Here is a 57,064-nt window from a genome sequence, read left to right as displayed (position 1 = left end):
CCAACGGCTACCCGGGAGATATGCGAACCTTCCCCCGCGATCAGGCCGAAACCATATACCGCCGCCTCTACTGGACCCGTCCCGCCTTCGACCAGATCGCCGCACGCGCGCCAAAAATCGCCGAAGAACTCTTCGACACCGGCGTCAACATGGGCCCCGCGGTCGCCGCCACCTTCCTCCAGCGCGCGCTCAACGCGCTCAACCGCGGCGCCACCGACTACCCCGACATGACCCTCGATGGCCGTATCGGCCCAGCGACGCTCACCGCCCTCGACGCCTTCCTATCCCGCCGCAAACCCGGCGGCGAAACCGTGCTCCTGAAAGCGATCGAGGCGCTCCAGGGCGAACGCTACGTCGCGCTCGCCGAGACCCGTCCTGCCAACGAAGCCTTCCTCTACGGCTGGCTCGCCAACCGCACATGACGCTCGCGACGAAACGCTCCCAGCGTCTGCACTTCCTATACTTCACTTTTGCCGGAGGCAGCCGATGACCCCGCAACCCCTTGATCCCGCACCAGATCCCTGGATCACCCGCGCTCGCCCGACGTTCCTCTACGTGATGTACACATTGCTGCTCGGCGCGATCCCCGCAGGCCTGATCGCCGCCGTCCGCCCGCAAACGGCGCAGGCAATCGCGGCAGGGATGGCAGCGTATTTGAACGCAATCCCCGAACCCCTCTACGCGCTCTTCGGCACGGGCTATCTCGGCTACACGGTGGCCCGGGAATGGGGGAAGGGGCGCTAACCTCCTTCTCCCGTCATCCTGACGAAAGTCAGGATCCAGAGCCAAGAGCGTAGGTGCCCGTTACCCTGGATCCTGACTTTCGTCAGGATGACGGCAGTAGGGGAAACGCGGACCAACCGTAGACGTGTCCGTAAGCAGCGGCGCCAACGCCCGACCGTTGCACCCCCGAAACCGCACCCTACATCGCGCTTATGAGCAACGACCCCCACGCCATGCCGACCTGGCACGGCACCACGATCCTCTCGGTCCGCCGCGGCGGCAAGGTCGTCGTCATCGGCGACGGCCAGGTCTCGATGGGCCAGACCGTCATGAAACCCAACGCGCGCAAGGTCCGCCGCCTAGGTGACGGCAGCGTCATCGGCGGATTCGCCGGCGCCACCGCTGACGCCTTCACGCTGTTCGAACGCCTCGAACGCAAACTCGAAGCCCACCAGGGCCAGCTCCTCCGCGCCGCGGTCGAGCTCGCCAAGGACTGGCGCACCGACAAGTTCCTCCGCAACCTCGAAGCGATGATGATCGTCGCCGACAAGGACGTGACGCTGATCCTCACCGGCAACGGCGACGTGCTCGAACCCGAGAACGGCGTCGCCGCGATCGGCTCCGGCGGCAACTACGCCTTGGCCGCTGCCCGAGCGCTGGTCGAATACGAGACCGACGCCGAAGTCCTCTGCCGCAAGGCAATGGGCATAGCGTCCGAGCTCTGCGTCTACACCAACGACCGCCTCACGGTCGAAACGATGGATTCGACCACGTAATCCCCCTCCCGCTTGCGGGAGGCATTAGGGGAGGGGCTGAAATACACCCCACCCACGCCTTCCGCTGCGGCCACGCCCTCCCCCGACCCCTCCCGAGCGGGAGGGGAGAAGGTAACAAAATGAACGACCAGCTCACCCCCAAGGCAATCGTCGCCGCGCTCGACGCCCACATCATCGGCCAGGCCGCCGCGAAACGCGCGGTCGCCGTCGCGATGCGCAACCGCTGGCGCCGCCAGCAGCTCAGCGAAGACCTCCGCGACGAGGTCACGCCCAAGAACATCCTGATGATCGGGCCGACCGGCTGCGGCAAGACCGAGATCAGCCGCCGCCTCGCCAAGCTTGCCGACGCGCCGTTCGTGAAGGTCGAGGCGACCAAGTTCACCGAGGTCGGCTATGTCGGCCGCGACGTCGAACAGATCGCCCGCGACCTCGTCGAGGAAGCCATCCGCCTCGAAAAGGAACGCCGCCGCGTCGCCGTCAAGGACAAGGCGGAAGAGGCAGCGATGTCACGCCTGCTTGACGCGCTCACCGGCAAGAACGCGAGTGAAGCGACGCGCGAGAGCTTCAAGCAGCGCTTCCTCGACGGCCATCTCAACAACGCCGAAGTCGAGATCGAGATCGAGCAGGCCCCTGCCATGCCGTTCGACATCCCCGGCGGCGCGCCGCAGATGATCAATCTCGGCGAGATGATGAAGTCGTTCGGCGGAGGCCAGCAGCTCAAGCGCCGCAAGCTGACGGTCCACGCGGCGTGGGACAAGCTCGTCGAGGAAGAGGCCGACAAGCGCCTCGACCAGGACGAGGTCAGCCGCGCGGCCCTCGCCGACGCGGAGGCCAACGGCATCGTCTTCCTCGACGAGATCGACAAGATCGCGGTCTCCGACGGCCGCGGCGGTTCGATCAGCCGCGAAGGCGTGCAGCGCGACCTGTTGCCCTTGATCGAAGGCACGACCGTCGCGACGAAATACGGCCCGATGAAGACCGACCACATCCTCTTCATCGCCAGCGGCGCGTTCCACGTCGCCAAGCCGAGCGACCTGCTCCCCGAACTCCAGGGCCGCCTGCCGATCCGCGTCGAGTTGAAGGGCCTCACCGAAGCCGATTTCGTCGCGATCCTCTCGGACACCAAGGCGTCGCTGCCGCTGCAATACAAGGCGCTGATCGCCACCGAAGGCGTCGGCATCGAGTTCACCGAAGACGGCATCGCGGCCATCGCGCGCATCGCCGCGGAGGTGAACTCGGAGATCGAGAACATCGGCGCGCGGCGTTTGCAGACGGTGATGGAGAAGCTGCTGGAGGAGGTGAGCTACAACGCGGAGGACCGCGGTGGCTCGAACCTCGTCATCGACGGCGCGTACGTCGACAGCCAGCTGAAGGAAATCGCCCGCAACACCGACCTCAGCCGCTTCGTGCTGTAAGTGTTTTCCTGCGAACGCAGGAATCCAGGGTAACATGGCAAAACGCTCGTAACCCTGGACTCCTGCGTGCGCAGGAGAACAGAATTGAAGAAGGGCAAACCATGGACGTGACCGAAGCCATAGCCGCTCGCCGCTCCGTCCGAGGCTTCCTAGGCACCCCGGTCGATTCCGCACTCCTCCGCGACCTCGCGATAAAGGCGTCCCGAGCAGCAACCGGCGGCAACCTCCAACCCTGGCACATCGCCATCGTCCAAGGCGAACCCCTCGCCCGCCTCAAGGCGACGATGGCCGAAAAGATCGCTGCCGGCGCCACCGAAACCCCAGCCTACGACATCTACCCAAAAGACCTGACCGCCCCCTACCGAGACCGCCGCTACGCCGTCGGCGAAGCGATGTACGCCCACCTCGCCATCCCCCGCGACGACAAGACCGCCCGCCGGGACTGGTTCGCCCGCAATTTCGAATTCTTCGGCGCCCCCGCCGCCTATTTCTGCACAGTCGACAAGCGCATGGGCCCGCCGCAATGGTCGGACCTCGGCATGTATCTGCAAAACCTGATGCTGCTCGCGGTAGACGCCGGCCTCGCCACCTGCCCGCAGGAATGCTGGGCGATGTATCCGGCAACGATCGGGACGTTTCTCGGGATACCCGAAGACCGCATGCTCTTCTGCGGCATGGCGATCGGCTACGAGGACAAGGCCGCCCCGGCCAACGCGCTGCGCACGGAGCGCGCGGACGAAGCGGAATGGCTGACAACGATCCGCTGATTCAAGCCCTCACCACAAACCCAAAACACCACCCCGGCGAAGGCCGGGGCCCAATTGGGAAACGCTGCTGATGAACTCACGCCCGATTACGCCGGCCTCACCAATTGGGCCCCGGCCTTCGCCGGGGTGGTAGGGAGCGGAGGGCGCTAAGTGTGCGTACGCCAAGCGTGTTCACCCGCGAAGGCGGGTGCCCAGACTGGGTCCCCGCCTTCGCGGGGAAACAAACGTTTAGAGGACTACCGTCTGGGGCTTGGCGCCCTTGATCCCCGCAAGGATCATCGCTTCCCAAACTGCCGGATCACCCGCCGCGGCCATCGCCTTGTCAGGCTCGCGCAGCGTCTTGAGCACCGCCAGCGCATCGGGCAGATAGTCCGCCCACGCATCGTCGATCAGCCGCGACGCCGACTCGGCATCGCCGCCGGCGTTCGCGCTGATCCGCTGTCCCGCCAGCACGCGTGCGACGCGTTCGGCGACAGGTGTAGTGGAAACGTCCATGAGCATTCTCCTCGCGGGACCGGTCTACACCAAACCCGCGAGGCGAACGAATGCTCCTTAGCGTGCCGGGCCTGAACCCGCGCCACGGCTCGGACCACGGCCACCGCCGCCGGCTGGACGACCGCCGCCCTGACCGCCGGGACGACCACCGCCCTGGGGACGACCGCCGCCGCCTTGGCCGCCACCGCCACCCTGGCCACCACGACTCGCACCCGCATAGTTACGACCAGTGGTTCCCGTCGCCCTCGGCGAATGCGTCGCGCGCGGCCGTGCCGGATCGCGCGGACGGTCGATCCGGACCTCGGGATCGGCACCCATCGTCTTGACGCGCGTCTGCTTGATCTGGTTCGACAGGTTGACGAAATCGTCCGGCAGCGACCGGACCTGGACCTTCTGGCGGGTGATCCGCTCGATATCGCGCAGGTACGCCTTCTCGTCATCCGCGCAGAACGCGACGGCGATGCCGCTGGCGCCCGCACGCGCGGTACGGCCGATGCGGTGGACATACTGCTCGGCGACGTTCGGCAGCTCGAAGTTGATGACGTGCGAAACGCCCGAGACGTCGATGCCGCGTGCGGCGATGTCGGTCGCGATCAGGACCTTGACCTTGCCCTGCTTGAACTCGCCGAGTGCGCGCTCGCGCTGGCCCTGGCTCTTGTTGCCGTGGATCGCATTCGACGCGATGCCGTTACCCGCGAGCAGCTTCACGACGCGGTCGGCGCCATGCTTGGTGCGCGTGAACACGAGCGCGCGGTCGATCGCCGGATCGGCCAGCGTGATCGTCAGTAGCGCCTGCTTCTCCGACTGGTTGCAGAAGGTGACATACTGGTCGACGCGCTCGGCGGTCGTCGCGGCTGGCTTCACCGACACCGTCTTCGGGTCGAGCAGGAACTGCGAGGCGAGCTCACGGATCGCGACCGGCATCGTCGCCGAGAAGAACAGCGTCTGGCGCTTCTTCGGCAGCATGCGGACGATCTTCTTTAGCGCGTGGATGAAGCCGAGGTCCATCATCTGGTCGGCCTCATCGAGCACGAGGATCTCGATCATCGACAGGTTGACGAAGCCCTGCTCGATCAGGTCGATCAGGCGGCCCGGCGTGGCGACGAGGATGTCGACGCCGCGGCTCATGTCCTGGCGGTTCTTGTTGATGCTGGTGCCGCCGAACACGGTGGTCACCGACATCTTGCTGAACTGGCCGTACGCGCGGGCGCTGTCGGCGATCTGGCTGGCCAGTTCGCGCGTCGGCGCGAGCACCAGCATGCGGCAATGCGTCGGCAGGACGCGCTTCTGGTTTTCGGTCAGGCGCTGGATCGACGGCAGCACGAACGCCGCGGTCTTGCCGGTGCCGGTCTGCGCGATGCCGAGCAGATCGCCGCCCTCGAGCAGGATCGGGATAGACTGTGCCTGGATCGGCGTCGGCTCGGTATAGCCCTTGGCTTCGAGCGCACGGACGAGCGGCTCGGCAAGGCCGAGGTTTGCAAATGACATGTAGAGTCTCTCAATAGATGCCGGGCTCGCAAATCCACACAAGGACGCGCGAGGGGCGGTGGTGTTTTGACACCCCGCGTGAAAAGGGAAGCCCGTTGGAAACGACCGAGGCGGAGCTAAGACCCTAGGGTCCAATCACGCTGCATTACGCCTCGATGGCCGCCATTTGGCGAACCACAGTCGAAAAGTCAACCTTCGGCCCCTTTTCGCACCCCTGGCGACGTCAGGTCCGGATCTGGCCCAGATGCAGATAGCGCTCGTTGAACTCCGCGGCGTCGCGCAGGCGGGGCCAGTCGGTCACGCTTACCTGCCGCTTCTTGCGCGCGATCAGCCCGTCGTTCTCGAGCGATTTCAGGACACGGTTCACGTGCACGGGGGTCAGCCCAAGCGCGTCGCCAAGCTGTTCCTGAGTCATCGGCAACTCGTAGGCCATGGCATCCCCGAGCGTCGACTTCTTGAACCGCACGGAAAATTCACAGAGCAGATGCGCCAACCGGCTGCGCGCGTTGCGCCGACCGACGTTGAGCAGCCACTCGCGGTGGATCGATGCCTCGACCAGCGCATCGATCCACAAGGCCTGACCCGCGGTCGGGCACGCCTCGATAAATTGACGCAGCGCCACGATCGGCACTTCGGCCAACGTCAGCCGGGTCAGCGCCTGGATGTCGTGATCGGATTCATCGAGGAACAGGTTCTGCAGGTCGACGAACTCGCCGGGCATCAGGATCGACACGATCTCGCGCTCGCCATTGGGCGTCAGCTTTTGACGATAAGCGAGACCAGCAAGGATGAAGGCGCACCGGGTCGGACGTTGGCCTTCGCGCAGCATGTAGGTCGACGCATCGATCGTCCGCACCTTGAACGGCAGCGCAGCGATCTGAGCACGGTCATCCGCACGCAGCGCCATCCGCGACTCGAACTTCCGTGTAACCTGGTCAGTCACGGTGGACATATCCACGTGCACTCTCCGCATCAGGGCAGGAGCACTCGTTTCTCGCTGTCACCCTCACTGGGATAGCGCGTTGGCGGATGTCGCACCTTATCCCAGGATTGAGCGGACTGACAAAACCCATGTTATATTATTGCGGGGCGTTCCGATGTCCTTAGGGCACGGCGCCCGGTCGACTCCCGCGTCAGGCATGTAATGAACCGGAGGCGCCCGCATGAGGGCTTCCCGGTTCGTCTATCGTGACCGCGACGGCGAGCAGCACATGCCCCTGGTCGTTGCGGACCGCGACACGAAAATGTGCGCCGTGGCGCGCGATCGCGGGATGATCGCTAAGATAATCGCCCGCGAAAATGACCGCCTGGACACGCGCTACCTCGTCGTCGGCCAAATCGGTGCCGTCGTCGTCATTGACGTGTTTATGGTTGTCGATGTCGAAGAAGTATCTGGGCATGCTCGACTTCCTCAACCGTTACGCAAGCCCAATTCCTAGCAGGCCGGCGCTCCCTGCGCTCTTACCAAAATCAGTTTCGGTGCGCGCAGCAAGCTCGACTTGACCAGCGTCGCGGGCGTAGGATGCGTGCAAACAATAGAGGATCCGCTGCATGAAACTGGCCAGCCTGAAGCATCCCGACGCCACCCGCGGGCGAGACGGCAAGCTTGTCGTCGTCTCCAACGACCTCGCCTGGTACGCCGATGCCAGCCACATCGCGCCGACGCTGCAGGCCGCGCTCGATGACTGGGATCGGCTTTCTATCGACCTCAAGAACCTGTCGACCGATCTCGAGCACGAGATGATCCCAATGCGGCGCTTTCACGAGCATGACGCCGAGTCGCCGTTGCCGCGCGCGTATCAATGGGCGGACGGATCGGCCTACGTGAATCATGTTGCGCTCGTGCGACAGGCGCGTGCGGCGGAAATGCCCGACAGCTTCTGGCACGATCCGTTGATGTACCAAGGTGGCTCGGACGGGTTCCTCGGGCCCCGCGATCCGATCCCGCTCGCCGACGAGTCCTGGGGTTGCGACATGGAGGCCGAGGTCGTCGTCGTCACCGGCGACGTGCCGCTTGGCGCGAGTCGCGACGAGGCGCTGGCGGCGATCCTGCTGGTCGGGCTGACCAACGACGTGAGCTTGCGCAACCTGATCCCCGGCGAGCTCGGCAAGGGCTTCGGCTTCTTCCAGTCGAAGCCGGCCAGCGCGTTCTCGCCCGTCTTCGTCACCCCCGACTCGCTCGGCGACTGGTGGAAGGACGGCAAGTTGCACCGCAAGCTGATGGTCGACCTTAACGGCCAGCCGCTCGGCCGCGCCGAGGCCGGCGAGGACATGACGTTCGATTTCGGTACGCTGGTCGCGCACGCCGCCAAGACCCGCAAGCTCGGCGCGGGGACGATCGTCGGCTCGGGCACCGTCTCGAACCGCGGCCCCGATGGTGGCCCCGGCAAATCGGTTGCCGAGGGCGGCGTCGGCTATTCCTGTCTCGCCGAAGTGCGGACGATCGAGACGATCCAGGGCGGCAAGCCCGTCACGCCGTTCCTCAAGCAGGGCGATGTCGTGCGGATCTGGGCGGAAGACGACAAGCGCCATCCGATCTTCGGCGTGATCGAGCAGACCGTCGGCGGCTGAATTCTGCAAAGGGGGAGAAAAAATCCGCGCGGCACATCGTGAATGCGCAACTCCCCCTCGCAATCTACGTTGAAATTTAATAACAAGCCTCGGTAAGAGTGTTCCGCGGTCACAGCGGCCTCATGGAGATGGAATGACGATGGCAAGCGAGCATCCGCGCGCCAATTTGCAGCCACTTACGCTGCATATCCCCGAGCCGAAGTTCCGCCCCGGCGACGCGGTGGACTTCGCCGAAGTCGACGTGCCGCCCGCCGGCGAGGCGCGCCGTCCCGACACCGCGGACAAGGCGTCCGACTTCATCGATCTCGCCTACACATTGGTCCGCGTGCTCGACGACGACGGCAACGCGGTCGGCCCCTGGGACCCCAAGCTTTCGCCCGACGTGATGCGCCGCATGTTGCGCAGCATGGCTTTGCTCCGCGCGTTCGACGAGCGCATGTTCCGTGCGCAGCGTCAGGGCAAGACCAGCTTCTACATGAAGGCGCTTGGCGAGGAGGCGGTCGCGGTCGCGGCAGCCTACGCGCTCGATTACGAGGACATGTGCTTCCCCTCGTACCGTCAACAAGGCCTGTTGATCGCGCGGGGCTGGAGCCTCGTCGACATGATGAACCAGATTTATTCGAACACGGCGGACCGGCTCGGCGGCAAGCAGCTGCCGATCATGTATTCGGTCAAGGAAGCCGGCTTCTTCTCGATCTCGGGCAACCTCACGACGCAGTATCCGCAGGCTGTCGGCTGGGCGATGGCGTCCGCCGCCAAGGGCGACACGCGGATCGCCGCCACCTGGTGCGGCGAAGGCTCGACCGCGGAGGGCGACTTCCACTCGGCCTGCACGTTCGCCGCGGTCTACCGCGCACCGGTGATCTTCAACGTCGTCAACAACCAGTGGGCGATCTCCAGCTTCTCCGGGTTCGCCGGTGCCGAGGCGACGACGTTCGCGGCGCGCGCGGTCGGCTATGGGATTGCCGGACTCCGCGTCGACGGCAACGACGCGCTCGCGGTCTACGCAGCGACCGAATGGGCCGCCGAGCGCGCGCGCACCAACCAGGGCCCGACGCTGATCGAGCACTTCACCTATCGCGCAGAAGGCCATTCGACCTCCGACGACCCCGGCCAGTATCGCAGCGAAGGCGAACCCAATGCCTGGCCGCTCGGCGACCCGATCAAGCGCCTCAAGGATCACCTGATCGCGATCGGCGAATGGGACGAGGAGCGCCACGCGGCACAGGACAAGGAACTCGCCGAGCAGGTCAAGGCCGCGCAGAAGGAAGCCGAGAAGAACGGCATCCTCGGCCACGGCCTCCACCAGCCGCTCGAGTCGCTGTTCGACGGCGTGTTCGAGGAGATGCCGTGGCATCTGAAGGAGCAGCGCCAGCAAATGCTCGACGAGGAATCCGCGAGCGGCCGCCCTTGGGATATCAAGGCATGAGCGCCCAGCCCAACCAGGCCCCACCAAACTCCGTCATCCCAGCGAAAGCTGGGATATCCCGGTTATCGAGCGTGCCCTCGCGGCATGAGACCCCAGCTTTCGCTGGGGTGACGAAGGTGTTTGTATGAGCGACGTGACTGAAGCACGTGGGTCGGGCGCAACCGAAGCAGCGGAAGCGGCTGCGGCCTCGTCGAGCCACGCAGGTACCGAACCCACCGCACGCATGAACATGATCCAGGCGATCAACTCCGCCATGGACATCATGATGGAGCGCGACCCGGACGTGATCGTCATGGGCGAGGACGTCGGTTATTTCGGCGGCGTGTTCCGCGCGACCGCCGGCCTTCAGGCCAAGCACGGCAAGACCCGCGTGTTCGACACGCCGATCACCGAATGCGGCATCATCGGCGTCGCAGTCGGCATGGGCGCGTACGGCCTGCGCCCCGTCCCCGAAATCCAGTTCGCCGACTATATCTACCCCGCGCTCGACCAGCTCGTCTCCGAAGCCGCACGTCTGCGCTACCGTTCCGCCGGCGAGTTCACCTCGCCGATCACGGTGCGCTCGCCGTTCGGCGGCGGCATCTTCGGCGGCCAGACGCACAGCCAGTCGCCGGAGGGGCTTTTCACCCACATGTCGGGCATCAAGACGGTGATCCCGTCGACGCCCTATGATGCCAAGGGCCTGCTGATCGCCGCGATCGAGGACAATGATCCGACGCTCTTCTTCGAGCCCAAGCGCATCTACAACGGCCCGTTCGACGGATACTGGGATCGCCCGTCGCAGAACTGGTCGAAGCATCCGGCCGGCGAAGTCCCGACCGGCTATTACAAGATCGAGCTCGGCAAGGCGAAGATCGTCCGCGCGGGCGAGGCGCTCACCATCCTCGCCTACGGCACGATGGTCCATGTCTGCGCGGCCGTCGTCGCCGAAGCCGGGATCGACGCGGAGATCGTCGACCTACGCACGCTCGTCCCGCTCGACATCGAGACGATCGAGGCCTCGGTGAAGAAGACCGGCCGCTGCATGATCGTCCACGAGGCGACTCGTACCAGCGGGTTCGGCGCGGAGCTGTCGGCGATCGTCCAGGAACGCTGTTTCTACCATCTCGAGGCGCCGATCGAGCGCGTGACCGGGTTCGACACGCCGTACCCGCACAGCCTCGAATGGGCGTATTTCCCAGGGCCCGTCCGCATCGGCGAAGCCCTCAAGAAGATCATGAAGGACGCATAATGGCCCGCTTCACCTTCAAGCTGCCGGACATCGGCGAAGGCATCTCCGAGGCCGAGATCGTCGCATGGCACGTCGCCATCGGCGACCGCGTCGAAGAGGATTCGCCGATCGCCGACATGATGACCGACAAGGCCACCGTCGAGATGGAGTCGCCGGTGACCGGCGTGGTCGTCGAACTCGCGGGCGAGGTCGGCGACCAGGTGTCGATCGGCGCTGCGCTGGTGGTGATCGAGACGGACGCGGTCGACGCCGCGGACGAAGTCGTCGCCGCGCCGCTGACCTCCGCCCAGGCCGAGACCGCCGAACAATACGAAGCCGAGAACCCGGGCGTCGAAGAGGTGGTAGAGGCAACTCCCTCTCCCCTCCGGGGAGAGGGTCGGGGTGAGGGGCAGCCCCAAGCGGAAACGCCAGCAACTGCCCCAACCCCTCACCCCAGCCCTCTCCCCAACGGGGAGAGGGAGCAGCAAGCACGTGCTCTCTCCGCAGGGGAGAGGGAGCAGAAGGCGCGAGCCGTTCCTGCGGCTGACGCGGAGCAGAAGACCCACGCGCTCGCATCCCCCGCAGTCCGCGCACGCGCCCGCGACCTCGGCATCGACCTCGCCTCGGTAAAGACCGACTCCGACCGCGTCCGCCACGCCGACCTCGACGCCTACCTCCGCTACGGCTCGGGCGAAGGCTACCACCCCCCGCATGCGTCGCGCGCCCGCGAGGACCAGCCCATCAAGGTCATCGGCATGCGTCGCCGCATCGCCGAGAACATGGCCGCCTCGAAGCGCGCGATCCCGCACTTCACCTATGTCGACGAGATCGACGTCACCGCCTTGGAAGCGATGCGCGCCGACCTCAACGCCAACCGCGGCGGCCGCCCGAAGCTCACCATGCTGCCGCTGATGATCGTCGCGATCTGCAAGACGATCCCCGACTTCCCGATGCTCAACGCGCGCTACGACGACGAGGCTGGCGTGGTCACGCGGCACGGCGCCATCCATCTCGGCATGGCCGCGCAGACCGACGCGGGGCTCACCGTCCCCGTGATCCGCGACGCACAGGACCGCAACGTCTGGCAGCTCGCCACCGAGATCACGCGCCTCGCCGAAGCCGCACGCGCCGGAAAACTCGCACCCAACGAAATGGGCGGCGGCACGATCACCGTGACGTCGCTCGGCCCGCTCGGCGGCATCGCGACCACCCCGGTCATCAACCGCCCAGAAGTCGCGATCATCGGCCCCAACAAGATCGTCGAACGCCCGGTCTTCCGGTCTGATGGAAGAGGGGGCGACGAAGTCGTCCGTGCGAAACTGATGAACCTGTCGATCAGCTGCGACCACCGCGTCGTCGACGGCTGGGACGCGGCAAGCTTCGTCCAGGGCCTCAAGAAATACCTCGAAACCCCCGTCCTCCTCTTCGCCGACTGAGGCCGGCAACTGTTCGCTTCCTTCCCCCCCTCCCTGAAAGGGGGGGGCGGCGTGGGTCGGCCGGCTTGAGCAGCGCAATAATTTCACGGCGCAACAACCGTCACCCCAGCGAAAGCTGGGGTATCCCGATTGGCGGGTGCCGCGGCTCTCACGGGGAGATCCCAGCTTTCGCTGGGAGGACGGTGATCGGCCTCACTATTCTGAACCCCACGGCAGCCAACCCACCCCCAACTCCTCCTTCATTGAGAGGCGAGGAAGATCACACGATTTCGAACAACCCCGCGGCGCCCATGCCGCCTGCGGTGCACATCGACACCACGACATAGCGTACCCCCCGCTTGCGCCCCTCGATCAGCGCATGGCCGACCAGTCGTGAGCCGGTCATCCCGAACGGATGCCCGACCGCGATCGCGCCGCCATTGACGTTGTACTTCTCCGGATCGATCCCAAGGAAATCCCGGCAATACAGGCATTGCGACGCGAACGCTTCGTTCAGCTCCCAGAGCCCGATGTCGCCGACCGACAACCCCGCACGCTCGAGCAGTTTCGGGATCGCGAAGATCGGCCCGATCCCCATTTCCGCCGGGCTGCACCCCGCCGCCTGGAACCCGCGATAGATGCCGAGGATGTCCTTGCCCTCAGCCTCAGCAGTCCTGCGATCCATCAGCAGCTGCGCCGACGCGCCGTCGGACAGCTGGCTCGCATTGCCCGCGGTGACACTCGACCCCGGCCCGGAAAACTCGCCGCCCGGCCACACCGTCTTCAGCCCGCGTAGCCCTTCCAGCGTCGTGCCGGCGCGGATGCCCTCGTCCTGCGACAGCGTGACGCTCTCGATCCCGGCATGCGCGCCCTGTTTGTCGTACAGCGCTTTCTCGACGGTGATCGGCACGATCTCCTGGGCAAACGCCCCGTTCGCCAGCCCGGCGGCGGCACGCTGCTGGCTCATCGCCGCATAGGCGTCCTGCGCCTCGCGGCTGATGCCGTATTTCTCCGCAACGATCTCAGCGGTCTCGATCATCGGGATATACGCCGCCGGCTCCTTCGCGATCACGCTGGCGTTGACGAACCGCGGCGCGTCCTTGGTGACGGTATAGCTGATCGACTCCATCCCGCCGGCCAGCGCGACGTCGGCCTCGTCGCAGATGATCGTCCGCGCCGCGAGCGCCACCGCGGTCAAGCCCGACCCGCATTTCCGGTCGAGCGTGAAGGCGGGGATCGACTCCGGCAGTCCGCCGGCGAAGATCGCCATCCGGCCGGCATTCCCCCCTTGCGTGCCCCATTGGTTGCCGACGCCCCAGAACACCTCGTCGATCCGCGCCGGATCGATCCCCGCGCGCTCGACCACCGCGTTCATCACATGCCCCGCCAGCACCGGCGCCTCGGTCGCATTGAACGCGCCGCGATACGCCTTGCCGATAGCGGTACGGGCGGTCGAGACGATGGCGGCTTCACGCATGCTGGAACCTTTCGAGGATCGGGTATGCGCCCGATCTACCGTGTCGTTCCCGCAACGCAAAGCCCGAAGGTCTCACTTCATCAAGACAAGCTCTTCCGCCATCGTCGGATGCAGCGCGACGGTCGCGTCGAAATCGGCCTTGGTCAGCCCCGCCTTCACCGCGACCGCGGCGGACTGAAGGATCTCCGGGCAGTCCGGACCGATCATGTGGATGCCGACCACCTGGTCGGTCTCGCCGTCGCAGATCATCTTGTACAGCGAGCGCTCCTTGCGGCCCGCCAGCACGTTCTTCATCGGCCGGAAGTCGGACGTGTAGACCTTCACCGAACCGAGCGCCTCCTTCGCCTGCGACTCGGTCATGCCGACGCCGGCCATCGGCGGGTGGCTGAATACCGCGGCTGGGACGTTGGCATAATCGACCCGCGTCGGCTTGTTGCCGAAGAAGGTGTCCGCGAACGCCTGCCCCTCGCGGATCGCGACCGGGGTCAGCTGGATCCGGTTGGTGACGTCGCCGACCCCGAAGATCGAGTCGCAGCTCGACCGGTTGTCCTCGTCGACGATCACCGCGCCCGCCGCGTCCATCTCGACGCCCGCGCTTTCGAGCCCGAGGCCCTTGGTGTTAGGCAGGCGGCCAGTCGCGAACATCACGAGGTCGACGGTGATCGGCTCGTGTCCGCTCATCCTGACCGTGAGACACCCGTTCTCGTCCTTCTCGATGCTCTCGAACGCGGCGTTGAAGCGGAAATCGATGCCCTTGCTCATCGAGATCTGGAGCAGGCGGTCGCGGATCGACTCGTCATAGCCGCGCAGGATCACGTCGGTGCGGTTGACCAGCGTGACGTGCGATCCGAACTGGTGGAAGATCCCGGCGAATTCGTTGGCAATATAGCCTGCGCCGGCGATCAGCACGCGCTTCGGTACGTCGTCGAGATGGAACACTTCGTTCGAGGTGATGCCGTGCTCGGAACCGGGAAACTCAGGCACCAAGGGATGCGCGCCGACCGCGATCAGGATCTTGGCTGCCGTTTTTACGGTGCCGTCGGCGAGCGTGACTTCGTTGGGGCCGGAGACGACCGCGCGTTGGTGGATGATGTCGACGTGATTGTTCTGGAGCGTGGTCGTGTAGGCGCCGTTAATCCGGTCGACCTCCTCCATCACGTTGTCACGCAATGTCGGCCAGCTGAACGCACAGTCGTCGGGTACCTGCCAGCCGAACCGCTTGGCGTCCTTCAGATCCTCGGCGAAATGCGCGCCGTAGATCAGCAGTTTCTTCGGCACGCAGCCCCGAATGACGCAGGTGCCGCCGACCCGATATTCCTCGGCAACCGCGACGCGTGCCCCGTGGGCGGCGGCAACGCGCGAGGCTCGTGTACCGCCCGAGCCTGCGCCGATGACGAAGAGGTCGTAGTCGAATTGGGTATCGGTCGCGGATTCGGTGTCGGTCACGGGCAGTCCTTGTACGTCGCGTGCCGCTTGGGAGCGGCTTTGCATGCCATCTGGGGCAGGGGACGCGACGCCACAACCCCGGCGCGGCGATCACGCTGATCGCCGCACTCTATCGCTGGCCGGCCTTGCGCATCGGCATCGCATCGATCGTCGCCTCCAGTGCGGCGGCAGGAAAGGGCTTCGCACTGCGGAGTTTTTCGCCGCCGTCCTTGCCGATCAGGATCGCGGTGAAGGCGGCGGGGAGGCGGTATTTGCGGCGGAGGCCGGCGGCCGTGTCGGAGGTGCCGCGGACCGTGTCGCCGACGATTTCGACGATGGTGAGGTCGCGCGCGTCGGCGTTGCTCTTCCAGTTGGCGAGGATGCGGCGCTGCTCGGCAAGTACCGTGTCTTCGGCGGAGGGCGCCGCAACGATCAACACGCGCCGCTCCCACCTCATCTGAGCGATAGTCGGGGAAGCGGCGAGCGCTACGGCGAGGATGATGGGCATGAAACGGGAACGCCCCCGCTTCACCAAAGCTCCCGTCATCCTGGGCTCGACCCAGGATCCAGAGCCGCAGACGTTGTCGCTCTTGGCTCTGGATCCTGGATCAAGTCCGGGATGACGACGGGGCTTTACCCGAACGCGCGCTTGATCAGATCGTCGGTCGAAGGATCGAACGTCTGCCCGCCCTTCTCCGCCGCCTTCGCCATTTCCTTCCCGAGTTCGACCCCGAACTGGTCGAACGAGTTGATCCCCAGCAGCACGCCGTTCACGAACACCCGGTGCTCATAAAACGCGATCAGCGCGCCGAGCGTGTGCGCGTCGAGGTCGTCGAGCAGCAACGTCGACGACGGCCGATCGCCCGAATAGCTCCGCGCCGGATCCTCGACCTGCTTGCCGGCCATCAGCGCCGCACCCTGCGCAAACGCGTTCAGCAACAGCGCGCGGTGATGCTCCTCGGGCAAGGTGTCGCCCGACTCGATCACCGCGATGAACTCAACCGGCACGAGATGCGTGCCCTGGTGGAGCAACTGGAACACCGCATGCTGCGCCTCCGTACCGACGCCACCCCAGGTGATCGCCGCCGACGGACGCCCGAGCGGCTGGCCGTCGACCGTCACGGACTTGCCGTTCGACTCCATCTCCAGCTGCTGGAGATAGCTCGGCAGCAACCGCAACCGCTCGTCATACGCGAACGGCGCGCGCGTCTCGGCATGGCGGATCTGCGTGTAATACAGGTCGGCGAACGCCGCGAGCGCCGGCGCGTTCTCGTGCAGCGCGGAGAGTCGGAAATGCCGGTCCATCTCGGCCGCACCCTCGAGCAGCTCCTCGAACTTGTCCCAGCCAAGCGCGATCGCCGCCGGGAAACCGATCGTCGACCACAGCGAATACCGCCCACCGACGCTCTCCGCGAACGGCAGGATGCGCGTTTCGTCGACACCCCATTCCATCGCCTTTTCGGGCGACGCGGTCAGCGCGATCACGCGGCCATAGGGGTCCTCGACATTATGCTCGGTCATCCACTGCAGCACGCTTTCGGCGTTCATCAGCGTCTCGGTCGTGGTGAACGTCTTCGACGCGACCACCAGCAACGTCGCCGCCGGATCGAACTTCGCGAACACGTCCTCCAGCGCGACGCCATCGACATTGGCGACGATCGCAACGTCATAACGTTTGTCGTCACGCCCCAGCGCATCGACCAGCAACTGCGGCCCCAGCGCCGACCCACCGATCCCGACATGCAGGATATGCCGCACCGGCCCGAGCGCTTCCGCCTCGATCGCATCGATCAGCGTCCGCATCCGCTGGTGGCTCGCCTGCGCGATCGCGACGCTCTCGGGCTTGCCCTCGCCGCGCTCGGCAGTGTGCTCGACCGCGCGGCCCTCGGTGACGTTGACGACCTCGCCCGAGAACAGCGCCTGGCGCTTGCCGGCGAGGTCCTGTGCCTTCGCCATCTCCTCGAACGCCGTCACCATGTCCGTCGTCAGGTGAGTCTTCGACCAGTCGAAGTGGATCCCCGCGACATCGAGGCTCAGCTTCGAGAGGCGCTCCGAGTCCGCTGCGAACAGGTCGGTCAGCTTGGTGGCGGGCAGGGCTTCGATCTTGGACCAGTCGGCGGTCATGCTGCTTCTCCGAATAGACGTGCGCGCCGGTCATGCTGCAAGCGCGAGACCGCGACAACGCTCTTTCGGTGACACGTATCCCGCACACGCTTGACGATAGGCGCGGTCTGCGCAAACCCGCGCACATGGCAAATGACGTTAAGACCAAACCCAAGCGCTCTGAGACGAGCGAAACGTTCCGCTTCCTGCTGAAACTCGCCGTGGTCGTGCTGATCCTGCGCAGCTTCATCTTCGCGCCGTTCAGCATCCCGTCCGAATCGATGCTCCCCCGGCTGCTGATCGGTGACTATCTCTTCGTCTCGAAGTGGAACTACGGCTATTCGCGCTGGTCGCTCCCCGCCGGTATCCCGCTGATCCCCGGCCGCATCTTCGGCAGCACCCCGACCCGCGGCGACGTCGTCGTCTTCCGCGCGCCCGAAGTGCTCGACCACGACGTCATCAAGCGCGTCATCGGCCTGCCCGGCGAGACCGTCCAGATGCGTCAGGGGACCGTCTACCTCAACGGCAAGGCGATCCCGAAGCTCCGCATCGCCGACTTCACGATCCCGCTGACCGAGAACTTCAACGCCGAGAAATGCGGCGCGCCGTTCGTCGACGTCGTCGCGAACGTTCAGATCTGCCGCTACCCGCGCTTCCGCGAAACGCTTCCCGGCGGCCGCAGCTACGAAGTCCTCGACCAGGCCGAACTTCCCGACCGCGACGACACCGGACACTACACGATCCCCGCCGGCCACATCTTCGTGATGGGCGACAACCGCGACGACAGCGGCGACAGCCGCTTCCCCGCGCCGCAGGGCATGGGCTACGTCCCGCTCGCCAACGTCGAGGGCAAGGCCGTCGTCAATTTCTTCTCGACCGACGGCGATGCCGAATGGCTGAAGCCCTGGACCTGGGTCAGTGCCGCGCGCTGGAGCCGTATCGGGGAAGGCTTTTGAGCGACCTCGCCGGCTGGCTGAAGACGCTCTTCGGCCGCGCACCGACCAACCTCGCCCCCTATGAGCGTGCGCTGACTCACGGCAGCCAGGCCGCGGCGAACTACGAGCGTCTCGAGTTCCTAGGCGACCGCGTGCTCGGCCTGATCATCGCCGAATGGCTGTACGAACTGTTCGCGACCGACCCCGAGGGCTCGCTGTCGAAACGCCTAAACGCACTCGTCACCGGCCCCGTCTGCGCCGACGTCGCCCGCGAACTCGGCGTCCGCGCGCACCTCAAACTCGGCAAGCAGGCGCGCGACGACGGCGCCAGCGACAGCGACAACGTGCTCGGCGACGTGATGGAGGCGCTGATCGGCGCCTGGTACCAGGAAGCCGGCCTCGACGCCGCGCGCGCCTTCGTCCGCGGCGCATGGGGCGACCGTGTCCAGGCGGGCGCAAAAGCCCCGCAACACCCCAAGTCCGCGCTCCAGGAATGGGCCGCCGCGCACAACCGCAAGCCCCCCGAATATACCATCGTCGAACGCACCGGCCCCGGCCACGCCCCCAAATTCACGATGCTGGTGTCAGTCGGCAAGCTAGCCGAAGCGACTGCGACGGGCTCCAGCAAACAGGAAGCCGAAACCGCGGCAGCCAAGGCGCTCCTGGAGAAGCTGGGCTGAGAAGGCAGTTTTGTTCGCGCAAAGGCGCGGAGGTGGTGTGGATGGGGCTCGCGCGCGCCGCAATCATGCGCCGCCGAGTATCTCGGAGCCGTTTGGGGCGATACCTGATTACCGCTCGCAACCCCTCCGCGCCTTTGCGCCTTTGCGCGAACAAAACTGCCTTCTTCGACCTTCTCGCGACGCGATGACGGACGGCCATTTTCCCTGTACAGCCGAACGCAACACCAGTTCGAAAAGAGCATATGTGACTGAAACGAATACCAAGCCCGATACCAAGCATTGCGGCCTAGTCGCCATCGTCGGCGCGCCGAACGCGGGCAAGTCGACGCTCGTCAACGCGCTCGTCGGCCAGAAGGTCGCGATCGTCAGCCCCAAGGCGCAGACGACGCGCGCGAAGCTGATGGGCGTCGCGATCGAGGGAGACACGCAGATCCTGCTCGTCGACACCCCCGGCATCTTCGAGCCCAAGCGCCGCTTCGATCGCGCGATGGTCGCCGCCGCCTGGGGCGGCGCGGAGGGCTCCGACATCATCGCACTGGTGGTCGACGCCAAGGGCGGTATCGGCGGCAAGGTCACCACGATCGTCGAATCGCTGGTCGGCCGCACCGAGCCGATCTGGCTGATCCTCAACAAGGTCGATCTCGCCGACAAGACCAAGCTGCTGATCCACGCCGAGAAACTGAACGCATTGCTCCCGTTCGCCGAGACGTTCTTCATCAGCGCCGGCACCGGCGACGGCCTCGCCCACTTCAAGACGCAGCTCGCCAAGGCGATGCCGGAAGGTCCGTGGCACTATCCCGAAGACCAGGTCTCCGACTCGTCCGAACGCGCACTGGCGTCCGAAGTCACGCGCGAGCAGCTCTATCTCCAGCTCCACGCCGAGCTGCCCTATGCGAGCACGATCGAGACCGAGCAGTATATCGAACGCCAGGACGGGTCGCTGGAGATCCACCAGCAGATCCTCGTCGAACGCCCCACCCAGCGCGCGATCGTGCTCGGCAAGGGCGGCGTCCGCATCAAGGAAATCGGCGCCCGCTCCCGCATCGAACTCGCCTCGATCACCGGCAAGCCCGTGCATCTGTACCTGCACGTAAAGGTAAAACCCGGCTGGGACGAAGACCGCGAAGTCTACCGCGACATGGGCCTCGACTGGGTCGACTGACCCTCACCCAAGAGACTGTTCCCCCGCGAAGGCGGGGGCCCAGCCTGGACTCCCGCCTTCGCGGGAGAGCAATCTTCCGTCGTTCACGAGGGGTACTGAAGCTACTAACCCACCACCACCCCGGCGAAGGCCGTGGCCCAATTGGGGGACGCCCATAACGGCGGGCAGTGCACCGTTACTGCGACCTCTCCAATTGGACCCCGGCCTTCGCCGGGGGGGAAGCGGTGTGGCGTAGCGGTTAAAAGCAGGATGGTCCCCCGTGAAGGCGGGGGACCAGTCTGGGCCCCCGCCTTCGCGGGGAAACAAGCTTAGGACAGCACCTCCTCCACCCAAGCCGGTACAAGCACGCCCGCCGCACCGATCCGCGTTTCCTCGAAAAACACGCTCCCCATCGACGGATCGAGGTTCAGCTCCAGCGTCCGCGCCCCATGATACGCCGCGGTCTGCACGAACCCCGCCGCCGGATACACCGCCCCCGAAGTCCCGATCGAAACGAACAGATCGGCCTTCGCCAACGCCGCCTCGATCCGCTCCATCTGGTACGGCATCTCCCCAAAGAACACGATGTCCGGCCGCAACGCCGCCGCCCCACACGCGCCGCACACCGACCCCTCCGGCAACGCCCCCGTCCAAGCCTCACGCGCGCCGCAAACGGCACACAAGGCCGACAACAACTCGCCATGCATATGCAGCATCCGCGTCGCCCCCGCCCGCTCGTGCAGGTCGTCGACATTCTGCGTAACGATCAGCAACTCGCCCTCCCAAGCCGCATCCAGCCGCGCCAGCGCGTGGTGTGCTGCGTTGGGCTCGACCGTCGCCAGAGCCGCACGCCGCAGATCGTAGAACCGGTGCACCAGTTCCGGATCCGCCGCGAGCGCCTCGGGCGTGCACACGTCTTCGACACGGTGCCCTTCCCACAAGCCGCCCGGCCCGCGAAACGTCGCGATCCCGCTCTCCGCCGAGATGCCCGCCCCCGTCAGGACGACGATGTTTCTGATATCCTGCATCGGCACATTCTAGGCGGGGCAGCGCCGCGCGGAAAGCCGAAGTCGCCTTGCCGCCGCGGAAATGGCCCGACATTCACTCGTCGACGCTGCCCGTAGCATGCGACCGATTGCCCCTTCCGGCGTTGACCCACATCGACCATATCATCATGGCCGTCTGCGAACCGATCGCCGGTGCCGTCTCGGCGCTACGCTTTGATATTGTGAAGGACTTACTGCGATGTTGACGAAAAAGCTGATGCTGCTGGGCGGCGTGATCGCGGTCCTCGGCGGCTGTGGTCAGACGACTTCGACGGACTCGAACACCACGACCGCGAACATCGCCATGGGCAACACCAGCGCCGCGGCGAGCGCGACCCCGGCGGTCAACCGCGTCCGCGGCGTCATCACCGCGATCGGCACCGATGCGCTGACAGTCCAGACCTATGACGGCAAGTCGGCCACCGTGCCGCTCGACGCCAACACCAAGTTCGCCTGGGTGGTGAAGTCCGACCTGTCGACGCTCAAGGACGGCGACTTCATCGGCACCGCGACGACCGGCCCCGACGACGCGTTGCGCGCGGTCGAACTGGTCATCTTCCCCGAGGCGATGCGCGGCACCGGCGAAGGCCATTATCCCTGGGACGTCCCCGGCGCGGTCGCGGCTGCGGGCGGCGGCACGAACGGGTCCAGCGCAATGACCAACGGCACAGTCGACGGGCAGAGCGCGATGACCAACGGTACGGTCGATGGCCAGAGCGCGATGACCAACGGCACGGTCGCGCAGCAGAGCGGCATGACCAACGGCACCGTCACCGGTGGCGCAGGCAAGCCCGGCGAGACCAAGCTGAGCATCTCGTACAAGGGCGGCAAGGCCCAAGTCGTCGTCCCCGTCGGCACGCCGATCGTCCGGTTCGAGCCGGCCCAGCGCACGGTCCTCGCCAAGGGCCAGAAGCTGTTCGCGATCATCTCGACCGACTCCAAGGGCGCCAGGTCGGTCGCCGTCGGCAAGGACGGCCTGACGCCACCGATGTAATCTGATTAAGCCTTTGATATAATTGATAAAGGTCGGGGTGGCGGTGAAGCCATCCCGGCCTTTTCCGTTTGGTGGCATCGGATACCCGAGGGCACGTTGGTGTGACCTTATCGTAACCTTTGGCTGTTTGCGCCCCGATTACCGCAACGGCCCCGTCTTCATAAATCGCGCGATCACCGCTAAGACGCCTGCAAACCTGTATCCGTAAAGGCGCTGCATGACCGTCATCACCGAAGCCGACCTGATCGAAAGCGTCGCCGACGCACTCCAGTTCATCAGCTACTACCACCCGATGGACTACATTCGCGCGCTGGGCGTCGCGTACGAAGCGGAGCAATCGCCCGCCGCCAAGGATGCGATCGCGCAGATCCTGACTAACAGCCGGATGTGCGCGGAGGGCCACCGCCCGATCTGCCAGGACACCGGCATCGTCACGATCTTCGTCAAATGGGGCCAGGATTGCCGCCTCGAGTCGACCCGCAGCTTGCAGGAAGTCGTCGATGAAGGCGTGCGAAAAGCCTATCTCAACCCCGAGAACAAGCTGCGCGCGTCGATCCTCGCCGACCCCGCCTTCACCCGCCGCAACACCAAGGACAACACGCCGAGCGTGATGCATGTCGAGATGGTGCCCGGCAACACCGTCTCGATCGACGTCGCGGCGAAGGGGGGCGGCAGCGAGAACAAGTCGAAGTTCAAGATGATGAACCCGTCCGACTCGATCGTCGACTGGGTGCTCGAGATGATCCCGCAGATGGGTGCCGGCTGGTGCCCGCCCGGCATGCTCGGGATCGGCATCGGTGGCACCGCCGAGAAGTCGATGATCCTCGCCAAGCAGTCGCTGATGGGCTCGATCGACATGGCGCAGCTGAAGGCGCGCGGGCCCAGGAACGACATCGAGGCGCTGCGGATCGAGATCTACGACAAGGTCAACGCGCTTGGCATCGGCGCGCAGGGGCTGGGCGGGCTTTCGACTATTCTCGACGTGAAGATCTTCGACTGGCCGACGCATGCCGCGTCGAAGCCGGTGGCCATGATCCCCAACTGTGCCGCCACGCGCCACGCGCACTTCGTGCTCGACGGCTCGGGCCCGGTGTATCTGGAGGCGCCAAAGCTGGAGGAATGGCCCGACGTCAACTGGACGCCCGACAGGGCCGCGATCCGCGTCGATCTCGACACGCTGACGCCCGAAGTCGTGCAGACGTGGAAGCACGGCGACCGCTTGCTGCTCAACGGCAAGATGCTGACCGGGCGCGATGCGGCGCACAAGCGGATCAAGGACATGCTCGATGCGGGCGAGCCGCTGCCGGTCGATTTCAAGGGTCGCGTGATCTATTACGTCGGCCCGGTCGATCCGGTCGGCGAGGAAGTCGTCGGACCTGCGGGCCCCACCACGGCGACGCGGATGGACAAGTTTACGCGGATGATGCTCGACCAGGGCCTGCTGGCGATGGTCGGTAAGGCGGAACGCGGCGGCGATGCGACCAAGGCGATCGCCGAGGCCAAGTCCGCGTATCTGATGGCGGTCGGCGGCGCGGCGTATCTGGTCGCGCGCGCGATCAAGGGATCGAAGGTCGTCGGCTTCGCGGATCTCGGCATGGAAGCGATCTACGAGTTCGAGGTCAGCGACTTCCCGGTGACCGTTGCGGTCGATTCCGCGGGCGAGAACGTCCACCAGCTCGCACCGTTGGTCTGGCGTGAGAAGATCGCGCGTGAGGGGTTGCTGACGCCGGCATGACGACGCGCGCAGGCAGAAGGGGGCGGGGGCCCGTCCGGTGGGTCGTGGCCTTCCTACTTCTGCTTGTTGTCGCGGTCGTCTACGCGCCGCAGTTGCTAGCGTTTCCGTATGAGCAGCGAATCGGCACCGTCACCGTCTATGCCGAGCGTCCGATCGATCCTCGGATCGCAGCGAACTGGCGCGCGCGGAAGGGTTGCTGCGCGCCAGTCCGATCTACACCGGCTCGCTCGATCGGTCGCTGTTCCTGACGGACGGAGGCTGGCGCTGGCGGTTTCTCGCGATCCAGTCGCCGGACGCCTTCGCGTTCCGCCGGCCCTTCAGTTCGGCGATCATCTTAACCGCAGCGATGTCGCCGCCGACCGCGTGACGAACGGTCGTGCGATGGGCGGCACTCGCACGTTGTCCGGCGTGATCGCGCACGAGACGACGCACATTATGCTCGCCAACCATCTTGGCGAAGTGCGCAGTGTTATGCTCCCGACTTGGCAGCAGGAGGGGTATGCGGATCATGTCGCGGGCGAGAGCAGCCTGACGGACGCGGAGGCCTCTCGTCTTCGCAAGACCGTCCGGGCGCGACGGCGCTGGTGTATTACGATGCCCGCCGACGGGTGGCGGCGGCGTTGAGCGCCAAGCGCGGATCCGTCGACGCGTTCTTTGCGGGCGGTTGAGCGAAGCCGAGCTCGGAACGCACCCCGGCCAGTCCTGTTGGTAACACGACCTTATCGGAGCTCCGTATCATGCCCAAGACCGCAATCGCCCTCGTCGCAGCCTTCGCCCTCGCGACGTCCGCATCTGCGCAGACCACCGCACCGGAGTCGGCGTCGACTCGAAACGGTCTTGGCGGTCTTGGTGGACTCGGCGGCCTGGATGGCTTGCTGGGTGGTGCGTTGCCGAGCGTCGGATCGATCGGTGCCGGTAACGCCGCCGGCCTGCTCGGTTATTGCCTTAAGAACAATCTGCTTGGGCAGGGTGGTGCGCTTGGCGCGCTGACCGGCGGACGGAATGCACCGCGAGCGGGCAGCACCACGAAAGCCCCGGATACTGGCGCGCAATCGATCCTCCAGCGTCTGATCGGGCGACAGGGGGTGCAGACGTCGCCGGGCTATGCCGCCGGACAAGACGGCGAAGTGCAGGCGCCGAACGGACAGGCGTTTTCGCTCGACGAGCTCGGTGGGCAGGTGAAGACGCGGATGTGCAGCATCGTGCTCAACCGGGCTAAGTCTTTCCTGTAGGGGTAGTTACGGACCAAGGGCGGGGCGCGGTAATACAGATGGTAGATCAGGTGCTTGCCCAAGCAGCCCACTCATTCCTGCGTCTTTCCCGTCATCCTGACGAAAGTCAGGATCCAGAGTAATCAAACGCAGCCCTTTGCGACCCTGGATCCTGACTTTCGTCAGGATGACGGCGGGGGCGGGGCATGCACTTGTAACGCTTCGGCTGGTGCAGCGTTGGCCTAATGCGCGCTCGGTTGCCTGGTCCTAACCGTAAAGCGGAACACAAAGGTGATGGGTGCGGAGGCGAAGCGAGGCACCGGCTCGGCCGGCACCTGTCGACATCGTCAGCTCGAAAAAACCGGGGTGACTTCGACGGACAGCGAACATAGTCCCGTTCGACGCAATCTCGTCGCAGATGGCAATTGGGTCGACCACCATCGTCAACCCACCACCCCACAAATGAAAAGAGGCTGCCGGATCGTCTCACGACGAACCGACAGCCCCCTGACATGGTCAGCGGCCGGAGAGCTCCAGCCCGGAGGACCATGCGTACCGCCTATCCTATGGACCACGTGTTGACTGGGAGAGGATACTCCCCACGCGGACCGGCGGCGTTAGCGGTGCGTCCCCCGAACGAACCGAACCGAACTCACTGCTGAACCATGAGACATCGGATCACCTCCTTTCGCTTGTTGAAACAACGCGGCCAAGCCTGACCGCAACGCCAATGTGTGCCGAGCGCGCCTGCGATACAAGCCTTGTTTTACGGAAGTTTTTGATCAATCCTGTGGGACCGCCGGTTCGTCGAAATCAGCCGCGGCAATCCTCGGTAACGCGCTCGATCTCGGCCCAGGCGGGCACGACGAGCGGCGCCAGTCCGGCCTGCTGGACGACGAACCGCCCGCGACTGAACCCCATCGCCTCCAGCAACGAATCGTTCGGCATCAGCGTAGCCGCGACATAGGGCGGCGTGCCCCCGGTCGGCTGTACGGACACGGCGCGCGTAACGCTTGATGTGCGGATCGTCAGCGGCGTCGGCGTACTGCCCGCGCGCGATAGATAGACTTGGCGCGCCGTAGTGTCGCACCGCACCGTCAGCGACGCGTCGGCATTGGCTGGCCCGAACAACGCGATCGAACCGCGCGCATCCCGGCGATACACCCACGTCCCCGGCGAATACGGCCAGTCGCGCCAGTCCGCAGCGATCGGCACCGGACGTGGCGCCGGAGCGGGGGGGGGCTCACGCGGGGGCGGCGGCGCTTCAACACGTGGCGGCGCAACGCAGCCGGCGATCGAGGCAAGAGTCGCTAGACCAGCAAGCCGTGCCAGGGCGATAGGGCTGGCAAGCGATCGCAAGCCGACGAGGGGAGGGGACGGAGTGCGCATCGCATCGCTATGCGGCACGCCCGGCGGTCGCTCAAGTACGACGAAGAGCGGCCGGCGGGAACCGCCGCACGGTGATACCGGTTCAACGACGGAAGAAATCAGGAGAACGTCCATGTCCGATACCGCCGCCCAGACGCCAACCCAGCTGCTCGTCCAGTCGAACATCTCCGGCACGATGAAGGTCGAGAGCCGCGACGGCGACAATGTCGGCTCGGTCCACGCGTTCATGGTCCACAAGGGCACCGGCCGCGTCACCCACGCCGTGCTCAGCCTCGGCGGCTTCCTCGGCATGGGCAAGAGCTTCTACCCGCTGCCGTTCGCGCTCCTCCAGTTCGACGCGGTCCGCGACCTTTACGTGGTCACGATCGACAAGCGCGTCCTCGAAGGCGGCCCGAGCTGGGCGAACAACGCACCAGTGTTCGACCAGGCATATGCCGACCGTGTAGCAAGCTATTACGGGTCGAGCAGCGAAGATCTCGTTGTCGGCTAAGCTACATTTCGACCGGTGCGGGTTAAGTTGCCTGCACCGGTGACGTCCGCGTTCACCGCGACCGCGATCCCCCCATCCGCATTTTCTGGCTCTTGCCGTAACGCGTTTTGCGCGTCCCTGGCTTGCCCTCGTTCGAACGTCCCATGACCGGCGCCTTCTGCTGGTCAACCGGGAGACCCAGTTCCTCGTTTTCCAGCTGGCGGATCTCGTCGCGCAGACGCCCGGCGGTCTCGAACTCGAGATCCGACGCGGCCTTGCGCATCTGCTTCTCGAGGTCCTCGATGTACGCGCGCAGGTTGTGGCCGACCATGTGCGGGCGGTCCTCGTCGATCGGGATCGTCACCTGATCCTGGCTCGCGACGTGCGCGATGATGTCGCCGATGTTGCGGCGGATCGTCGTCGGGGTGATGCCGTGCTCGGTGTTGTACGCGACCTGTTTCTCGCGACGGCGCGACGTCTCGTTCATCGCGCGCTCCATCGATCCGGTGACGCGGTCGGCATACAGGATCACGCGGCCGTCGACGTTGCGCGCCGCGCGACCGATCGTCTGGATCAGCGACGTTTCGGAGCGCAGGAAGCCCTCCTTGTCCGCATCGAGGATCGCGACCAGCCCGCATTCGGGGATATCGAGCCCCTCGCGCAACAGGTTGATGCCGATCAGCACGTCGTACACGCCCAGCCGGAGATCTCTGATAAGTTCGATCCGCTCCAGCGTCTCGACGTCGCTGTGCATGTAGCGGACCTTGATCCCCGCCTCGTGCATATATTCGGTCAGATCCTCCGCCATCCGCTTGGTCAGGGTGGTGACTAGGGTGCGGTAGCCGAGCGCGGTCGTTTTGCCGACTTCGACGATCAGGTCCTGGACCTGCTCCTCGACCGGCTTGATCTCGACGGGCGGATCGATCAGCCCGGTCGGGCGGATGACCTGTTCGGCGAACACGCCGCCGGTCTGCTCCATCTCCCAGCTGCCCGGGGTCGCCGAGACATAAGTCGTCGGCGGGCGCATCGCGTCCCATTCGTTGAAGCGCAGCGGACGATTGTCGATCGCGCTCGGCAGGCGGAAGCCGTATTCGGCGAGCGTCAGTTTGCGACGGTGATCGCCGCGCGACATGCCGTTGATCTGGCCGATCGTGACATGGCTCTCGTCGACGAACAGCAAAGCGTTGTCCGGGAGATATTCGAACAACGTGGGTGGCGGCTCGCCGGGCATGCGGCCGGTGAGGAAGCGCGAGTAATTCTCGATCCCCGCGCAGGATCCGGTCGCCGCGATCATCTCCAGGTCGAAGTTGGTGCGCTGTTCAAGCCGCTGCGCCTCCAACAGCTTGCCCTCCAGCACCAGCTCCTTCAGCCGCTCGGCCAGCTCGTGCTTGATCGCCTCGCCCGCCTGCTTGAGCGTCGGACCGGGCGTCACGTAATGCGAATTCGCGTACACGCGCACCGAGTTCAGCGACGCGACCTTCTTGCCGGTCAGCGGATCGAACTCGATGATCTCCTCGATATCGTCGCCGAAGAACGAGATGCGCCACGCGCTGTCCTCGTAATGTGACGGGAAGATCTCCAGCGTATCGCCCTTCACGCGGAAATTGCCGCGCTGGAACGCAGCGTCGTTGCGCTTGTACTGGAGCGCGACGAGCTTTCGCACGATCTCGCGCTGGTCGACCGTCGTACCCTTCTTGAGGTCGAAGATCATCGCGGAGTAGGTCTCGACCGAGCCGATGCCATACAGGCACGACACCGACGCGACGATGATCACGTCGTCGCGTTCGAGCAGCGCGCGGGTGGCGGAATGCCGCATCCGGTCGATCGACTCGTTGGTCGACGATTCCTTCTCGATGTACGTGTCCGAGCGCGCGACATACGCCTCGGGCTGGTAGTAATCGTAGTAGCTGACGAAATATTCGACCGCGTTGTCGGGGAAGAACGACTTCATCTCGCCGTAGAGCTGCGCGGCCAGGATCTTGTTCGGCGCAAGGATCAGCGCGGGGCGCTGGACGCGGTTTATGACGCTGGCCATCGTGAAGGTCTTGCCCGAGCCGGTGACGCCTAGCAGCACCTGATCCTTCTCGCCGTTGCCGATCGCGGAGACGAGTTCGGCGATCGCGGTGGGCTGGTCGCCCGCGGGTTCGTATTCGCTGACGAGGTTGAATCGCTTGCCGCCCTCGACCTTGTCGGGACGCGCGGTCGGGCGGTGCGGGACGAAGCTTTCGCCGGTTTCGGGCTCGGCGAGACTGGTGCGGATCTGAATGGCCATCGAGGGGGAATATGGGGAACATCGCTCGAGTCGGCAACGGCCAGTGATCACCGGGATAGCCAACTTCGTTCTCCTGCGAACGCAGGAGCCTAGGGTTACTGAGGGACGCCGTTCGTGATCCTGGGCTCCTGCGTTCGCAGGAGAACGGGGAGATGCGAGGCGGTGGTTTGGGGCAGGCCAAGTTTAGCTGTTGTTGACCCGTCTGGCTCACGCCCATAATGCGACCGTTTCGCAAGCCATCGATCCGCCAACGCCTGCGCGTAGGCCAAGGAATAGACGCATGACCGCCCCGACCGTCGAAGCAACCCGCGCGCCCGCGCTGATCCCCGAGACCCCTGCGTTCCTCAACGCCAAGGTGCTGTGGGTGCGTCACTGGAACGAACATCTGTTCAGCTTCGCGATCGAGCGGCCATCCACTTTCCGCTTCCGGTCGGGCGAGTTCGTGATGATCGGTCTTCCGCAGGAAGGCGGCAAGCCGATCATGCGCGCCTATTCGATCGCGTCGCCGCATTATTCGGAAGAGCTCGAGTTCCTGTCGATCAAGGTCGAGGACGGCCCGCTGACCTCGAAGCTCCAGCTGATCCAGCCTGGCGACGAGGTGTATCTCGGCAAGAAGCCGACGGGCACGCTGGTGCTCGACGCGCTGTTGCCGGGGAAGCGGCTATTCATGTTTTCGACCGGCACCGGCCTCGCGCCGTTCCTCAGCCTGATGCGCGATCCCGATGTGTATGCCGCGTATGAGCAGGTGATCGTCGTGCATAGCGTGCGCCGCGTGAGCGATCTTGCGTATCATGACGAGATGGTCGGGCTGCTCTCGGAGGACCCGCTGATCGCCGACGAGGCGCAGACGCAGTTCCACTACATCCCGACCGTGACGCGCGAGCCGTTCCGCACCACGCGGCGGATCGGTGCGCTGATCGAGGACGCGTCGCTGTTCGGCCACCCGGTCCGCGGCGAGCAGAAGCTCAACCCCGAGACCGACCGCGCGATGCTGTGCGGCTCGACCGAGATGATCAAGGAATTCGCGGTGATGCTCGAGGCGCAGGGTTTCGAGGAGGGGGCGAATTCGAAGCCGGGTACGTTCGTCATCGAGCGCGCTTTCGTTGGCTGATCCACGACCGCAACGCCAGCTGTTCCCCCGCGAACGCGGGGGCCCAGGGATTACATCACCGTTGAATGCCGGGAGGGTTCGGGCCTGGACCCCCGCCTTCGCGGAGGAACAGCTAGTTGCGTCCCCCGTGTAACCCTCCGATATCGCTCCTTATTCATAAGAGGAGAGACCCATGATCGGTTACGCGACGCTCGGCACCAACGACCTCGATACCGCGCTGACCTTCTACGACGCGCTGTTCGTGACGGTCGGCGGCAAGCGGCTCATGCAGATGCCCGACGAGCGGAAACTCACCTTCTACGGCGCGGGTGCGGACAAGCCGATGCTGGTGTTCGGCAGGCCCTATGACGGCGCGGCGGCGACCGCGGGCAATGGTACGATGGTCGCGCTGGCGGCGGACTCGCGCGAGCAGGTCGATCAGGTTTACGCCAAGGCGATCGAACTGGGCGGCGCGGACGAGGGTGGTCCTGGGTCTCGGGGGCCCGAGGAAATGGGTTTCTACGGCGCGTATTTTCGCGATCCGGACGGCAACAAGCTCTGCGTGTTCAAGATGGGGTGAGGGGCGGGCGCGATTGAGGAAAATACTACCCCGGCGAAGGCCGGGGCCCAATTGGAAAGGTGGCAGTAACGAAGAGCTGTCCACCGTTAGCAGCCTTCCCCAATTGGGCCCCGGCCTTCGCCGGGGTGGTAGGATGGGGGGCGGCGTCACTTTTCTCTATCGTTGTTCTCCCGCGAAGGCGGGAGCCCAGTCTGGGTCCCCGCCTTCGCGGGGAAACAGGTTTACTCGGTCGAAGGGGATAACCGCCGAACTTCTCCGAGGTGACGGAGAATTTAGCGCAAGTTCCGCACCGTCGGCGTATCAAGACACTGCAGCAAAGCCGCCCGAGCCATCGGCGTTACCGCCGCAGGCTTCACATACGCCCCAACCTCCACCGGCCGTCCAATCGCAACCGGCGCGAACCCAGTCTGCCCCGTGCACCGCATCGCTGCCGCCAGCAGTTTCGGCGGCGTATCATACCCCTCGAACGACAGCCGGAACGTCCCCCAGTGGATCGGGATCGCGTGCGCCGCGCCCAGTCGGCGATAGACCTCGACCGCGTCGACCGGCCCGATATGGCTCCCTGATTCCATCTGCCCGTCGACGAAGCGGAACGCGCCGATCGGGATCAGCGCCAGCCGGATCGGGCCGAGCGCCGCCGCTTCGACCGGCCACTTCCCGTCGCCCATCCCGGTATCGCCCGCAAAGAACACGTTCCCGCCCGGCAGCGTCACGACGAAGCTCGACCACAGCGCGCGATTGCGATCGGTGAACCAGCGGCTGCCCCAATGATGGTTGCGCGTTACGGCGACCGCGACGCCCGGCTTGATCGCCACCCGCTGTCCCCAGTCGAGCGCGGTCGCTTCCGCCCCGGTCTGGCCGATCACGCTGTCGTTGCCCAAACTCGTGACGATCCGCGGCCGGTCGCGCTGCCACAGCCGTTGCAGCGTCGCTTTGTCGAGATGATCGTAGTGATTGTGGCTGACCAGCACGACGTCGATCTTCGGCAGTGCGTCGAACGCGATCCCCGGCTCGGCGACACGACGCGGCCCGGTGCCAAGCGGTCCGGCCTTCTCCGCCCAGACCGGATCGGTGAGGATGTTGAGCCCCTGCGTCTGGATCAGCACGCTCGCATGGCCGATCCATGTCACGATCATCCGCTCGCCCTCGACGCGCGCGGGTGGTGCGATGCGGTTTACCGCGACCGTCTTCGGCCAGGCGGGACGGCCATCGCTGCCGGTGAAATAGCGCCAGAAGAAGCTCGCACGCCCTCCGCCGGCCGGTTGGATCTGCTGCGTGTCGGCGTCGTTGTCGGGGTTGGCAAAGTGTGCGCCGTCGAAATGTCCGCTTGCCGGCCCGCGGTAGTAGATGCGGTCGAGAAAGCGCGGCACGATCGTCACCGCCAGCGCGACGACCACGACCGCCAGCAGCACGATGCCCCCGACGATCTTCAACACGAGACGCACGCCATTCCCCTATCCGTTGCCGATCCGTAACGCATCGTGTCGAGCATCGTTCAGACCGCTTGGCTTGGATGCGCAACCCCGATAGCCTCGCGCCAAAGGGGATTCGCAAAATGCGTAAGTTTATCATCGGGCTATTGCTCGCAACCGCCATTCCAGCCGTCGCGAGCGCCAAGACCGTCGCGGTCGAGGAACAGTCGATCGATCAGCTCCAGGCGGCTATGACGTCCGGCAAGGCGAGCAGCGTCGACCTCGTCCGCACCTATCTCGCGCGGATCGCGGCGATGGACCGCAAGGGCCCTACTCTCCGCGCCGTTATCGCGCTCAACCCCGACGCGCTGGCGCAGGCAAAGGCGCTCGACGCAGAACGCAAGGCCGGGCGCATCCGTGGGCCGCTCCACGGCGTGCCGGTGCTGATCAAGGACAATGTCGAGACTGCCGACGCTATGCCGACGACGGCCGGCAGCCTCGCGCTGAAGGATAACATGACCCGTCGCGACGCGCCCGTGGTCGCGCAACTCCGCGCCGCGGGGGCGGTGATCCTGGGGAAGACCAACCTCAGCGAATGGGCGAACATCCGCTCGACCCGGTCGATGAGCGGCTGGAGCGCGGTCGGTGGCCTGGTCAAGAACCCCTACGCGCTCGACCGGACCGCGTGCGGATCATCGAGTGGGTCGGGCGCGGCGATCGCGGCGAGCTTCGCGGCGGCGGCGATCGGCACCGAGACCGATGGGTCGGTGGTGTGTCCGTCGTCGATCAACGGGCTGGTCGGGTTGAAGCCGACGCTCGGCCTCGTCAGTCGGACGCACGTCGTGCCGATCAGCCACAGCCAGGATACGCCCGGCCCGATGGCGCGGAGCGTGCGCGACGTGGCGACGATGTTCTCGGCGATGGTCGCGGTCGATCCTGCCGATGCCGCGACCGCGGAGGCAGGGGCGTACAAGCGCGACTATGCGGCGGGGCTGTCGACCAGCGCGCTGTCGGGTCTGCGCATCGGCGTGCTCCGGCCGGAGATGACCGCGGACCTTGCCGCGAAATACCAGGCCTCGCTTGATGTGTTGAAGGCTGCGGGGGCGGTGCTGGTCGAGGTGAAGCAGCCTAAATTGGATGGTCTTGGCGAGGCGGAACTGCTGGTGCTCCAGACCGAGCTGAAAGCCGACCTCGACACGTATCTTGCGACCACGCCGGGCGCGGTCCGCGCGCGGACGCTCGATCAGGTCATCGCGTTCAACACCGCCAACGCGGGCACGGAGATGCCGTTCTTCGCGCAGGAGACGTTCGAGGCTGCGGCGAAGACCAAGGGGTTGGGCGATCCTGCGTACAAGGCGGCGCGCGCGAAATCGCTGCGGCTGGCGGGTGCGGAGGGGATCGATGCTATGCTCAAGACGGCGGGCGCAAGCGTCCTGGTCGAGCCGACTTACGGCCCGGCATGGCTGAGCGAACCGGTGTACGGCGATCAGTACGGCGGGCCGAGTTCGAGCGGGCTGCCGGCGATCGCGGGGTACCCGAACCTGACGGTGCCGATGGGGTTGGTCCGTGGTCTGCCGGTTGGGTTGTCGTTCATCGCGACGAAGTACGGCGACGCGGCGGTGCTGGGCGCGGGCTATGCGTTTGAGCAGCGGGCCAAGGCTCGCGTGGCGCCACGGTATCTGCCGACTGCCGACGTCGGCCCCGGATTGGACGCTGCTCGCTGAACTGACGATCCTCCCCCTGGCGGGGGAGGATCGTCAGGCTAGGGCCGCCCGCTTCGCGAAATTCCACTGCCAGAGCATCAGCAACGGCACGACCACCGTCTCCATACCCAGCCCGAGCACATGTCCTTGCGACGGCACCCCTACCGCTAGCAGCGAGATCCCGCGCGATACGCCGCCGACGAAGATCAGGCCGCCGAGCAGCCGGAAGCGCGGCCCCTTGCGCTCGATATCGGGGATGCAGCTCAGAAACCCCAATCCGGTCGCGAAGAAGATCCCCGAGATATACCGGAAATGGCTGTCCAGATCGCGCGGTACCTCGGCGAGATGGCCGAACGGCGCGGGGCCGTGCAGCACGCCCTGGCCGCCGACGATCAGTGGCAACAGGCACGCGATGGCGATCACCGCCTGCAGGATGCGTTTCTCGATCACGACAGGTCCTTCAGCAGTTCGGGCCGGATCCGGAACGCGCGCAGCGAAATCCGCACCTCGACGATGAACGAGACGAGCGCGGCGATCAGCAGGATCATCGCCAGGATGAAGCACAAAGCCACCGCCGTGCCGAAATGCAGCTTGGCCAGTTCGGCGATGAACAGCAGTGCGATCAGCACGCAGGTCATGATCGCGCTCGACACCGCGAGGAACAGCGCGGCGTTGATGATCGTCATCCGGCGGTCGAGAAGGCGCAGCTCCCAGACATAGCGATGATGGTCGGGCCCGGCGATGCTGCCGTGCAGCAGTTCCAGTTTGCGCGCCCGGTCGATCACCCGCGACAGGCGTCCGGCCAGCACGTTGAGCAACTGACCGATGCCGGCGAGCATGAACACGGGGGCAAGCGAGAGCTGGATCGTCTGAGCGATCGTCGAGATGGCGGGGATCGTCGGCATGACCGTCACCATGATGGGGAATGGCCGAATGCAAAAGGGGGCGATTGCAAAAGAGCATGCAATCGTAACCTTCTGCGCGGTATCTAGCGGGCAATGTCCAAGCCGATGCTCCTGGCCGACTTCGTCCGGCTGCCGCCCAACGTCCGCGCCGATGTGGTCGAGGGGCTGGCCGCCGCGATCGACACCGTCGCGGAGCGGGGCGCGCAGAGCCACCGCTTCCTCCGCTTCGGCTGGTACGCCGCCGCGCTCGCTGCTTATGGTGGCCAAGCCAAGACCCTGGTGGTCGAGCAGGACGATGCGCCGGTGCTGACGCTGCCGTTCGTGCCGTTGGGGCCGGGCCTGCTCCGGATCGCGGCGATCCCGGGTTGCTACTGGCCGTTCCGCAGCTTCGGCCTCGCGCTCGAAGCCGGTGAACCTGCGCTAAAGGCCGCGCTGTCGACCCTGGCGCGCAACGTCAACGGCATCAGGATCGGCCCGGTCTACGACACCGACCCCGCCGCCGCCGCGTTGATCGCCACCGCTCGCGGGCAAGGCTGGACGACGGTCGATCGCGCGATCGGCGATAGCTGGTCGCTCGACCTGCCACGTGCGCGCGAAGGCGAGCCCTGGCCACGCACCTCGACGCTGCGCAAGAACCGCTTCCACGAAAAACACCTCGCCGAGCATGGCGCACCCGACTGGCGCTTCCTCTCGGGTGCGGACTGGCCCGCCGCATTCGCCGACCTCGGCGCGGTCGAACAGACGAGCTGGATCGCGCACGCTACCGATCGCACCGGCATGAAGTTCACCGCCGACGGTCATCTCGCCTTCTGGCAGGCCGCGGTCGCCGACCCGGTGCTTGCGGGCATGTTCCGCGCCGCGCTGCTGACGGTCGACGGTGCGCCTGCCGCCTTCTCGTTCGATATCGATACCGGCGAACTCCTGTACGCGATCGCCAACAGCTACGATCCGCATTTCGCGAAGCATTCGCCGGGCAAGCTGCTCTATTGGCGCAATCTGGTCGCGGCCCAGGCGCGAGGGATCCGCCGGGTCGATTGGGGCGCAGGCGATAGTGGCTACAAGCAGGTCATCGGCGCGACGGTCGACGCACCGATCCGCGACTGGCTGCTGTTCCGCCCTGGACTGCCGGCGCTGACGGGACGCCTGCTCGGCTGGTTATGGCGCAGGAGCGGCCAGAGCCGCGGGTGACGAACAGTGTCTCCGAGCCGCTCACGCCACGCTCGCCGAGAACCCGTCCGCCGCACCCCGCAGCACCCCCAGCTGATCGTCGACCTCGCCGAACGCGTGGCCGAGCTGGTCGATCTCGGAGGCCACAGCCTCGGTATCCTCGCGGATCGTGGCGATGGTGTGCGACATCGAATCCGCCGCCAGCGCGGTTTCGTCGACCGCGGCGGTGATCGCGCTGACGGTCTGCGCCTGAGACTCCATCGCGTGACGGATCCGCGCGGCGCTGCGCTGCACCTCGGCGACGGTCGACTTGATCTCGGCGTTGGTCGCGACCGTCGCCGCGGTCGCCGACTGGATCGTGGCGATCTTCGCGGCGATGTCGTCGGTCGCCCGCGCAGTCTGGTTGGCGAGCGATTTCACCTCCTGCGCGACCACCGCGAAGCCGCGCCCGGCATCGCCCGCGCGCGCCGCCTCGATCGTCGCGTTCAGCGCAAGCAAATTGGTCTGCCCGGCGATGGTGCGGATCAGCCCGAGGATCGATTCGATCGACTTGGCATGTTCGCTTAGCGCCTCCGATACGCCGACTGCCTCGCCGGTCTGGGCCGAGGCGCGGTCGGCGATCTTGCCTGCGGCCTCAACTTCACCGCGCGCATCCTCGATCGCGCGGATCAGCCCGGCGGTGGTGTGTGCCGCCTCGCGCATCGCCACCGCGGACTGTTCCGCCGCCGCCGCGACCTCGCTTGCCCGACCGAGCATGCCGCGGGTCGAGGCCGACGCGCCCGCCGCCTGCACGCGAATCCGCGCGCCCAGCGCCGCGGTATCCTCGATCGATGCGGCAATGCTGCTGCGAAAATCGGTCGCGCGCGTCTGGCGTTCGACCCGTGCCGCCTCCGCATCGCTCGCGCCGAGATGCGACGCCATGATATCCGCCTCGATCAGCGCGAGCCGCTGGACCACGTCGCTCAGCGTCCGCATCGCCGACAGGTCCCCGCCGAGCCGATCCGCGAGCAGGTTGAGCGTCACGCTGTGCGCGAATGCCAGCGATGACAGCAGCGCGGGCAGGGGGACGCCCGAGCGATGCGAATTCTCTGCATGACTGATCGCCATCGCCTTCCACGCATCGTCGTTGGGGGCACCGTATTTCAGGCCGACATATTCGGTGCTCAGGGCGATCCGCTGATCGAGCAGTTCGGGGGTGAAATGCCGCTGAAGGTGCCGTGCCGACTCGAGCGAGAGATAGTGCCGCCAGAACGTCTCGGCGATCCGGCGACGATCGGCCGGTTCTAGCAACGCGCTGAGCGTCGCGCAGGCGGGTTCGATCAGCCCGTCCCAGTCGTAATCATGCACGCGCTCGCGTAGCGGCCGTTGATCGCCGCCCCAGTTGCGCACCGGGTTCCGGGTCTTGGTCTCGCCGGCCGCAAAGGCCATCCTCTCCTGGTGTTCGATCATCGCCCCCTCCTGAGGGTCCTTTATGCAGCGACCTTCGCGACGAAATCCCCGGCGCTGTTCTTGAGATTGCCAAGCCGCGAGTCGAGCACGTCGAAGCCGCGGCCGACGCCGTCGATCTCGGTCGCGACCGTCTCGGTATCCTCGCGGATCGCGGCGATCGTGGTCGACATCGAATCCGCCGCCAGCGCGGTCTCGTCGACCGCCGCGGTGATCGCGGTCACGGTCTGCGCCTGTGCCTCCATCGCATAGCGGATCCGGTCGGCGCTCTCCTGCACCTCGGCCACGGTCGACTTGATCGAGGCGTTGGTCTCGACCGTCGAGCGCGTCGCCGACTGGATCGCGGCGATCTTTGCGGCGATGTCGTCGGTTGCGCGTGCGGTCTGATTGGCGAGGCTCTTCACTTCCTGCGCCACGACCGCGAAGCCACGCCCGGCATCGCCGGCGCGCGCCGCCTCGATCGTCGCGTTCAGTGCGAGCAGGTTGGTCTGCCCGGCGATGTCGCGGATCAGCCCGAGGATCGACTCGATCGACTTCGCATGATCGCTGAGAGTCTCGGACATGCCGACCGCCTGGCCTGCTTGCACCGAAGCCCGGTTGGCGATCTCGGCCGCAGCCTCGACCTCGGTCCGCGCATCCTCGATCGCCCGGATCAGTCCAGCGGCGGTCTGCGCGGCTTCGCGCATCGCGACCGCGGATTGCTCGGCGGCGGCGGCGACTTCGCTTGCCTTGCCCAGCACCGCGCGGGTCGACGCCGAACTGCGCATCGCCTGTTCGCGGAGCATATGCCCTTCGTCGGTCGCGGTCTCGACCATTGCCGCGATGCCGTCGCGGAACTCCGCCGCCAGCGTATCGCGTGCGTTCTGCGCGGAGTGCGTCCGGTATGCGTTATAGATCGCGACGGTGATCTCGCCTTCGAGCGCCGACAGCCGCATCAGCGTGTCGATATACACCGGCAGCTTGGCGTCCGACCGGTCGACCCGGCGCATCAAGACTTCGAGCGCGGCACGGTCGCTCGCGCTGATCATCGACAGCAGCGCCATCGGCGACACATCGGCGACATAGGCGGCGGCGACCGAGCGTTCGACCGACTCGACCCAGGCACGACCGCTCGTCTCGAGGAAGCGATTGCGCAGGAACGTGCAGCCGACCTCGATCATCCGCTCGGTTTCGTGCGCCGCCCAGATCCGCTCGTCGGAGAAACAGCGCAGCCATTGCTCCCAATACGCCTTCGAGACGTGCGTGATTTCGGGAGCGAGCGCGGCCCAGACTTCCCGACTCGCGCCAGCCAGCGATCCGTCGAAGTCGAACGCCCGCAGCCGGGCTGCCAGGTCGACGGAAGCGGCAATCGCGCCGGGTACCGGCAGGTCGGTGGTGGTCAAGATGCTGGGCTCCGGATCGGGAATACCGGTCCAGCGCTACACGGCATATCTTAAGAGCGGGTTAGGGATGGGGGCCGCGTCGACCGTGTTGCGGATTATTTCGAAACCGCAATGAAGTGGATCGGCGCTCCCATGTCGCGTGGAGGGCCAGCGGTGTCATGGGTTATCGGACCGCCCCCAATGGGTTGCATCGCAGCACGTGGTGGCTAATAGGTCGCCCGATCTATATATTGTGGACCAAGATATTTTTGGTTCGTCATCTTCTGGTTCGAGGACTCCGCCCTTGGCATCGCGCAACCCGGCACGCCCGCTTTCTCCCCATCTGCAGGTCTATAAATGGGGCCCGCACATGCTGGTCTCGATCCTGCACCGCGCGACCGGCAGCGGGATGGCGACCGTCGGCAGCCTGCTGCTCGTCTGGTGGCTCGCCGCGATCGCATCGGGCGATCAGGCCTATGCGACCTTCGTCGACGTGTTCACGACCGATACCGGCCGTCTCAACATCCTCGGCTACATCGTCGCGGTCGGGCTGACACTGTCGCTGTTCCAGCACATGATGACCGGCATCCGCCACTTCGTGCTCGACACCGGCGCGGGCTACGAACTGAAGCGGAACAAGATGGGCGCGCTCGCGACGATGGTCGCATCGGTCGCGCTGACGATCGTGTTCTGGCTCTACATGGGGATCAAGTAATGGGTTCGGGTACGGCAATCGGTCGCGTCCGCGGCCTCGGCAGCGCGAAACACGGCGCGCATCACTGGTGGCAGCAGCGCCTGACGGCGGGCGCGAACCTGTTCCTCATGCTCTGGCTGATGATCTCGGTCGCGCGGATGCCCGGCTATGACTATGCCGCGGTCCATCTGTGGCTGCAATCGGCCTGGGTCGCGGTGCCGATGGCGCTGCTGATCCTCTCGGTGTTCTATCACTTCCGTCTCGGTCTTCAGGTCGTGATCGAGGATTACATGCACGACGAAAGCCGTGTCGTGACGATGATCCTCCTCAACCTGTTCATCTTCACGCTGGGCGGTATCGCCCTGTTCGCGATCCTGAAGGTCGCCTTCTCCGGAGCCCCCGCGTAATGTCTGCAGCCTACAAGATCATCGATCATACCTATGATGCGGTCGTCGTCGGTGCCGGCGGGTCCGGACTGCGCGCGACGATGGGCATCGCCGAGAGCGGCCTGAAGACCGCGTGCATCACCAAGGTCTTCCCGACCCGTTCGCACACCGTCGCCGCACAGGGCGGCATTGCCGCCTCGCTCGGCAACAACTCGCCGGATCACTGGACCTGGCACATGTTCGACACCGTCAAGGGTTCCGACTGGCTCGGCGACCAGGACGCGATCGAGTATCTGTGCCGCGAAGCCCCGCAGGCGGTCTACGAGCTGGAACATGCCGGCATGCCGTTCAGCCGTAACGAGAACGGCACGATCTATCAGCGTCCGTTCGGCGGTCACATGCAGAACATGGGCGAGGGGCCGCCGGTCCAGCGCACCGCCGCGGCCGCCGATCGTACCGGCCACGCGATGCTCCACGCGCTGTACCAGCAGAGCCTGAAGTACAACACGGACTTCTTCGTCGAGTATTTCGCGCTCGACCTGATCATGGAGAACGGCGTCTGCCGCGGCGTCATCGCGCTGTGCATGGAAGACGGCTCGATCCACCGTTTCCGCAGCCACCAGACGGTGCTCGCGACCGGTGGCTATGGCCGCGTCTATTTCTCGGCGACCTCGGCGCACACCTGCACCGGCGACGGCAACGCGATGGTGCTCCGCGCCGGCTTGCCGCTGCAGGACATGGAGTTCGTCCAGTTCCACCCGACCGGCATCTACGGCGCGGGCGTGCTCATCACCGAGGGCGCACGCGGTGAGGGTGGTTACCTGACCAACTCCGAGGGCGAGCGCTTCATGGAGCGCTATGCCCCGTCGGCGAAGGACCTCGCCTCGCGCGACGTCGTCAGCCGCTCGATGGCGCTCGAAATGCGCGAAGGCCGCGGCGTCGGCAAGAACGGCGACCACATCTTCCTGCATCTCGATCACATCGATCCCAAGGTGCTCGCCGAGCGCCTGCCGGGCATCACCGAGACTGGAAAGGTCTTCGCCGGCGTCGATCTCACGCGTCAGCCGCTGCCCGTCACGCCGACGGTGCATTACAACATGGGCGGCATCCCGACCAACTTCCACGGCGAGGTCGTCAACCTCGTCGACGGCAACCCCGACGCGGTCGTCCCCGGTCTGTTCGCGGTCGGTGAAGCGGCGTGCGTCTCGGTCCACGGCGCCAACCGCCTCGGCTCGAACAGCCTGATCGATCTCGTGGTGTTCGGCCGCGCGACCGGCCTGCGGATCAAGGACACGCTGAAGCCCGGTACGGCACACGCGCCGCTGCCCAAGGGTTCGGAAGACCTGGCGCTGACGCGCCTCGACCATTTCCGCAACGCGAGCGGCGGGTCGCCGACCGCGCAGATCCGTCTCGACATGCAGCAGACCATGCAGAAGCATTGCGCGGTGTTCCGCGACACCGAACTGCTCAACCAGGGCGTCGAGAAGATGGCCGGGATCTACAGCCGGATGACCGACGTCGCCGTGAAGGATCGCAGCATGATCTGGAACACCGACCTGGTCGAGACGATGGAGCTCGACAATCTGATTGGCCAGGCGGTCGTGACGATGAACTCGGCGGCCAACCGCACCGAGTCGCGCGGCGCGCACATGCACGAAGATTTCCCCGAGCGCGACGATGCGAACTGGATGAAGCACACCATCACCACCTTCAACGGCTGGGGCGGCAAGGGCGGCGAGACCAAGATCGATTTCCGCCCGGTCCACGACTACACGCTCACCGACGACATCGACTACATCAAACCCAAGAAGCGGGTATACTGATGACCTGGGCCATCATCGCGATCGGGTTCCTCGTGCCCGTCGCGGTGGGGCTCCTGACGCGCTTCCAACCGATGATCGCCGGCTTCCTATGGCCGGTGGTCGTCGCGCTACTGACCACGATCTACGTCTTCGCCATCGAACCCCGCGGCGTGGGCGAAGAACCCCAGAAGATAGCGATCACCTTCTACGCGCTATTTTCGCTCGTGGGCGGAGTGCCAGGCGGTTTGGTAGGCTGGATCCTCCAGCACAAGCGCTCGGCCAAGCAGGCAAACTAAGCGTTGTTCTAAAGTCCCGTTCTCCTGCGAACGCAGGAGCTCAGGATCACAAACGCCGCGCTCCGTTACCCCGGGCTCCTGCGTTCGCAGGAGAACGGCTGTTGGGTGTAGTCCGCATCCGACCCGGCAAAACCGCACCTGTGGCGCCAAACCGCATTCCCGCGTACACCATCCGCGGAAAGACGAGGTTGGACATGGCGCACTGGACGATCCGTGCAGACTACGACCCCGAAGCCAGCGTCTGGTATTCGGTAGACGGCGACATCCCCGGTTTCGCTGCCGACGCCGCCACGCTCGAAGCACTCGTCGAAAAAGCCGCGGCGATGCTGCCCGACCTTCTCGATATCCACGCAGACGATATCGCCAATCCCACGCGCCTCGCCGGCCCGCACCGCATCCGGATCATCGCACACCACGAACGTGATTTCGAGATCGCGGCCTAACGCATCATGGTTCGAGGATACGCCGCGCAGGTTCGCGATATCCTCACGGCCAACGGATGCACCTTCGTGCGCAGCGGCAAGGGCGATCACGAAATCTGGCGCAGTCCCCATGCGCCACGCCCGGTCGTCGTCGACGGCACGATCCTGTCCCGCCACACGGCCAACGCCATCCTCAAACAGGCGGGGCTTGCCACGAAGCTCTAGGGCCTAGGGCTTTTGTCCCGTCCCTCGGAACCCACCGCCCCCGCAAAAGTTTGCCGCGGCATGACCGACACATCCACCGCCTCGAACGCCCGCAACTACCCGCTGCTGGCCGCCCCCCACATCCACCTCCACGGCCCCGTCGACGACGCGATGTACGACAATTTCAAGTCGCAACTCGTCGCCGCCCCCACGGAAGGCCCGCTGGTCGTCTCGATCACCACGCTCGGCGGCGACCCCGAAGTCGCCCGTGCGATGGGCGACAACATCCGCCTGCTACGCGAATACACCGGCCGCGAGACGCTCTTCCTCGGCAAGGTCGCAGTCTATTCCGCCGGCGCGACGTTCATGTCCGCCTTCCCGGTCGACAGTCGCTTCCTCACCCGCAACAGCCGCATCATGATCCACGAGCGCCAGATGCAGAGCACCATCGAACTCAACGGCCCGCTCAACACGCTGTCCTACACGCTGAAGGCCAAGCTTCACGAGATCGAGGACTCGATCAACATCCAGGAAGAAGGCTTCCGCGCGATCGTCGAGGGCTCGAAGGTGTCGCTCGAGGACCTCAAGAAGAAGGCCCCCTCCAACTGGTACATCGAAGCCGAGGAGGCCCGCGACCTCGGCCTCATCCTCGACATCATCTGACCCGCGACGCGCAGGTGACGCGACAGCGGGTGTGACGCATGTTGCACCCGCGAAGCTAAGGATTTGCGGGGAGGGCCCCTGTCATGTATCGGCTCTGACAACCTATAATCACACCACGGACGGACCGCTCGCAATGGCCGAATTCTCGCTCCCGAAAAACAGCGTCGTCAAGAAGGGCGTCAAGCACGCCTCGACCAGCCAGGGTTCGGGGGACAGCAAGCGGCTGAAATCGTTCAAGGTCTATCGCTACGATCCCGACAGCGGTGAGAACCCGCGTTACGACACGTTCGCGCTCGATCTCGACGATACTGGCCCGATGGTGCTCGACGCGCTGATCAAGATGAAGAGCGAGCAGGATTCCTCGCTGACCTTCCGCCGCTCGTGCCGCGAGGGGATCTGCGGCTCGTGCTCGATGAACATCAACGGCAAGAACGGCCTCGCCTGCACCACCGCGATCGAGGATTGCAAGGGCGAGGTCCAGATCACCCCGCTGCCGCACATGGACGTGATCAAGGATCTGGTCCCCGACTTCACGCATTTCTACGCGCAATATTCGTCGATCAAGCCATGGCTGCAGACCGTCACCCCGCCGCCCTCGGGCAAGGAGCGTCTCCAGTCGCCCGAAGATCGCTCGAAGCTCGACGGCCTGTACGAGTGCATCCTGTGCGCGTGCTGCTCGACCTCGTGTCCGAGCTACTGGTGGAACGCCGACAAGTTCCTTGGCCCCGCGATCCTGTTGCAGGCCTATCGCTGGCTCGCCGACAGCCGCGACGAAATGACCGGCGAGCGCCTCGACGAGCTCGAGGATCCGTTCCGCCTGTATCGCTGCCACACCATCATGAACTGCGCGAACGCCTGTCCCAAGGGCCTCAACCCCGCCAAGGCGATCGCCGAGATCAAGAAGATGGAAGCCGAACGGATCGTCTGACCCCTTCGATACGGGCCTTCGACTTCGCTCAGTCCCTACTCAGGACGAACGGGGGGTATAAATTTCCGTTCGTCCTGAGTAGCTGCTGAGCTTGTCGAAGCGGCGTATCGAAGGACAGGTTGTTGACCACCCCTCATTTCGTCGAAGCCGAAGACCCAGCCAACCCAGGCTGGCACAGCTGGTCGCTCTCCGACCCAACCCGCTTCAACACCCTGCTCGGCCCCATGCTCTACCGCGTCGACGGCCACACCGTCCGCGTCCGCATCACCCCCGAGCATCGCCACTCCAACCTCCAGAACAACGTCCACGGTGGCGCGCTCCTCGCGTTCATCGACGTAGCCCTGTTCGCCGCCGCCAGAGGCTTCGGCCTGATCACCGCCGGCACCGCGGTCACGCTCGATCTCAACACGCAATTCATCGGCGGCGGCCGCATCGGCGAACCGATCGAGGCGCAGGTCGAGGTGCTCAAGGAAACCGGCCGCCTCTTGTTCCTGCGGGGTCTCGTGGTGCAAGGGGACGACGAAACCAAGATCGCCGCCTTCTCGGCCACGATCCGCAAGCCGTCCGGCAAGCCTCTACGGGCTGACACCGCCACCTAACACCACCCCGGCGAAGGCCGGGGCCCAATTGGGAAACGATCAGTGTTGAAGCGTCCCGCTCCGTTATCGAAACCTTTCCAATTGGGCCCCGGCCTCCGCCGGGGTGGTATAGGGTTAGCGGCGTGACCGTCCTCAAGGCCTACGAAGCGCTCGTAGCGTCAGGCGAACTCCGCCCCGACCCGGAACAAGCCGCCGCCGCCGCGCGCCTCAACACCCTCGCGACCGAACTCGCTACCCCCAAATCCACCGGCTTCTTCGCCCGCTTCTCCAAGAAACCAGACCCCCGCGGCGTCTACCTCTGGGGTGGCGTCGGCCGCGGCAAGTCGATGCTGATGGACCTGTTCTTCGCCAACGCGCCCGTCGAGAAGAAGCGCCGCGTGCATTTCGGCGAGTTCATGCTCGAGGTCCACGCGCGCATCGCCGCCGAGCGCCGCAAGGAAGTCGGCGACCCGATCGTCCCCGTCGCGACCGCGATCGCCGACGAGACGCGGTTGCTCGCGTTCGACGAGATGATGGTCACCAACAGCCCCGACGCGATGATCCTCTCGCGGTTGGTGACGTCGCTGCTCGATTCCGGCGTGACGATCGTCACTACCTCGAACCGCCCGCCCGCCGATCTCTACAAGAACGGCCTCAACCGCGAGCATTTCCTGCCCTTCATCGCGACCATCGAGCACCGCCTCGACGTGCTCCCGCTCAACGGCCCGGTCGACTATCGCCGCGACCGGCTCGGCAGCCAGGACACGTGGCTCGTCCCCAACGGCCCCGAAGCGACCGCGCAGTTGTCAGCCGCGTTCTTCCGCCTCACCGACTTCTCGACCGACGACAGCGAGCACGTCCCGGCCGAAGACCTGATCGTCCAGGGCCGCACGCTGCGGGTGCCGAAATCGCTCAAGGGCGTCGCGGTGTTCAGCTTCAAAAAGCTGTGCGGCGAGGCGAGGGGGGTCGCCGACTACCTCGCCATCGCGCGGAAATTCCACACCGTCATGCTCGTCGGCATTCCCAAGCTCGGCCCCGAGAACCGCAACGAAGCGGCGCGCTTCGTGGCGCTGATCGACGCGCTGTACGAGCACAAGGTCAAGCTCCTCGCCGCCGCCGATGCACAACCCGGCGACCTCTACGAAAGCGGCGACGGGCGCTTCGAGTTCGACCGCACGATCAGCCGTCTCGAAGAGATGCGGTCCGAGGACTATCTCGCCGAAGGCCACCGCTGAGCTTATTGCACATGCGAACTACTCGCAATAACAAGCTGCTTTTGTCCTTTTAGCGGTTGCCGTAGCGGGATAATGCGCGTAACCGGCGTCACCAATCACCCCGCACATCAGACGGAGACGGATTGGAATGGCTCGCAAGAAGATCGCGCTGATCGGCGCCGGTAACATCGGCGGTACGCTCGCGCACCTCGCAGCACTCAAGGGCCTTGGCGATATCGTCCTGTTCGACGTCGCCGAGGGCATCCCCCAGGGCAAGGCGCTCGACCTGTCGCAGTGCGGCCCGGTCGAAGGCTTCGACTCGCAGATTACCGGCTCGAACGACTATGCCGACATCGCCGGCGCGGACGTCATCATCGTCACCGCCGGTGTAGCCCGCAAGCCCGGCATGAGCCGCGACGACCTGCTCGGCATCAACCTCAAGGTCATGAAGGCCGTGGGCGAGGGCATCAAGGCGAACGCACCCGACGCGTTCGTGATCTGCATCACCAACCCGCTCGACGCGATGGTCTGGGCGCTCCGCGAATTCTCGGGGCTGCCGCACCACATGGTCGTCGGCATGGCCGGCGTGCTCGACTCGGCACGCTTCAGCCACTTCCTCGCCGACGAGTTCAAGGTCTCGGTCAAGGACGTCACCAGCTTCGTGCTCGGCGGCCACGGCGACACGATGGTCCCGGTCATCAGCTACTCGACCGTGTCGGGCATCCCGGTTCCCGATCTCATCGCGATGGGCATGTCGAGCCAGGAAAAGATCGACGCGATCGTCAAGCGCACGCGCGGCGGCGGCGGCGAGATCGTCGCGCTGCTGAAGACGGGTTCGGCCTATTACGCGCCGGCGACCAGCGGCATCGCGATGGCCGAGGCGTATCTGTACGACCAGAAGCGCGTGCTGCCGGCCGCGGCGTATGTTTCGGGCGAGTACGGCCTTACCGATCTGTACGTCGGCGTGCCGGTGGTGATCGGGGCTGGCGGCGTCGAGAAGATCGTCGAGATCAAGCTGGACGACGAAGCCAAGCAGAACCTCACCGTGTCGGTCGACGCGGTGAAGGAGCTGATCGTCGCCTGCAAGGGTATCGATGGTTCGTTGAACTGATTTGAGGTGAGGTAAGGATCGCACCACCCCGGCGAAGGCCGGGGCCCAATTGGGAAGGCCCCGCTGATGGAAGAACAAGCGTTTGTCTACATCATGGCAAGTGGGTTTAACGGTACGATCTACCTCGGCTCGACGCTGAACCTGGCGAAGCGCGTGTGGGAACACCGCAACGCCGTCGTCGCCGGGTTCACAAAGAAATACGACTGCAAGCTGCTCGTCTGGTATGAGTTAGCCGGTAGTTGGGAAGCCGCCCGGCAGCGCGAGCTGCACATGAAGGAGTGGAAGCGAGACTGGAAGCTGCGTGAGATCAACGGTTTCAATCCCTCTTGGGACGACCTTTACGATCGCATCGCACTACCATGACCGCTTTCCCAATTGGGCCCCGGCCTTCGCCGGGGTGGTAAGGAACGAGACAAGATGAGCATCCTCGTCGACAAGAACACCAAGGTCATCACGCAAGGCATGACCGGCGAAACCGGCAGCTTCCACACCAAGATGGCGCTGGAATACGGCACGCAGATGGTCGGCGGCGTCACGCCCGGCAAGGGCGGTACGACCCACCTCGACCTCCCCGTCTACAACACCGTCGCCGAAGCCAAGGCGATGACCGGCGCAACGGCCAGCGTAATCTACGTACCGCCCCCCTTCGCCGCCGATTCGATCCTCGAGGCGATCGACGCCGAGATCGCGCTGATCGTCGCGATAACCGAGGGCATTCCCGTCCTCGACATGGTCAAGGTCAAGCGCGCGCTGTCGGGCTCCAAGTCGCGCCTCATCGGCCCGAACTGCCCCGGCGTGCTGACCCCCGGCGAGTGCAAGATCGGCATCATGCCCGGCTCGATCTTCAAGAAGGGCTCGGTCGGCGTTGTCAGCCGTTCAGGCACGCTGACCTATGAGGCGGTGTTCCAGACGTCGAACGCAGGCCTTGGTCAGACGACCGCGGTCGGCATCGGTGGCGATCCGGTCAACGGCACGAACTTCATCGACGTGCTCGAGCTGTTCCTCGCCGACGACGAGACCCAGTCGATTATCATGATCGGCGAAATTGGCGGCGACGCAGAAGAGCAGGCGGCACAGTTCCTCCGCGACGAAGCCAAGCGCGGTCGGTCGAAGCCGATGGCAGGCTTCATCGCCGGTCGTACGGCGCCTCCGGGCCGTCGCATGGGCCATGCCGGCGCGATCGTGTCGGGCGGCAAGGGCGACGCGGAGAGCAAGATCGCGGCGATGGAAGCTGCCGGGATCAAGGTCTCGGAAAGCCCCAGCCTGCTCGGCGAGACGCTGCTGAGCGTGTTGAAGGGTTGAACTGACTACCCCTCTCCCTTCGGGGAGAGGGAAGGAGCCGCTTCTTAGCGGCGGAAGGGTGAGGGCACGTGACCGCCCGTGCCCTCACCCTCCCACCCGCAAGTGCGGGCGGGCCCCTCCCTCTCCCCCGCGGGGAGAGGGACACTGAGGACGAGAACGATGGGCTACGAAGGCCAGGATTTCAGCGATATCGCAGCCGGCGTCAGCCCGGCGTTCGTGGAGACGCTCTACGCCAAGTTCAACGCGGACCCGGCCTCGGTCGAATCCGGTTGGCGCGCGTTCTTCGAGGGTCTCGAAGGTTCCGCGCAGGGCCCGAGCTGGGAGAGCGCCCGCTGGCCGCTCACCACCACGGACGACCTGACCGCAGCACTCGATCCGACCCAGATGGAGCCCGCGCCGAAGCCCGCAAAGGGGAAACCAGCCCCCGCAGCAGCAGCGCCCGCGCCCGTCTCGAAGGAAGAGATCGCCAAGGCCGCGGCTGACGCGATCCGCGCGCAGTTGCTCGTCCGCACCTACCGCGTCCGTGGCCATCTCGCCGCCAACCTCGATCCGCTCGGCCTGTCCAAGCGCGAGATGCCCGAGGATCTGAAGACCGAATATCACGGCTTCTCCGACGCCGACATCGACCGGAAGGTCTATCTCGGCGGCACGATGGGCTTCGAATGGGTCTCGATCCGCGAACTCGTCGACACGTTGCGCAAGAATTACTGCGGCAATGTCGGCCTCGAATACATGCACATCTCCGACGTCGAGGAGCGCCGCTTCCTCCAGGAGCGCATGGAGGGCCAGGACAAGGCGATCGAATTCTCGATTGACGGCAAGAAGGCGATCCTCACCAAGGTGATCGAGGCCGAGCAGTGGGAGAAATTCCTCGGCAAGAAGTATGTAGGTACGAAGCGCTTCGGCCTCGATGGCGGTGAATCGATGATTCCCGCGCTTGAGAGCGTGATCAAATATGGCGGCCAGATGGGCGTGCGCGAGCTCGTCATCGGCATGGCGCATCGCGGTCGCCTCAACGTGCTCGCCAACGTGATGGCCAAGCCGTTGCGCGTGATCTTCCACGAATTCGCCGGCGGTTCGGCCAACCCCGACGACATCGGCGGTTCGGGCGACGTGAAGTATCACCTCGGCACCAGCACCGATCGCGAGTTCGACGGCCACAAGGTTCACATGAGCCTGGTCGCCAACCCGTCGCATCTCGAAGCCGCCGACCCCGTCGTGCTCGGCAAGACGCGCGCGATCCAGACGCTCAACAACGATCTGAAGGACCACGTGGCGAGCTTGCCCGTGCTGATCCACGGTGACGCGGCGTTCGCGGGGCAGGGGATCGTCTGGGAGTGCCTCGGCTTCTCCGGCATCCGCGGCTACAACACCGGCGGCTGCGTCCACTTCATCATCAACAACCAGGTCGGCTTCACGACCTCGCCGCAGTTCGCGCGCTCGTCGCCTTACCCGTCGGACGTCGCCAAGGGCGTCCAGGCGCCGGTCTTCCACGTCAACGGCGACGATCCCGAAGCGGTCACCTTCGCAACCAAGATGGCGATGGAATTCCGTCAGAAGTTCCACCGCGACATCGTCATCGACATGTGGTGCTATCGCCGCTTTGGTCACAACGAAGGCGACGAGCCGTCCTTCACGCAGCCGCTGATGTACGACATCATCCGCAAGCACCCCGGCGTATCGTCGGTGTACGGCGATCGCCTGATCAAGGAAGGTGTGATCGACCAGCCCTGGATCGACGAGAACGTGAAGCAGTTCACGCTCCGCCTCGAGGGTGAGTTCGAAGCCGGCTCGTCGTACAAGCCCAACAAGGCCGACTGGTTCGGCGGTCGCTGGACCGGCCTCAGCGCGCCCACCGATGGCGCGTCGGCACGCCGCAACGTCGAGACCGGCCTCAGCACGAAGCTGTTCGACTCGCTCGGCCGCACGCTGACGACGATCCCGGACAGCGTGAAGATCCACAAGACGCTCAACCGCGTGATCGATGCCAAGCGCGAGATGTTCAAGTCCGGCAAGGGCTTCGACTGGGCGACCGGCGAGGCACTCGCGTTCGGCGGTCTTCTCTCGGAAGGGTACGGCGTCCGCCTGTCCGGCCAGGATTCGGGTCGCGGCACCTTCTCGCAGCGCCACGCCGTCTGGGTCGACCAGACCGACGAGCACAAGTACGTGCCGTTGCAGGAAATCGAGCATGGCCGCTTCGAAGTGCTCGACAGCCCGCTCAGCGAATACGGCGTGCTCGGCTTCGAATATGGCTATGCGCTCGCCGACCCGAAGACCTTGGTGCTCTGGGAGGCGCAGTTCGGCGATTTCGTCAACGGCGCGCAGATCATGATCGATCAGTTCATCACGTCGGGCGAGTCGAAGTGGCTTCGCGCCAACGGCCTCGTGATGCTGCTGCCGCACGGCTATGAGGGGCAGGGGCCTGAGCACAGCTCGGCACGTCCCGAGCGCTTCCTCCAGTCCTGCGCGGACGACAACATCCAGGTCGCGAACTGCACCAGCCCGGCGAACTATTTCCACCTGCTCCGCCGGCAGATGCACCGCAACTTCCGCAAGCCGCTGATCGTGATGACGCCGAAGTCGTTGCTGCGGCACAAGCTGGCCGTGTCGAACGCCGAGGATTTTCAGAGCGACAGCCACTTCCGCCGCCTGTTGTCGGATACCAATCCGGCCGCCGACGTCGATACGAAGCGTCTGGTCCTGTGCACCGGCAAGGTCGCCTACGACCTGATCGAGGCACGCGATGCGGCGGGTGACACCGACACGCAGATCGTCCGCGTCGAACAGCTCTATCCCTTCCCCGGCAACCCGATCGCCGAGCGCGTCGCACGGATGCCGAACCTGGAAGAGATCGTCTGGGCGCAGGAAGAGCCGAAGAACAACGGTTACTGGTTCTTCGTCGAGCCGCTGATCGAGGAGGCGTTGGCAACGGTAGACTCTCGCGTGAAGCGCGCGCGCTATGCCGGGCGCAACGCCTCGGCATCGCCCGCGACCGGCCTGATGAAGCGTCACCAGGCCGAACAGGGCGCGCTGGTCGCCGACGCGCTCGGCCACTCCGTCCGCGACGAAATCCGCCGCACCCGCGCAAACTGATTGAACCCGGACCCTGCTTTCCTGCGAAAGCAGGAACCCAGGGTCCGGCAGAGTAACCCTAGGCCCCTGCGTCCGCAGGAGCACAAAAGGTAGAAGTAAACATGGCAACCGAAGTCACCGTCCCCGTCCTGGGTGAATCGATCACCGAAGCCACCCTCGGCGAATGGCTGAAGCAGCCCGGCGAGCCCGTCGCGGTCGACGAGCCGATCGCCAGCCTCGAGACCGACAAGGTCTCGGTCGAGGTCCCGTCGCCGGTCGCCGGCGTCATGGGCCAGCACGCGGTCGCCGTCGGCGACACCGTGCAGGTCGGCGCGATGCTCGCCACGATCGACTCCGGTGACGGCGCCGCAGCTGCGCCCGCCCCCGCTACCGCAAAGGCGCCCGAGCCAGCCGCGACCGCGACGCCGTCCGCACCCGCCAAGGACGAGTCCGGCGCAGGTTACGGCGACCAGCCCGGCGCCGGCACCAGCGACTCGCCCGCCGCGCTTTCCCCGTCGGTCCGCCGCGCGGTCCTCGAGCACGGCGTCGATCCCGGCACCGTCAAGGGCACCGGCCGCGACGGTCGCATCACCAAGGAAGACGTGACCGCGGCTGCATCGAGCAAGCCCGCACCTGCTCCGGCCGCAGCCCCCGCTCCGGCAGCAGCCCCCGCCGCCGCTTCGGGCCGCGGCGAAGAGCGCGTGCGCATGACGCGCCTCCGCCAGACGATCGCCAAGCGCCTCAAGGAAGCGCAGAACACCGCCGCCATGCTGACGACGTTCAACGACGTCGACATGACCGCGGTGATCGAGGCGCGCGCCAAGTACAAGGACCTGTTCGAGAAGAAGCACGGCGTCCGGTTGGGCTTCATGGGCTTCTTCGTGAAGGCCGCGACGATGGCGCTGCGCGACATCCCGTCGGTCAACGCATCGATCGACGGCGACGACATCGTCTATCACGACTATGCCGACATCTCGGTCGCGGTCTCGTCGCCCGGCGGCCTCGTCGTCCCGGTGATCCGCGATGCCGACCAGATGTCGGTCGCGACGATCGAGAAGACGATCGGCGACTTCGGCAAGCGCGCCAAGGAAGGCGCGCTCAAGATGGACGAGATGAAGGGCGGCACCTTCACGATCTCCAACGGCGGCGTGTTCGGTTCGCTGATGTCGACCCCGATCATCAACCCGCCGCAGTCGGCCGTGCTGGGCCTCCACCGCATCGAGGAGCGCCCGGTCGTCGTCAACGGCCAGATCGTCATCCGCCCGATGATGTACCTCGCGCTCAGCTACGACCACCGCCTGATCGACGGCCGCGAAGCCGTGACGTTCCTGGTGGCGCTCAAGAACGCGATCGAGGATCCGACGCGCATCCTGATCGACCTCTGAGGTCGATGAACGACGGTACGTTCTGAACGAAAAGAAGGTACACCAAAGGTATCGCATGACTTAAACCGTCATCCTGACGAAAGTCAGGATCCAGAGTAACGGACGGAACCGCTCGTTGCTCTGGATCCTGGGTCGAGCCCAGGATGACGGAAAGTACCGGGGGCAAACGGAGGTCGAGATGACGGCACCAGATCGAACGCCACGGGACGGTATCATCGTGACCGACCCAGATGTTTGCTTCGGCAAGGTTCGCATCGCCGGCACCCGAATGTACGTCGATCACCTCCTGGAGTTCATCGAGTATGGTGGTTCGATCGATAGCTATCTCGCGGATTATTCCCATATCACTCGGGCACAGTTGCAAGCTGCACTCGGGTTCACGCGCGATCTCGTTGCGGCGAAGCGCAATAAGTTAAAAGGTGAGTTGAGGCATGGCTGACTACGACTATGACGTCCTCGTGATCGGTGCGGGCCCCGGCGGTTACGTCGCAGCGATCCGTGCAGCGCAGCTCGGCCTGCGCACCGCTTGTGCCGAGTCCCGCGAGACGCTCGGCGGCACCTGCCTCAACGTCGGCTGCATCCCGTCGAAGGCGCTGCTCCACGCGTCCGAGATCTACGAGGAGGCCAAGGGCGGCCACATGACGAAGTTCGGCATCGACTTCCAGGGCGTCACGCTGAACCTCGACCAGATGCACGCCGAGAAGGCCAAGGCCGTCAAGGAACTGACCGGCGGCGTCGAATTCCTGTTCAAGAAGAACAAGGTCACCTGGCTCAAGGGCAAGGCCGCGTTCCAGGACGCGCATACCGTCGACGTGAACGGCCAGAAGGTCACCGCGAAGAACATCGTCATCGCCACCGGTTCGAGCGTCATGCCGCTCCCCGGCGTCGAGGTCGACCAGAAGACCGTCGTCGACAGCACCGGCGCGCTCGAGATTCCGAAGGTCCCCGAGCACATGGTCGTCATCGGCGGCGGCGTGATCGGTCTCGAGCTCGGCAGCGTCTGGCGTCGCCTCGGCGCGAAGGTCACGGTCGTCGAGTTCGTCGACCAGATCCTCCCCGGCTTCGACGGCGAAGTCCGCCGCGAGACCGCCAAGCTCTTCAAGAAGCAGGGCATGGAGCTCAAGCTCTCGACCAAGGTCACCGGCGTGACCGTCGACAACGGCGTCGCGACCGTCACCGTCGAGCCCGCCGCGGGTGGCGCATCCGAGACGCTGACCGCCGATGCGGTGCTCGTCTCGATCGGGCGGAAAGCGAACGTCGACGGCCTCAACCTCGAGGCCATCGGCCTCGAACTCAACAAGCGCGGCCAGATCGAGACCGACCATTCGTTCCGCACCAAGGTCGACGGAGTCTGGGCGATCGGCGACTGCATCCCCGGCCTGATGCTCGCGCACAAGGCCGAGGACGAGGGCGTCGCGGTCGCGGAAAACATTGCCGGCCAGACCGGCATCGTCAACGAGGACGTCATCCCGAGCGTCGTCTACACGATGCCCGAGATCGCCGGCGTCGGCCTCACCGAAGAGGCGGCGAAGGAAAAGACCGAGATCAAGGTCGGCAAGTTCCCGTTCGCCGCGAACAGCCGCGCCAAGACCAACCGCGACACCGACGGTTTCGTGAAGATCATCGCCGACGCCAAGACCGACCGCGTCCTCGGCGTCTGGATCGTCTCGAGCCTCGCGGGCACGCTGATCGCCGAAGCCGCCATCGCGATGGAATTCGGCGCGACCAGCGAGGACATCGCCTACACCTGTCATGCGCATCCGACGCATGCCGAGGCGATCAAGGAAGCCGCCATGGCGGTGCAAGGCAAGCCCATTCACATCTAGCAAGTGCTAGATATGATCTAAAGGGCTTGCCCGGCCGGCGGCGCTCCAGCGCCGTCCGACGACAGGGGCTTTGCCCCTGTCCGGCCAAGCAAAGCCCAAACTGAATTTTGAAAGGGCGTCGGTGGTAATCCACTGGCGCCCTTTCTGCGTCTACAGAGCAAGGGGAAAAGGTGGCTCGGGATTGAATGGCAGTTTGCGCGAAGCCCCGTACGTTCCTCAAAACCCATCCGACACCCACCCCCAATCCGTCATCCCGGCGAACGCCGGGACCCACGGTTACGGCGAACCCGGCGATACCGTGCTGCCATGACCCTGTTCGCGACCATGGGTCCCGGCGTCTGCCGGGTTGACGGAAGGAGTGATGAATGGGGAAGCCCGATTAAAAGGGGACGCGAGCTCGGGTAGACCATGATTGGCCCGGCCTATCACGACGCCGAACGCGCCTCGCACACCCCCCCATCCGTCGTCTCGGCGAACGCTGGGAACCCCCGGTTACGGCGAACCTGGCGATACCGTGCTGCCAAGACCTGGTCCGCTACCATGGGTCCCGGCGTTCGCCGGGATGACGGGGGAGGAAAGCGCGGCGAAAGCGGAGGGCGTATGCCTGACGAGGCGCGTCGCGCTAACGACCTCTCGCCCAAGCCATACCGCGCGCGCACCCCGCGCACCCCCCGAACACTCCAACCCCCAATCTCTAAACGTCCGCCGTTCCACCCAACCCAAACGAATCCTTAGCAAAGCCAGCCTATTAGCCGCCTAACGAACGAACAAGCAGGTGTCCGTGGCGCTCGATCTCACTACCCTTTACGTGGTTGCCGCGCTTGGCATGCTGGTGGCGGGGTTCGTCCACCTCGTGCCGGTGGCGACGGGGCGGTTCGGCACATGGGCGCTGCTATGGGGCGCAGGCCATCTCGTCGTCGGGTTCGGCACGATGATGGCGGTACTGAACGACAGTATCGGCATCGCCTGGGCGCCGAATACCGGCAATCCCGCCGCGGTGATCGGGTATGCGCTGATCGCCGGTGCCGTGCTCCGGTTCGCTCGGCCCGAGGCTCGCCTGACGCCGCTTTTGGGAATTGCCGCCATTTTGGCCGTACCCTTGGTGTTTAGTGACGATCCCGCACATTTTCACCTCCGCGTCGCCTATCTCAGCGTCGTTCGCGCGAGCTTCGACGTGGTCGTCGTCATTGCTGCACTCCGGCTGGCGCGGCGTGAATCGCTCCAGACCGGCTGGATCGTGGCGGCTCTGTTCGCGATCACCGTGCCGCTCTTTCTCGGCCGCGCCTGGCTCGCCTATCACGACCGGATCGGCACGCAACTGACCGGCATGCACAACGGTCTTGGCGCCTGGCTCGCCGCGGGCCAGATCGCCTTCATCATCTTCCGCACCTTCTCGCTGCTGATCCTGCAAGCGGAGCGCGGCCAGACGGCCCTGCGTGACCAGATGGAGCGCGATCAGCTTACCGGTGCACTCAATCGCGTAGGCCTCGACCGCGTCAGTCGGACGTTTGACCCGCAGACACCGCTCGCAGTCATGATGTTGGATATCGATCGGTTCAAAGCATTGAACGATACGCTGGGCCATGCCGCAGGCGACGCGGCGTTGTGCACGTTGGCAGACATTGCGAGGACGGCGCTCGGTCGGAACGGTCATCTGGTTCGATGGGGTGGAGACGAGTTCGTCTGCCTGCTGCCCGATACCGCTGTCGATCAGGCCATCATGCTGGGCGATGCCATCGCCGCGGAGTTTGCCTTGGCTATGCAACGTGATGCACCGGCGGCGGGTTTGATAGGTGTCAGTATCGGCACCGTCGACGGCGTCTGGGCTGGCCAGATTGCCGACCTGATCTCACGCGCCGACGCGGCAATGTATCGTGCCAAACGCGCGGATCGTCGCACATCGATCGGGTACGAGAAGGCCGCTTGACGATACTGAGGCTTGACCAGGCCCCACCCCGATCGTGACGACGCCGGCATTATTGGGCCGTAGGATGGGCTACGGTCAGCCGGAAGAGGGCGTTTCCTTGTCCGGCTTGGCGCCTGCCCGGCTTGCGAACCCGGCAAAAAGCCGTTCGAGTCCACCAGCGACGCTGTCGAGGACCTTTGCCATCTCGGGCGACAGCGCAGGTGCATCGCTGCGGGGCGGTTCGGGGGTGTCGCCTGCGAACGGGCCGGATCCTGCATTTAGTTCGGCTGCTGCAGGCTCCGGGTCCGGCGATCCGTGCTTGACGGAGTCAGTATGGCCCGATCCCTGTACGGGAGAAGACTTGTCAGCACCGGATGCAGCGATGTCTTCGGTCGCGCTAGTTGCGGGTGCGGCGGGGGCGGGGGGCGACGATCCAGCCCGGGAC

56 protein-coding genes and 1 pseudogene (2 of these 57 running past the window's edge) are annotated in these 57,064 nt (G+C 65.5%); 40 read left to right on the top strand and 17 right to left on the bottom strand.

Features of this window, described 5'->3' with window-relative positions; translation table 11 throughout:
* The 5 genes and pseudogenes from U1763_RS13540 to U1763_RS13520 form a co-directional block, all read left to right on the top strand.
* Positions 1-422, top strand: partial view of a glycoside hydrolase family 108 protein gene (locus U1763_RS13540; RefSeq protein ID WP_332755606.1) — the 3' portion only. Its footprint begins 115 nt before the window's first position; 422 of the gene's 537 nt are visible here — the last part of the coding sequence; its start codon lies off the left edge, out of view; its stop codon occupies positions 420-422.
* A gap of 88 nt (positions 423-510) precedes the next feature.
* A pseudogene (locus tag U1763_RS13535) lies at positions 511-744 on the top strand (3TM-type holin); the annotation flags it as partial.
* A gap of 212 nt (positions 745-956) precedes the next feature.
* The gene (gene hslV, locus U1763_RS13530; RefSeq protein WP_056066793.1) at positions 957-1,499 is read left to right on the top strand and encodes an ATP-dependent protease subunit HslV; all 543 of its coding nucleotides are present in this window, start codon (positions 957-959) and stop codon (positions 1,497-1,499) included.
* Positions 1,500-1,618: 119 nt separating this feature from the next.
* On the top strand, positions 1,619-2,914 hold the full coding sequence (gene hslU, locus U1763_RS13525) for an ATP-dependent protease ATPase subunit HslU (RefSeq protein WP_132896049.1): 1,296 nt from the start codon (positions 1,619-1,621) through the stop codon (positions 2,912-2,914).
* A 101-nt stretch (positions 2,915-3,015) separates the two neighbouring features.
* Positions 3,016-3,681, top strand: a complete 666-nt coding sequence (locus tag U1763_RS13520) for a nitroreductase (protein ID WP_332755605.1) — start codon at positions 3,016-3,018, stop codon at positions 3,679-3,681.
* Positions 3,682-3,909: 228 nt separating this feature from the next.
* Here U1763_RS13520 and U1763_RS13515 read toward each other — a convergent pair whose 3' ends face one another.
* The 4 genes from U1763_RS13515 to U1763_RS13500 all read right to left on the bottom strand — a co-directional run bounded on the left by U1763_RS13515 (position 3,910) and on the right by U1763_RS13500 (position 7,064).
* The gene (locus tag U1763_RS13515) at positions 3,910-4,176 is read right to left on the bottom strand and encodes a hypothetical protein (protein WP_332755604.1); all 267 of its coding nucleotides are present in this window, start codon (positions 4,174-4,176) and stop codon (positions 3,910-3,912) included.
* A gap of 57 nt (positions 4,177-4,233) precedes the next feature.
* Positions 4,234-5,664, bottom strand: a complete 1,431-nt coding sequence (locus tag U1763_RS13510) for a DEAD/DEAH box helicase (protein ID WP_132737417.1) — start codon at positions 5,662-5,664, stop codon at positions 4,234-4,236.
* Between the two features lie 223 nt (positions 5,665-5,887).
* Positions 5,888-6,616: a Crp/Fnr family transcriptional regulator gene (locus U1763_RS13505; RefSeq protein WP_332755603.1), complete on the bottom strand. Its 729-nt coding sequence runs from the start codon at positions 6,614-6,616 to the stop codon at positions 5,888-5,890.
* Positions 6,617-6,797: 181 nt separating this feature from the next.
* The gene (locus U1763_RS13500) at positions 6,798-7,064 is read right to left on the bottom strand and encodes a DUF6894 family protein (RefSeq protein WP_132737420.1); all 267 of its coding nucleotides are present in this window, start codon (positions 7,062-7,064) and stop codon (positions 6,798-6,800) included.
* A gap of 151 nt (positions 7,065-7,215) precedes the next feature.
* Here U1763_RS13500 and U1763_RS13495 point away from each other — a divergent pair, with 151 nt between their 5' ends.
* From U1763_RS13495 to U1763_RS13480, 4 genes are all read left to right on the top strand, one after another.
* Positions 7,216-8,235 carry a fumarylacetoacetate hydrolase family protein gene (locus tag U1763_RS13495; protein WP_107954629.1) on the top strand — a complete coding sequence of 340 codons (1,020 nt, stop codon included), beginning with the start codon at positions 7,216-7,218 and terminating at the stop codon, positions 8,233-8,235.
* A gap of 139 nt (positions 8,236-8,374) precedes the next feature.
* The gene (locus U1763_RS13490) at positions 8,375-9,664 is read left to right on the top strand and encodes a thiamine pyrophosphate-dependent enzyme (RefSeq protein ID WP_332755807.1); all 1,290 of its coding nucleotides are present in this window, start codon (positions 8,375-8,377) and stop codon (positions 9,662-9,664) included.
* Positions 9,665-9,887: 223 nt separating this feature from the next.
* Entirely contained in the window at positions 9,888-10,895 is a 1,008-nt protein-coding gene (locus U1763_RS13485) for an alpha-ketoacid dehydrogenase subunit beta (RefSeq protein ID WP_056053047.1), read from the top strand.
* Positions 10,895-12,310: a dihydrolipoamide acetyltransferase family protein gene (locus U1763_RS13480; RefSeq protein WP_332755602.1), complete on the top strand. Its 1,416-nt coding sequence runs from the start codon at positions 10,895-10,897 to the stop codon at positions 12,308-12,310. The genes U1763_RS13485 and U1763_RS13480 overlap by 1 nt, the downstream gene beginning before the upstream one ends.
* 259 nt (positions 12,311-12,569) lie before the next feature.
* Here U1763_RS13480 and U1763_RS13475 read toward each other — a convergent pair whose 3' ends face one another.
* The 4 genes from U1763_RS13475 to pgi all read right to left on the bottom strand — a co-directional run bounded on the left by U1763_RS13475 (position 12,570) and on the right by pgi (position 17,315).
* Positions 12,570-13,766 carry a thiolase family protein gene (locus U1763_RS13475; protein ID WP_332755601.1) on the bottom strand — a complete coding sequence of 399 codons (1,197 nt, stop codon included), beginning with the start codon at positions 13,764-13,766 and terminating at the stop codon, positions 12,570-12,572.
* 72 nt (positions 13,767-13,838) lie between these two features.
* Positions 13,839-15,212 carry a glutathione-disulfide reductase gene (gene gorA, locus U1763_RS13470; RefSeq protein ID WP_332755600.1) on the bottom strand — a complete coding sequence of 458 codons (1,374 nt, stop codon included), beginning with the start codon at positions 15,210-15,212 and terminating at the stop codon, positions 13,839-13,841.
* Between the two features lie 109 nt (positions 15,213-15,321).
* Complete coding sequence (locus U1763_RS13465) at positions 15,322-15,648, bottom strand: DUF4174 domain-containing protein (protein WP_332755599.1); 327 nt, start codon at positions 15,646-15,648, stop codon at positions 15,322-15,324.
* Between the two features lie 176 nt (positions 15,649-15,824).
* Positions 15,825-17,315: a glucose-6-phosphate isomerase gene (gene pgi, locus U1763_RS13460; RefSeq protein ID WP_332755598.1), complete on the bottom strand. Its 1,491-nt coding sequence runs from the start codon at positions 17,313-17,315 to the stop codon at positions 15,825-15,827.
* Between the two features lie 125 nt (positions 17,316-17,440).
* Here pgi and lepB point away from each other — a divergent pair, with 125 nt between their 5' ends.
* From lepB to era, 3 genes are all read left to right on the top strand, one after another.
* Positions 17,441-18,250, top strand: a complete 810-nt coding sequence (lepB, locus tag U1763_RS13455) for a signal peptidase I (RefSeq protein ID WP_332755597.1) — start codon at positions 17,441-17,443, stop codon at positions 18,248-18,250.
* Positions 18,247-18,909 (top strand): ribonuclease III, encoded by a 663-nt coding sequence (gene rnc / locus U1763_RS13450; RefSeq protein WP_107954640.1) that lies wholly within the window; start codon positions 18,247-18,249, stop codon positions 18,907-18,909. The genes lepB and rnc overlap by 4 nt, the downstream gene beginning before the upstream one ends.
* Before the next feature lie 244 nt (positions 18,910-19,153).
* Positions 19,154-20,071: a GTPase Era gene (gene era / locus U1763_RS13445; protein ID WP_332755596.1), complete on the top strand. Its 918-nt coding sequence runs from the start codon at positions 19,154-19,156 to the stop codon at positions 20,069-20,071.
* Between the two features lie 308 nt (positions 20,072-20,379).
* On the opposite strand, the gene U1763_RS13440 is transcribed toward era, so the two are convergent.
* A complete protein-coding gene (locus tag U1763_RS13440) occupies positions 20,380-21,078 on the bottom strand; it encodes an NAD-dependent deacylase (protein WP_332755595.1) in 699 nt (232 codons plus the stop codon).
* A 217-nt stretch (positions 21,079-21,295) separates the two neighbouring features.
* On the opposite strand from U1763_RS13440, the gene U1763_RS13435 reads away from it, so the two are divergent.
* The 5 genes from U1763_RS13435 (at position 21,296) to U1763_RS13415 (ending at position 25,057) form a co-directional block, all read left to right on the top strand.
* A complete protein-coding gene (locus tag U1763_RS13435) occupies positions 21,296-22,090 on the top strand; it encodes a hypothetical protein (RefSeq protein WP_332755594.1) in 795 nt (264 codons plus the stop codon).
* 217 nt (positions 22,091-22,307) lie between these two features.
* Complete coding sequence (locus tag U1763_RS13430; protein ID WP_132737455.1) at positions 22,308-23,825, top strand: fumarate hydratase; 1,518 nt, start codon at positions 22,308-22,310, stop codon at positions 23,823-23,825.
* A gap of 193 nt (positions 23,826-24,018) precedes the next feature.
* Positions 24,019-24,192: a hypothetical protein gene (locus U1763_RS13425; protein WP_165886492.1), complete on the top strand. Its 174-nt coding sequence runs from the start codon at positions 24,019-24,021 to the stop codon at positions 24,190-24,192.
* Positions 24,189-24,449, top strand: coding sequence for a hypothetical protein (locus U1763_RS13420; RefSeq protein ID WP_165886493.1), 261 nt, complete (start codon positions 24,189-24,191; stop codon positions 24,447-24,449). The genes U1763_RS13425 and U1763_RS13420 overlap by 4 nt, the downstream gene beginning before the upstream one ends.
* Positions 24,450-24,562: 113 nt before the next feature.
* Positions 24,563-25,057 carry a DUF2501 domain-containing protein gene (locus U1763_RS13415; RefSeq protein WP_132737461.1) on the top strand — a complete coding sequence of 165 codons (495 nt, stop codon included), beginning with the start codon at positions 24,563-24,565 and terminating at the stop codon, positions 25,055-25,057.
* 792 nt (positions 25,058-25,849) lie between these two features.
* On the opposite strand, the gene U1763_RS13410 is transcribed toward U1763_RS13415, so the two are convergent.
* Positions 25,850-26,251 (bottom strand): hypothetical protein, encoded by a 402-nt coding sequence (locus tag U1763_RS13410; protein ID WP_332755593.1) that lies wholly within the window; start codon positions 26,249-26,251, stop codon positions 25,850-25,852.
* Between the two features lie 286 nt (positions 26,252-26,537).
* Here U1763_RS13410 and U1763_RS13405 point away from each other — a divergent pair, with 286 nt between their 5' ends.
* Entirely contained in the window at positions 26,538-26,915 is a 378-nt protein-coding gene (locus U1763_RS13405) for a PRC-barrel domain-containing protein (RefSeq protein WP_056065550.1), read from the top strand.
* Positions 26,916-26,967: 52 nt separating this feature from the next.
* Here the strand turns inward: U1763_RS13405 and uvrB are convergent, their stop codons facing one another.
* A complete protein-coding gene (gene uvrB / locus U1763_RS13400) occupies positions 26,968-29,166 on the bottom strand; it encodes an excinuclease ABC subunit UvrB (RefSeq protein WP_332755592.1) in 2,199 nt (732 codons plus the stop codon).
* 280 nt (positions 29,167-29,446) lie between these two features.
* Here uvrB and U1763_RS13395 point away from each other — a divergent pair, with 280 nt between their 5' ends.
* The gene (locus U1763_RS13395; protein ID WP_332755591.1) at positions 29,447-30,277 is read left to right on the top strand and encodes a ferredoxin--NADP reductase; all 831 of its coding nucleotides are present in this window, start codon (positions 29,447-29,449) and stop codon (positions 30,275-30,277) included.
* 172 nt (positions 30,278-30,449) lie between these two features.
* Positions 30,450-30,836: a VOC family protein gene (locus U1763_RS13390; protein WP_332755590.1), complete on the top strand. Its 387-nt coding sequence runs from the start codon at positions 30,450-30,452 to the stop codon at positions 30,834-30,836.
* A gap of 272 nt (positions 30,837-31,108) precedes the next feature.
* Here the strand turns inward: U1763_RS13390 and U1763_RS13385 are convergent, their stop codons facing one another.
* The gene (locus U1763_RS13385; RefSeq protein WP_332755806.1) at positions 31,109-32,272 is read right to left on the bottom strand and encodes an MBL fold metallo-hydrolase; all 1,164 of its coding nucleotides are present in this window, start codon (positions 32,270-32,272) and stop codon (positions 31,109-31,111) included.
* 119 nt (positions 32,273-32,391) lie between these two features.
* Here U1763_RS13385 and U1763_RS13380 point away from each other — a divergent pair, with 119 nt between their 5' ends.
* Complete coding sequence (locus U1763_RS13380) at positions 32,392-33,972, top strand: amidase (RefSeq protein ID WP_332755589.1); 1,581 nt, start codon at positions 32,392-32,394, stop codon at positions 33,970-33,972.
* 33 nt (positions 33,973-34,005) lie between these two features.
* On the opposite strand, the gene U1763_RS13375 is transcribed toward U1763_RS13380, so the two are convergent.
* The gene (locus U1763_RS13375) at positions 34,006-34,401 is read right to left on the bottom strand and encodes a DUF4345 domain-containing protein (RefSeq protein ID WP_332755588.1); all 396 of its coding nucleotides are present in this window, start codon (positions 34,399-34,401) and stop codon (positions 34,006-34,008) included.
* The gene (locus U1763_RS13370) at positions 34,398-34,856 is read right to left on the bottom strand and encodes a DUF2721 domain-containing protein (protein ID WP_132737485.1); all 459 of its coding nucleotides are present in this window, start codon (positions 34,854-34,856) and stop codon (positions 34,398-34,400) included. Before U1763_RS13370 ends, U1763_RS13375 begins: the two co-directional genes overlap by 4 nt.
* Before the next feature lie 93 nt (positions 34,857-34,949).
* Between U1763_RS13370 and U1763_RS13365 the strand changes: the two genes are divergently transcribed.
* Positions 34,950-36,044, top strand: a complete 1,095-nt coding sequence (locus U1763_RS13365; protein ID WP_332755587.1) for a GNAT family N-acetyltransferase — start codon at positions 34,950-34,952, stop codon at positions 36,042-36,044.
* Between the two features lie 21 nt (positions 36,045-36,065).
* On the opposite strand, the gene U1763_RS13360 is transcribed toward U1763_RS13365, so the two are convergent.
* The gene (locus tag U1763_RS13360; protein ID WP_443026928.1) at positions 36,066-37,451 is read right to left on the bottom strand and encodes a methyl-accepting chemotaxis protein; all 1,386 of its coding nucleotides are present in this window, start codon (positions 37,449-37,451) and stop codon (positions 36,066-36,068) included.
* Between the two features lie 41 nt (positions 37,452-37,492).
* Entirely contained in the window at positions 37,493-38,836 is a 1,344-nt protein-coding gene (locus U1763_RS13355) for a methyl-accepting chemotaxis protein (RefSeq protein ID WP_132738232.1), read from the bottom strand.
* Between the two features lie 298 nt (positions 38,837-39,134).
* Between U1763_RS13355 and sdhC the strand changes: the two genes are divergently transcribed.
* The 18 genes from sdhC (at position 39,135) to U1763_RS13265 (ending at position 56,640) form a co-directional block, all read left to right on the top strand.
* Positions 39,135-39,545: a succinate dehydrogenase, cytochrome b556 subunit gene (gene sdhC / locus U1763_RS13350; RefSeq protein ID WP_132737491.1), complete on the top strand. Its 411-nt coding sequence runs from the start codon at positions 39,135-39,137 to the stop codon at positions 39,543-39,545.
* Positions 39,545-39,931, top strand: coding sequence for a succinate dehydrogenase, hydrophobic membrane anchor protein (gene sdhD, locus U1763_RS13345; RefSeq protein WP_332755585.1), 387 nt, complete (start codon positions 39,545-39,547; stop codon positions 39,929-39,931). The genes sdhC and sdhD overlap by 1 nt, the downstream gene beginning before the upstream one ends.
* Complete coding sequence (gene sdhA, locus U1763_RS13340) at positions 39,931-41,733, top strand: succinate dehydrogenase flavoprotein subunit (RefSeq protein WP_056047438.1); 1,803 nt, start codon at positions 39,931-39,933, stop codon at positions 41,731-41,733. Before sdhD ends, sdhA begins: the two co-directional genes overlap by 1 nt.
* Positions 41,733-42,008 (top strand): hypothetical protein, encoded by a 276-nt coding sequence (locus tag U1763_RS13335; protein ID WP_332755584.1) that lies wholly within the window; start codon positions 41,733-41,735, stop codon positions 42,006-42,008. Before sdhA ends, U1763_RS13335 begins: the two co-directional genes overlap by 1 nt.
* 194 nt (positions 42,009-42,202) lie before the next feature.
* Complete coding sequence (locus U1763_RS13330) at positions 42,203-42,451, top strand: DUF1902 domain-containing protein (RefSeq protein WP_332755583.1); 249 nt, start codon at positions 42,203-42,205, stop codon at positions 42,449-42,451.
* A gap of 6 nt (positions 42,452-42,457) precedes the next feature.
* Positions 42,458-42,655 carry a type II toxin-antitoxin system HicA family toxin gene (locus tag U1763_RS13325; protein WP_121903549.1) on the top strand — a complete coding sequence of 66 codons (198 nt, stop codon included), beginning with the start codon at positions 42,458-42,460 and terminating at the stop codon, positions 42,653-42,655.
* 60 nt (positions 42,656-42,715) lie between these two features.
* Positions 42,716-43,297: a ClpP family protease gene (locus U1763_RS13320; protein ID WP_332755582.1), complete on the top strand. Its 582-nt coding sequence runs from the start codon at positions 42,716-42,718 to the stop codon at positions 43,295-43,297.
* Between the two features lie 133 nt (positions 43,298-43,430).
* Positions 43,431-44,225: a succinate dehydrogenase iron-sulfur subunit gene (locus U1763_RS13315; RefSeq protein WP_056484561.1), complete on the top strand. Its 795-nt coding sequence runs from the start codon at positions 43,431-43,433 to the stop codon at positions 44,223-44,225.
* A gap of 122 nt (positions 44,226-44,347) precedes the next feature.
* Positions 44,348-44,824, top strand: a complete 477-nt coding sequence (locus tag U1763_RS13310; RefSeq protein ID WP_332755581.1) for a PaaI family thioesterase — start codon at positions 44,348-44,350, stop codon at positions 44,822-44,824.
* Positions 44,825-44,946: 122 nt separating this feature from the next.
* Entirely contained in the window at positions 44,947-46,038 is a 1,092-nt protein-coding gene (zapE, locus tag U1763_RS13305; protein WP_332755580.1) for a cell division protein ZapE, read from the top strand.
* 127 nt (positions 46,039-46,165) lie between these two features.
* Entirely contained in the window at positions 46,166-47,128 is a 963-nt protein-coding gene (mdh, locus tag U1763_RS13300; RefSeq protein WP_056060667.1) for a malate dehydrogenase, read from the top strand.
* Positions 47,129-47,194: 66 nt separating this feature from the next.
* On the top strand, positions 47,195-47,491 hold the full coding sequence (locus tag U1763_RS13295; RefSeq protein WP_093396776.1) for a GIY-YIG nuclease family protein: 297 nt from the start codon (positions 47,195-47,197) through the stop codon (positions 47,489-47,491).
* Positions 47,492-47,545: 54 nt separating this feature from the next.
* Entirely contained in the window at positions 47,546-48,430 is an 885-nt protein-coding gene (gene sucD / locus U1763_RS13290; protein WP_332755579.1) for a succinate--CoA ligase subunit alpha, read from the top strand.
* Positions 48,431-48,589: 159 nt separating this feature from the next.
* Positions 48,590-51,523 carry a 2-oxoglutarate dehydrogenase E1 component gene (locus tag U1763_RS13285; RefSeq protein WP_332755578.1) on the top strand — a complete coding sequence of 978 codons (2,934 nt, stop codon included), beginning with the start codon at positions 48,590-48,592 and terminating at the stop codon, positions 51,521-51,523.
* Positions 51,524-51,624: 101 nt separating this feature from the next.
* Entirely contained in the window at positions 51,625-52,887 is a 1,263-nt protein-coding gene (gene odhB / locus U1763_RS13280) for a 2-oxoglutarate dehydrogenase complex dihydrolipoyllysine-residue succinyltransferase (protein WP_332755577.1), read from the top strand.
* A gap of 178 nt (positions 52,888-53,065) precedes the next feature.
* Complete coding sequence (locus U1763_RS13275; RefSeq protein WP_332755576.1) at positions 53,066-53,326, top strand: DUF433 domain-containing protein; 261 nt, start codon at positions 53,066-53,068, stop codon at positions 53,324-53,326.
* Complete coding sequence (gene lpdA, locus U1763_RS13270) at positions 53,319-54,713, top strand: dihydrolipoyl dehydrogenase (RefSeq protein ID WP_332755575.1); 1,395 nt, start codon at positions 53,319-53,321, stop codon at positions 54,711-54,713. The genes U1763_RS13275 and lpdA overlap by 8 nt, the downstream gene beginning before the upstream one ends.
* Positions 54,714-55,494: 781 nt before the next feature.
* Positions 55,495-56,640, top strand: coding sequence for a GGDEF domain-containing protein (locus tag U1763_RS13265; RefSeq protein ID WP_332755574.1), 1,146 nt, complete (start codon positions 55,495-55,497; stop codon positions 56,638-56,640).
* Positions 56,641-56,715: 75 nt separating this feature from the next.
* Here U1763_RS13265 and U1763_RS13260 read toward each other — a convergent pair whose 3' ends face one another.
* A protein-coding gene (locus U1763_RS13260) for a hypothetical protein (RefSeq protein WP_332755573.1) crosses the window boundary here: on the bottom strand, positions 56,716-57,064 show its 3' portion. It continues 275 nt past the right edge of the window; 349 of the gene's 624 nt are visible here — the last part of the coding sequence; its start codon lies beyond the right edge, outside the window; the stop codon is at positions 56,716-56,718.

Origin of the sequence: Sphingomonas sorbitolis (genome assembly GCF_036663875.1) — a bacterium.
Classification (GTDB): domain Bacteria; phylum Pseudomonadota; class Alphaproteobacteria; order Sphingomonadales; family Sphingomonadaceae; genus Sphingomonas.
The sequence above is the reverse complement of the archived record's forward strand: the minus strand, read 5'-3'. Positions and strand labels throughout refer to the sequence as shown.

What these genes read in the sequence shown, in the direction of transcription:
- U1763_RS13380 (WP_332755589.1), top strand. Translation starts at nt 32,392, where the DNA reads ATGCGTAAGTTTATCATCGGGCTATTGCTCGCAACCGCCATTCCAGCC.
- mdh (WP_056060667.1), top strand. Translation starts at nt 46,166, where the DNA reads ATGGCTCGCAAGAAGATCGCGCTGATCGGCGCCGGTAACATCGGCGGT.
- sdhD (WP_332755585.1), top strand. Translation starts at nt 39,545, where the DNA reads ATGGGTTCGGGTACGGCAATCGGTCGCGTCCGCGGCCTCGGCAGCGCG.
- U1763_RS13480 (WP_332755602.1), top strand. Translation starts at nt 10,895, where the DNA reads ATGGCCCGCTTCACCTTCAAGCTGCCGGACATCGGCGAAGGCATCTCC.
- pgi (WP_332755598.1), bottom strand. Translation starts at nt 17,315, where the DNA reads ATGACCGCCGACTGGTCCAAGATCGAAGCCCTGCCCGCCACCAAGCTG.
- sdhA (WP_056047438.1), top strand. Translation starts at nt 39,931, where the DNA reads ATGTCTGCAGCCTACAAGATCATCGATCATACCTATGATGCGGTCGTC.
- U1763_RS13405 (WP_056065550.1), top strand. Translation starts at nt 26,538, where the DNA reads ATGTCCGATACCGCCGCCCAGACGCCAACCCAGCTGCTCGTCCAGTCG.
- U1763_RS13360 (WP_443026928.1), bottom strand. Translation starts at nt 37,451, where the DNA reads ATGGCCTTTGCGGCCGGCGAGACCAAGACCCGGAACCCGGTGCGCAAC.
- U1763_RS13285 (WP_332755578.1), top strand. Translation starts at nt 48,590, where the DNA reads ATGGGCTACGAAGGCCAGGATTTCAGCGATATCGCAGCCGGCGTCAGC.
- U1763_RS13505 (WP_332755603.1), bottom strand. Translation starts at nt 6,616, where the DNA reads ATGTCCACCGTGACTGACCAGGTTACACGGAAGTTCGAGTCGCGGATG.
- U1763_RS13330 (WP_332755583.1), top strand. Translation starts at nt 42,203, where the DNA reads ATGGCGCACTGGACGATCCGTGCAGACTACGACCCCGAAGCCAGCGTC.
- U1763_RS13515 (WP_332755604.1), bottom strand. Translation starts at nt 4,176, where the DNA reads ATGGACGTTTCCACTACACCTGTCGCCGAACGCGTCGCACGCGTGCTG.
- hslV (WP_056066793.1), top strand. Translation starts at nt 957, where the DNA reads ATGCCGACCTGGCACGGCACCACGATCCTCTCGGTCCGCCGCGGCGGC.
- U1763_RS13490 (WP_332755807.1), top strand. Translation starts at nt 8,375, where the DNA reads ATGGCAAGCGAGCATCCGCGCGCCAATTTGCAGCCACTTACGCTGCAT.
- U1763_RS13510 (WP_132737417.1), bottom strand. Translation starts at nt 5,664, where the DNA reads ATGTCATTTGCAAACCTCGGCCTTGCCGAGCCGCTCGTCCGTGCGCTC.
- U1763_RS13320 (WP_332755582.1), top strand. Translation starts at nt 42,716, where the DNA reads ATGACCGACACATCCACCGCCTCGAACGCCCGCAACTACCCGCTGCTG.
- U1763_RS13415 (WP_132737461.1), top strand. Translation starts at nt 24,563, where the DNA reads ATGCCCAAGACCGCAATCGCCCTCGTCGCAGCCTTCGCCCTCGCGACG.
- U1763_RS13430 (WP_132737455.1), top strand. Translation starts at nt 22,308, where the DNA reads ATGACCGTCATCACCGAAGCCGACCTGATCGAAAGCGTCGCCGACGCA.
- U1763_RS13275 (WP_332755576.1), top strand. Translation starts at nt 53,066, where the DNA reads ATGACGGCACCAGATCGAACGCCACGGGACGGTATCATCGTGACCGAC.
- uvrB (WP_332755592.1), bottom strand. Translation starts at nt 29,166, where the DNA reads ATGGCCATTCAGATCCGCACCAGTCTCGCCGAGCCCGAAACCGGCGAA.
- U1763_RS13295 (WP_093396776.1), top strand. Translation starts at nt 47,195, where the DNA reads ATGGAAGAACAAGCGTTTGTCTACATCATGGCAAGTGGGTTTAACGGT.
- U1763_RS13495 (WP_107954629.1), top strand. Translation starts at nt 7,216, where the DNA reads ATGAAACTGGCCAGCCTGAAGCATCCCGACGCCACCCGCGGGCGAGAC.
- U1763_RS13390 (WP_332755590.1), top strand. Translation starts at nt 30,450, where the DNA reads ATGATCGGTTACGCGACGCTCGGCACCAACGACCTCGATACCGCGCTG.
- U1763_RS13485 (WP_056053047.1), top strand. Translation starts at nt 9,888, where the DNA reads ATGAACATGATCCAGGCGATCAACTCCGCCATGGACATCATGATGGAG.
- U1763_RS13315 (WP_056484561.1), top strand. Translation starts at nt 43,431, where the DNA reads ATGGCCGAATTCTCGCTCCCGAAAAACAGCGTCGTCAAGAAGGGCGTC.
- U1763_RS13520 (WP_332755605.1), top strand. Translation starts at nt 3,016, where the DNA reads ATGGACGTGACCGAAGCCATAGCCGCTCGCCGCTCCGTCCGAGGCTTC.
- U1763_RS13335 (WP_332755584.1), top strand. Translation starts at nt 41,733, where the DNA reads ATGACCTGGGCCATCATCGCGATCGGGTTCCTCGTGCCCGTCGCGGTG.
- lepB (WP_332755597.1), top strand. Translation starts at nt 17,441, where the DNA reads ATGGCAAATGACGTTAAGACCAAACCCAAGCGCTCTGAGACGAGCGAA.
- lpdA (WP_332755575.1), top strand. Translation starts at nt 53,319, where the DNA reads ATGGCTGACTACGACTATGACGTCCTCGTGATCGGTGCGGGCCCCGGC.
- odhB (WP_332755577.1), top strand. Translation starts at nt 51,625, where the DNA reads ATGGCAACCGAAGTCACCGTCCCCGTCCTGGGTGAATCGATCACCGAA.
- U1763_RS13325 (WP_121903549.1), top strand. Translation starts at nt 42,458, where the DNA reads ATGGTTCGAGGATACGCCGCGCAGGTTCGCGATATCCTCACGGCCAAC.
- U1763_RS13365 (WP_332755587.1), top strand. Translation starts at nt 34,950, where the DNA reads ATGTCCAAGCCGATGCTCCTGGCCGACTTCGTCCGGCTGCCGCCCAAC.
- U1763_RS13465 (WP_332755599.1), bottom strand. Translation starts at nt 15,648, where the DNA reads ATGAGGTGGGAGCGGCGCGTGTTGATCGTTGCGGCGCCCTCCGCCGAA.
- U1763_RS13475 (WP_332755601.1), bottom strand. Translation starts at nt 13,766, where the DNA reads ATGCGTGAAGCCGCCATCGTCTCGACCGCCCGTACCGCTATCGGCAAG.
- U1763_RS13395 (WP_332755591.1), top strand. Translation starts at nt 29,447, where the DNA reads ATGACCGCCCCGACCGTCGAAGCAACCCGCGCGCCCGCGCTGATCCCC.
- U1763_RS13370 (WP_132737485.1), bottom strand. Translation starts at nt 34,856, where the DNA reads ATGCCGACGATCCCCGCCATCTCGACGATCGCTCAGACGATCCAGCTC.
- U1763_RS13500 (WP_132737420.1), bottom strand. Translation starts at nt 7,064, where the DNA reads ATGCCCAGATACTTCTTCGACATCGACAACCATAAACACGTCAATGAC.
- sucD (WP_332755579.1), top strand. Translation starts at nt 47,546, where the DNA reads ATGAGCATCCTCGTCGACAAGAACACCAAGGTCATCACGCAAGGCATG.
- U1763_RS13440 (WP_332755595.1), bottom strand. Translation starts at nt 21,078, where the DNA reads ATGCAGGATATCAGAAACATCGTCGTCCTGACGGGGGCGGGCATCTCG.
- U1763_RS13435 (WP_332755594.1), top strand. Translation starts at nt 21,296, where the DNA reads ATGTTGACGAAAAAGCTGATGCTGCTGGGCGGCGTGATCGCGGTCCTC.
- hslU (WP_132896049.1), top strand. Translation starts at nt 1,619, where the DNA reads ATGAACGACCAGCTCACCCCCAAGGCAATCGTCGCCGCGCTCGACGCC.